We start from the raw sequence: 40,769 nt of genomic DNA on the forward strand, positions 1-40,769 counted from the left end.
GCGTCACCATCAAGAAGGACTGGACGAGCTCGGTGACGCGTTCCTACTCCTGGAAGGTCCCGTCGTCCCAGTCGACCGGATGGATCGAGGCCGGCCACCACGCGTACAAGGTGAACTACATCAAGAAGACCATCGTGGCGCCGTGCAACGTGAAGACCGTCAAGACCGGCTCGATCGTGGGCAACACCAGCGCCATCCAGTTCACCCACTCCTGAGTCGCCGGTGCTCCTGACGACGCATGCTGCAGCCCCGGTCGAGCAGACCGGGGCTGCAGACCGTCCTGCGCGGATCCGAACCCTGCGATGGCGACGACGAGGCGGCGCCCTGGTGCTCACGGCCGTCCTGGGGGCATCCGGGTGCAGCGCCACCGGGTCGCCCCGAGATGGAGACGGCGGACCCGTGGCTGGGAGGCCGGGTCCAGTGACGACACCCTCTGGAGCTGTTGCGGGGGCATCCCGCCCGGTGGGCTCCGCCGAGCCGCTCAGCGACCCGATGGAGGCCCTGGCTGCCAAGCACGGCCCGGCGGTGGGGCCGAAGCCCCTGCTGTCCGCACAGGGCGTTGCCTCGGCCACCCTCGCGCTCGACGCTGCAGGCGCGTCGGACGCATTCGTCACGGTCAACTGTCAGGGGCCAGGGCGGTACACCGTCACGGGTGACGGGGCGGTGCTGATCAGCAGCGTATGCACCGGTTCGGCTGCAGCGGACATCAGGCTTCCCCTGGCAGACGTCGGCCGCTCCATCCACGTCGAGGCGCCGGAACGATTCTGGCTGGTGATCGCCCCGGTGGCCTGAGCGCCACGCCGCCCGGCCGCCTGCGCCACACGACGAATGAGCCGGACCCACATTCCGTGGGTCCGGCTCATTCCGATGTCGTGCGACACCACAGGGTGCCCCCGGCAGGATTCGAACCTGCGCTCCCGCCTCCGGAGGGCGGTGCTCTATCCCCTGAGCTACGGGGGCGGCTCGCACTTGCGTGCGCTCGGTGAGATTAGCAGCAGTGGTGCCCGATCGCTCAATCACCCCCGGGGTGCGGGGGAGCGCCCGGCTCCTAGACTCGCGGGCATGACGCCGGAGCAGCTGCGGGCCCTGCTGGTCGGGGTCGTCGAGCGCGCGGTCCGGGCCGGCGACCTGCCCGAGCACGCCCTGGCCGGGCCGCCCGACGGGCCCCTCTTCCGGCCGACCGACCTGCGTGCGGCCGGTGTCGTCGCCGACTGGGTGACGCCCGTGGCACAGCGGTGGGCGCCGGCGCTGGGGCTCGCGCCCCTCGCCCTGGCGCGCGTGCTCGCCCAGGGGCTGACGCTCGACCGCTCTGTCGCGAGCGTGGAGGTGGCGCCGAGCGGGCTGCTCACCATCACGCTCGAGGACACCGTGCGCGGGGCGGTCATCGCGCTCGTGCAGGCCCGGCAGGACGACTACGCGCTCGAGGAGTCCTCGCCCCGGCCGGATCAGTTCGCCGAGACGCCCGGCAGCCGCCCGCCCGGCGACCCCGTGCGCGTGGCGCAGCTCGCGCACGCCCGCCTCTGCCGACTCGTGCGCACCGCCGAGGCGGCCGGCGTGGAGCGCCGCGGTTCGGCCCGACTCGACGTGCTGGCCCACGTGACCGAGCGCCACCTGCTCGTCGCGGTCGCCGACCTCCCGCAGCGCCTGCACACCCACGAGGGCGACCCCGCCCAGCAGCTGCGGGCCGTGACCGACCTGGCCGTCCTGGCCGACGACTGGGACCACCCGGTGCGCCCGCTCGCCGCGGGCGAGTCCGTGCGGCCGGAGCACGCCGCGCGGCTCGCCCTGGCCGACACGGTGCGCATCGTCTTGCGCAATGGACTCGCCCGCGTGGGCGCGTCGGCCCCGGAGAGGATGTAGGCATGCGTGCACACGAAGCCGGAGCGCTGCACGCGGAGGGCTATCGCGGCCCCGCGTGGCTCCACACCCCCGTCGACGTCAACGCCCTCGTGCCCTCGCTGTGGGCGTCGTCCGTGGCGCGCGGCGACGACGGCGTGCTCAGCGTCGGCGGCATCGCCGTCACCGAGCTGGCGCGCGAGTTCGGCACGCCGGCATACGTCATCGACGAGAACGACTTCCGTTCGCGCGCAAGGGATTTCAAGCAGACGTATGCCGAGGTGTTCGACGGCCTGTGCGGCGGCGCCGACGTGTTCTACGCGGGCAAGGCCTTCCTCTGCACCGAGGTGGCGAGGTGGGTGCACGACGAGGGGCTGCACCTCGACGTGTGCTCGGGCGGCGAGCTGGCCGTGGCCGTGCGCGCCGGGCTGCCGGGGGAGCGGATCGGCCTGCACGGCAACAACAAGAGCGTGGCCGAGATCCGCGCCGCCCTCGAGCACGGCGTGAGCCGCATCGTCGTCGACTCCTTTGACGAGATCGAGCGGGTGGCGGCCGTCGCGAGCGAGCTCGGTGTCGTGGCCCCGCTGCTCATCCGCGTCACCGTCGGCGTCGAGGCGCACACGCACGAGTTCATCGCGACGGCGCACGAGGACCAGAAGTTCGGCCTCTCGCTCTCGGGCGGCCACGCCTTCGAGGCGGCGCGGCGCATCATCGCCAACCCGGAGTCCCTCCGCCTCCTCGGCCTGCACAGCCACATCGGCTCGCAGATCTTCGACACGTCGGGCTTCGAGGTCTCGGCCCGGCGCATCCTCGGCCTGCACACGCAGATCGCGCGCGAGCTCGGCGTGGAGCTGCCCGAGCTCGACCTCGGGGGCGGCTTCGGCATCGCGTACACGACCGAGCACGACCCCCTCCCGCCGAGGCACCTCGCCACCGGCATGGCCGACATCATCGAGCGCGAGTGCCGCGCCGAGGGCGTGGCCGTGCCGCGCATCTCGATCGAGCCCGGCCGGGCGATCGCCGGGCCCACGACGTTCACGCTCTACGAGGTCGGCACCGTCAAGCCGGTCGCGCTCGACGGCGGCGCCGAGCGGGTCTACGTCTCGGTCGACGGCGGGATGAGCGACAACGTCCGCACGGCCCTCTACGACGCCAACTACTCGTGCACCCTGGCCAACCGCGCGTCGGGGGCCGCCCCGGTGCTCGCCCGGGTCGTCGGCCGGCACTGCGAGAGCGGCGACATCGTCGTCAAGGACGAGTTCCTGCCCGCCGACGTGTCGCCGGGCGACCTCGTGGCCGTGCCGGGCACCGGCGCCTACTGCCGGTCGCTGTCGAGCCAGTACAACCACACCCCCCGCCCGCCCGTCCTCGCGGTGCGCGACGGCGTCGCCCGCGTCATCGTGCGGCGCGAGACCATCGACGACCTGCTCGCCCTCGACGTCTGATGACGACTGCAGATCCTGCGCCACGGATGTCCGGATCGCGAAACAATGGCCGTCCACTCCCCGGACAGACGGCAGGATTCGCACGTGGACAGCGCCGTGAATGACCGCCAGCCCCTGCGCGTCGCCCTGCTCGGGGCGGGTGTCGTCGGCGGAGCCGTCGCGCGGCTGCTCACCGAGCACGCCGACGACATGGCCGCCCGCGTCGGGGCGCCGCTCTCTATCGTCGGCATCGCCGTGCGCCGGGCCGGCCGTGACCGGGCCGCCCTCGGCGTCGACCCGCAGCTGTTCACGACCGACGCCGAGGAGCTCGTGACCCGGGCCGACGTCGTCGTCGAGGTCATCGGGGGCATCGAGCCGGCCCGGTCGCTCATCCTGCGGGCCATGGAGCACGGCGCCTCGGTCGTCACCGCGAACAAGGCGCTGCTCGCCGAGGACGGCCCGGCGCTCTACGACGCGGCCGCCCGGCACGGGGTCGACCTCTACTACGAGGCCGCCGTCGCCGGCGCGATCCCGCTGCTGCGCCCGCTCCGCGAGTCGCTCGCGGGCGACGAGGTGCGCCGGGTGCTCGGCATCGTCAACGGCACGACGAACTACGTCCTCGACAAGATGGACACGACGGGCGCCGGCTTCGCCGACGCCGTCGAGCAGGCCCAGGCGCTCGGCTACGCCGAGGCCGACCCGACGGCCGACGTCGAGGGCTTCGACGCCGCGGCCAAGGCGGCCATCCTCGCCTCGCTCGCGTTCCACACCCGCGTGTCGGGCACCGACGTCTACCGCGAGGGCATCACCGAGGTGACCGCCTCCGACATCGCCGCCGCGCGCGAGATGGACGCCGTCGTCAAGCTCCTCGCGATCTGCGAGCACAGCGAGCGCGGCGTGAGCGTGCGCGTGCACCCGGCGATGATCCCGCGCTCGCACCCCCTCGCCGGCGTCCGCGAGGCCTTCAACGCCGTGTTCGTCGAGGCGGACGCCGCGGGCGAGCTGATGTTCTACGGCAAGGGTGCGGGCGGGGACCCGACCGCGTCGGCCGTGCTCGGCGACCTCGTGGCGGTCGCCCGCCACCGCGTGGGCGGCGGCCTGGGGCCGGGGGAGTCGAGCTACGCCGACCTGCCCGTGCTCACGATGGGCGACGCGCAGACGAGGTACCACATCAGCCTCGACGTGGAGGACCGCTCGGGCGTGCTCGCCCAGGTGGCGGCCGCCTTCGCCGACCACGACGTGTCGATCGAGACCGTGCGCCAGCAGCTCGTGCCCGCCCACGCGGGCGAGTCGGCCCGGGCCAACCTCATCGTCGTCACCCACACCGCGAGCGACGCGGCCCTCTCCTCCACGGTCGAGCGACTGCGCACGCTCGACGTCGTCCGTGGCGTCAACTCCGTCATGCGTGTGGAAGGTTCCTGATGGCTCACCAGTGGCGCGGAGTCATCCGCGAGTACGCCGACCGCCTGCCGATGCTCGAGGGTGCACCGGTCGTCACGCTCCACGAGGGGGGCACGCCGCTCATCCACGCCGAGAAGCTCTCCGAGCGGGTCGGCGCCGAGGTCCACCTCAAGTTCGAGGGTCTCAACCCGACCGGCTCGTTCAAGGACCGTGGCATGACCACGGCCATCAGCGTCGCCGCCCGCAAGGGCGCCAAGGCGGTCATCTGCGCGAGCACCGGCAACACGAGCGCGTCGGCGGCGGCCTATGCGACGAAGGCCGGCATGACGTGCGGCGTGCTCGTGCCGGACGGCAAGATCGCCATGGGCAAGCTGAGCCAGGCCATCGCGCACGGGGCGACGCTGCTGCAGGTCGACGGCAACTTCGACGACTGCCTCACCCTCGCCCGCAAGCTGGCCGAGGCGTATCCCGTCGAGCTCGTCAACTCGGTCAACCCGGCGCGCATCGAGGGCCAGAAGACCGCGAGCTTCGAGGTGGTCGACGCGCTGGGCGACGCCCCCGACATCCACTGCCTGCCGGTCGGCAACGCCGGCAACATCACCGCGTACTGGCGCGGCTACCGCGAGTACCTCGCCGAGCCGGTCACCGACGCCCCCGCGGGGCCGGCGACGCACCTGCCCGCGATGTGGGGTTTCCAGGCAGCCGGCGCCGCGCCGATCGTGCTCGGGCACCCCGTCGACCACCCCGAGACGGTCGCGACGGCGATCCGCATCGGCAACCCGGCCTCGTGGCAGCAGGCGCTCGCCGCGCGCGACGAGTCGGGCGGGCGCATCGACGCGGTCACCGACGATCAGATCCTCGATGCGCACCGCTACCTCTCGTCGCAGGAGGGCGTCTTCGTCGAGCCCGGCTCGGCCGCCTCGGTCGCCGGCCTGCTGGCGAGCCACGCGGCGGGCCTCGTGCCCCCGGGGGCGCGCATCGTGTGCACCGTGACGGGCCACGGGCTCAAGGACCCGCAGTGGGCCCTGCGCACCGCCGACGGGGGAGAGGTCGTGCCGACCCGCGTCTCCGTCGACGCGTTCACGGCCGCGCAGGCGCTCGGCCTCGAGGGCTGAGGCCGTGACCCAGGTCCCCGCGGTCCCCGCGGGCCGGTCGGTGCACGTGCGGGTGCCGGCGAGCAGCGCGAACCTCGGGCCGGGCTTCGACTCGATCGGCCTCGCCCTCGGCCTGTGGGACGACTACGTCGTCACGACGTCGGCCACCGCGGGACTCGTCATCGAGGTTGCCGGGGAGGGCGCCGCGGACGTGCCGACCGACGAGCGGCACCTCGTGCACGCGACGATGCAGCACACGTGGCGCGTCCTCGGGGTCGTGCCGCCGGACGGCCTGCGCATCGAGGCGTCGAACGGCGTGCCGCACAGTCGTGGCCTCGGCTCCTCCGCCACCGCCATCGTCGCGGGCGTCATTGCCGCGCAAGCCCTTTCGTTGTCATTCGCCGAGCGGACGGATGCCGGGTGGCCGGCTCCCGGCAGTCCCCTCGAGCTCGACCTCGGGTTGGCCTCGCACGTGGCGAGCACCCTCGAGGGACACCCCGACAACGCGTCCGCCAGCGTGTTCGGCGGCCTCACGGTCAGCTGGATGCCCGATGCGAGCGGCCTCGACCACGACGAGCGCACCGTCACCGCGCGCATCGACCCCCACCCCGAGGTGGAGGTCGTCGTCTTCGTCCCCGAGACCCAGCTCGCCACGCGGACGGCGCGCGCCGTGCTGCCGGCGACCGTCCCGCTCGCCGCCGCCGCGGCAGGTGCGGGTCGGGCCGCCCTGCTCGTGCACGCCCTGACCGCCGATCCGTCGCACCTGCACGCGGCCACGCGGGACTGGCTGCACCAGGAGGCGCGCAGGCCCTCCTACCCACACACGATGGAGCTCGTCGACCGGCTGCGGGCCCGGGGCCACGCCGCCGTCGTCTCGGGGGCGGGGCCGAGCGTGCTCGTGCTCACGACGACGTCCACGGCCGCCGACGTCGTGGCCGGCCCGCTCGCCGATCGCTGGGAGCGGCTGACCCCGGGAGTGCCCCGCCGCGGCGCGACCGTGCACGTCGCCTGACCTGCCGAAACCGTGCCCCGCTTCGCACGTCCCGTGGCCCCCGGGTGGTATCTTGAGGGCGCACCACAGGCCGCGTCATCGCAGGCCGGTGCACCACCCCCACGCTGAGGCCGTCGACACCTGCCTCTGGCGCGTTCGTCGCCGACGTGGGTCCCAGACGGCCAGCAGCGCTGGTCCAAGTCCGGCCCGACGATCCGTTCCGGGCCGCAAACGAGGGGGAAGGATCCTTCGTGTCAGAAACCACCACACGTCCGCTCTCAGGCCTGTCGGCCATGAAGCTGGACGAGCTCAAGGGCGTTGCGACGTCCATGGGCATCACGGGCACGGCGAAGATGCGCAAGAGCGATCTCGTCGAGGCCATCAAGGCCCGCCAGTCGGGCGGCTCGTCCGCCCCGTCCGGCGCCCCGGGCGCGGCGGGCAGCGCGAGCGCCCCGGCGGCCGCCGGCGCGGAGGCCGCTCCGGCCGCCGCGGCGACCACCGAGGCTGCCGCCCCGACCGCTGAGGCCGGTGCAGCGGCGCCCGAACGTGAGGCTGCGCCCACCCGTGGACGGCGACGCGCCGGCCGCGCCGCCGGAGCGGCGACCGCCGCGCCGGCCGAGGCTGCTCCCGCCGGTGAGCCCGCAGGCGATGCCGAGAGCGCTCCGAGCCGCTCCGAGCGCCGCGACGACGGTCGCGAGGAGCGCGGCTCCGGCGACCGCCAGCAGGACCGCCAGCAGGACCGCCAGCAGGGTGAGCGTCGCGCTGACCGTCAGCAGGAGCGTCAGCAGGGCGACCGGCAGCAGGAGCGTCAGCAGGGCGACCGGCAGCAGGAGCGTCAGCAGGGCGACCGGCAGCAGGAGCGCCAGCAGGGCGAGCGCCAGCAGGAGCGTCAGCAGGGCGAGCGCCAGCAGAACGACCGCCAGTCGGACCGTCAGCAGAACGAGCGCCAGCAGAACGAGCGCCAGCAGGGTGAGCGCTCGAACGACCGGGGCCAGGACGAGCGCCAGCAGCACGAGGCGCACGACCGCCAGGACGACGCGAACCGCTCGGGCGCCTCGCGCTTCGACGACGACGAGCGCGGCAGCCGGCGCAGCCGCAACCGCCAGCGCAGTCGTGACCGCAAGCGCGGTCGTGGTCGCGAGGAGGGCGGGCGCGACTGGAACGACTCCGAGGTCCAGGTCGGTGACGACGACGTGCTCGTGCCCGTTGGTGGCATCCTCGACGTGCTCGACAACTACGCCTTCGTGCGGACCTCCGGCTACCTCGCCGGGCCGAACGACGTCTACGTCCCGCTCGGCATGGTCAAGAAGAACGGCCTGCGCAAGGGCGACGCCGTCACCGGCGCCGTGCGGGCGCTGCGCGACGGCGAGCAGCCGTCGGGCAACGTCGGCCGACAGAAGTTCAACGCGCTCGTGCGACTCGACACCGTCAACGGCACGACGCCCGAGGAGGCGGCCAAGCGCGTCGAGTTCGGCAAGCTGACGCCGCTCTACCCGCAGCAGCGGCTCCGCCTCGAGACCGAGCCGAACGTGCTGACCACGCGCATCATCGACCTCGTCGCCCCGATCGGCAAGGGCCAGCGCGGCCTCATCGTCGCCCCGGCCAAGGCCGGCAAGACGATGATCATGCAGACCCTCGCCAACGCCATCACGACGAACAACCCCGAGTGCCACCTCATGGTCGTCCTCGTCGACGAGCGGCCCGAAGAGGTGACCGACATGCAGCGAGCGGTCAAGGGCGAGGTCATCGCCTCGACCTTCGACCGGCCGGCCGAGGACCACACGACGGTCGCCGAGCTCGCCATCGAGCGCGCCAAGCGCCTCGTCGAGCTCGGCCACGACGTCGTCGTGCTCCTCGACTCGATCACCAAGCTGGGCCGGGCCTACAACCTGTCGGCCCCCGCGAGCGGCCGGATCCTCTCCGGCGGCGTCGACTCGGCCGCGCTCTACCCGCCGAAGAAGTTCTTCGGGGCGGCGCGCAACATCGAGAACGGCGGCTCGCTGACCATCCTCGCCACGGCGCTCGTCGAGACCGGCTCGAAGATGGACGAGGTGATCTTCGAGGAGTTCAAGGGCACGGGGAACATGGAGCTGCGCCTCAACCGCGAGCTCGCCAACCGCCGGATCTTCCCGGCCGTCGACATCAACAGCTCGGGCACGCGCCGCGAGGAGATCCTGCTCGCGAGCGAGGAGCTGAAGATCATGTGGAAGCTGCGTCGGGTCCTCGGCGGCCTCGACACCCAGCAGGCCATCGAGCTGCTCATGGACCGCCTGAGGAAGACGAAGACGAACTACGAGTTCCTCACGCAGATCCAGCAGACGAGCAGCGCCAGGCTCGACGACGAGTCCTGACCCGGGTACCGAACCGGGTCACCGGACGACACCCGAAGGGGGCGGAGCCAGCCGGCTCCGCCCCCTTCGGCGCGTCCATACCGTGGCGAAATAGCGCAGATGGGTCGTTTGTTCCTAAACTGCGTACTCACACCCTGCGTTCCGATGGAGAGCCATGTCCGTGCCTGCCGGCGAGCCCGACCCCAGCTCCATCCGCGTCCTCGTCGCCGATGACGATGCGGACATCCGCGATCTCGTCGAGTTCAAGCTCACCCAGGCCGGCTTCGCCGTGCAGGCGGTGCCTGACGGCCTCAGCGCGTGGGAGGCCTTCTGCGCCGACCCGCCGCAGCTGGCCGTGCTCGACGTGATGATGCCGGGCCTGTCGGGCATCGACGTGCTGCGCAAGATCCGCGAGAGCGACCACGCCGGCGTGCCGGTGCTCCTGCTGAGCGCCAAGTCGCGCGACTCCGACGTCGACACCGGCTTCGCCGTGGGTGCCGACGACTACGTCATCAAGCCGTTCAGCCCCCGCGAGCTGCTCCACCGGGTCAACGGCATGCTGGCGCGGGCCCGGTGAAGACCGGGGCCTGCTGATGGTCGGCTCGGCACTGCTCATCGGCGCGACCGCCGTGGTCTTCGGGGCGTGCCTGCTGCTCGTGGTGGCCGTCGTCATCGTGCGCGCCCTGCGGCACAGCCGTCGCCAGCGCGACGAGATGATCCTCGCCCCGCTGCGCGTCGCGCTCATCACCGTCGCCGCGGGGGAGGACGACGACGGGTCGGCAGCCCAGTCGCTGGCCTGGACGACGGGGACCTCGCGCGACGTGCTCGACGCCACGATCGTCGAGCTCCTCACGAAGATCCGCGGCGTGCCCGCGGAGGACCTCGTGCGGGTCCTCGAGGGGCACGGCGCGGTCGACGTGGCCCACGCCGACCTGACGAACCGCTCGCCGGTGCGGCGGGCCCGCGCGGCCCAGCTGCTCGGCCTCGCCAGGGTCGGCTCGTCGGTGCCCCAGCTCGTCGGGCTGCTGCGCGACGAGTCCGTCGAGGTGCGCAACAGCGCGGCCTACGCCCTCGGCCTCATCGGTGACCCGAGCGCGGCCGGAGCGGTGCTCGCCGCGATCGGCATCCCCGACCGGGGTCTGCCCGCGGCCACGGCGGCGGAGGCGCTCCAGTCGATGGGTGTCGGGATCGCCGACGCCCTCCACGACGGCCTGCGCGACCCGCACGCCCGCACGCGCATGGTGGCGGCGCACCTCAGCGCCGAGCGCAGCTTCACCCGTGGCCTGCCCGAGCTGCGCGTCATGCTCGCGCACGACCCCGACCTCACGGTGCGCGAGACGAGCGCCACGGCCATCGGCCGCCTCGGCCGCACCGAGGACGCCGAGGTGCTGGGCCGGCACACGACGGTGGCGGAGCCGCTGCCGCTGCGCCGCGCCTGCGCCGCAGCCCTCGCCGACCTCGGGGTCGCGGAGTCGGTGCCGACGCTCGCGCAGCTGCTCGGCGACCCGGACCCGCGCCTCGCCGAGGTGGCCGCCGGTGCGCTCATCGCCCTCGGCCCGCTCGGCAGCGTGGCCCTCGCGTACCACGAGGACGCCCCGGCGGTGCGCACCGCGCGGCTCGTGGCCGACCTCCAGCGGGCGTCAGCATGAGCTGGGACGGCTTCGTCGACGGGCTGCGCGCCGCCGTCGTGTGGGTCATGGACGTCACGAGCGTGCCGATCATCGTCTACTTCGTGCTCATCAACACCTCGCTGCTCGTGCTCGTCGTGCTCGCCTACCTCGAGTTCCGGTCGCAGCAGCGCCGCCGTGCCACCGCGCTGACCTGGCAGGGGGCCGGGATGGCCCCGGGCGTCTCGCTCCTCGTGCCCGCCTACAACGAGGAGGCGGGCATCGTCACGGCGGTCAAGTCCTTCCTCACGCTGCGCTACCCCCGGCACGAGGTCGTCGTCATCGACGACGGCAGCACCGACGCGACGTTCGCCCGGATGGAGGAGGCGTTCGACCTCGTCGCGGTGCCGCGCGAGCTGCCGCAGGAGATCCCCGTGCGGGCCCGCACGCTGGGCGTCTACGTCCCGCGCGACGGGCGCACCCGGCTCGTCGTCGTGCGCAAGGAGAACTCGGGCAAGACCGAGGCGCTCAACCTCGGCATCAACGCCGCGAGCGAGCCCCTCGTGGCGATGCTCGACGGCGACTCGATCCTCGAGCCCGACGGCCTGCTGCACGTGACCCGTCCCTTCGCCGACGACCCGACGCGGATGGTCGCGACAGGCGGCGCGATCCGGCCCGTCAACGGCAGCCGCGTCGTCTCCGGGCGCATCGTCGACGTCGAGATGCCGCGCAGCTGGCTGGCCCGCATCCAGCTCGTCGAGTACCTCCGGGCGTTCCTGCTCGGGCGCACCGGCTGGTCGCGCCTGGGTGGCCTCATCCTCATCAGCGGTGCCTTCGGGCTCTTCCGGCGCGACGTCGTCGTCGAGGTCGGTGGCCTCGAGCCCGACACGATCGGCGAGGACTTCGAGCTCGTCATGCGCATCCACAAGAAGCTGCGCGACGAGGGGCGCGACTACGCCATCGAGTTCGTGCCCGAGCCGGTGTCGTGGACCGAGGTGCCGGTCAGCGCGCGCATCCTGCGTCGCCAGCGCAAGCGCTGGCACCGCGGGCTGTGGGAGACCCTCTGGGCCTACCGCTCGATGCTCTTCCGTCCGCGCTACGGCCGCGTCGGCTGGGTCGCCCTGCCGTACTACTGGCTCTTCGAGCTGCTCGCCCCGCTGCTCGAGCTCTTCGGCATCATCGTCGTGCCGCTCGCCCTGCTGCTCGGGGTCATCAACATCCCCTTCGCCGTGCTCTTCCTCGTGCTCGCCTACGGCTACGCCGTGCTCGTCACCCTCGCGGCGATGGTCGTCGACGAGTGGGCCTTCCACAAGCACGACCGCTGGCGGGCCATCTGGCAGACGATCGCCGCCTCGGTGCTCGAGAACGTCGGCTACCGCCAGGCCACGGTCGTGTGGCGCCTCGAGGGCTGGTGGGCCAGCCTGCGGGGCAAGAAGCACGTGTGGGGCGTCATGACGCGCACCGGGTTCGACGAGGACGCCGCGTGACCGCCGGGCTGCCCGCCCTCTCCAAACGCTCGGTCGGCAGCCAGATCCGGGTGCTCATCGGCATCCTCATCGTGCTCGTGCCGGTCGGGGTCGGCATCTCGATCGCGACGATCCACTCGCAGGGTGCGGCCGTGCGGGCCCTCACCCTCGCCTACGGGCCGGCGGTCGAGGCGAACAACGCCGTGCTCCTGTCGATGACGCGGGCGGAGGCTGCCTGGCAGCAGGCGAGCGAGGGAGGGGCCGGCACGGTCGACCCGGCGACCCTCGAGGCCGGCGTGCAGGCCCAGCTCGACCGCGCCGAGGCGGCGCTGTCGAGCGACGAGCTCGGCGCCGACGACCGGGCACGCCTGCTCGAGTACCTCCGGCAGGAGCAGGCCACGGTCGACGCGTGGTTCGGCGCGGCGGCTGCCTCGCTCGGCACGCCCGCGGCGAGCGGCGGCGCCGGCGAGCCCTACCGGGCGTCCGCGCGACTGGCCTACAACCGCTTCCTCGCGAGCAACAGCGCGCTCGGCGACCGCGTGCGTGAGCAGCGCGACGCCGCCCGGGCCGCCTCCCGCGAGGCGAGCGGCAGCACCTCCGTCGTGCTCGTCGGCCTCGGCGCCCTCATCGTGATCGTCCTCGTCGCGGCCGGCTTCGGCATGGACCGCTCGGTCGGGCGCCCCCTGGCCCGGCTGCGCGAGGTCGTGCGGCGCCAGGCGGAGGAGGACGTCATGCTGATGGCGAACCAGGAGGAGGGCGCGCTCGAGGTGCGCATGCTCGCCCGCGACTTCAACGACCTGACCCGCGCCAACGCACGGCTCGTCGACCAGCAGGCGGCCGTGCTCGAGATGCAGGAGCTCGTGCTCGACGTGGGCCGGGGCGCCCGGTCTGCCGGCGACGTCGACGAGGCGCTGCAACGGGTCTGCGCGCGGCTCGGTGCCGGTCTCGGCGCGGACCGCGCCCTGCTCTACACGCTGAGCGAGGACGGCCACGCGACGGGCGAGCGCCTGCAGTGGCACACCGACGACCTGCCCGACCTGCCGCCCCTGCCGCGCTCCCTCGCCCAGCAGGTCGGGGTGCTCAACGAGGAGCTGCGCCGCGACATCGGCTTCCTCGGCGTCGGTGACCTGCTCGCGCACGAGGCCTTCGACGACGAGCGCGCCCGGGCCTTCCACCGGGCCACGGGGGCGCGGTCGCTGCTCATGCTGCCGCTCGGCACGGGTGGCCGCGGCCTCGGCATCCTCTGCGTCATGATGGTCAACGCGCCCCGCCGCTGGCACCGCCACGAGATCCAGGCCGCCCAGCAGTGCGCGGCCATCGCCGCGCAGTCCATCGTCGCGCTGCGGCTCTCGCAGATGCAGGACGAGCAGGTGCGGCGCCTCACCGAGCTCGACCGCCAGAAGACCGACTTCATGGCGACGGTGAGCCACGAGCTGCGCACCCCGCTCACCTCGATCAGCGGCTACCTCGAGCTGCTCGTCGACGGCGACTTCGGCGACGTCAGCAAGAGCCAGCACGTCGCGCTCGACATCATCGGGCGCAACACGAGCCGGCTGCGTGGGCTCATCGAGGACCTCCTCGTGCTCAACAAGATCGAGATCAGCGGACTGCAGGCGATGGCCGAGGAGGTCGCCGTGCGCGACCTGCTCCGCACCGTCACCGAGACGATGGAGCCCGTGGCGGCGAGCGGAGGCGTGCACCTGCTCTGCACCGACGTGCCGGACGACCTCGTCGTCAAGGTCGACCGCGGGCAGGTCGAGCGAGCCCTGATCAACCTGGGCTCGAACGCCGTGAAGTTCACCCGCAAGGGCGGCGACGTCGTGCTGTCGGCCGAGCGCTCGGGTGACTCGACGATCATCTCGGTGCAGGACACCGGGATCGGCATCCCGGCCGCCGACCTCGCCCGCCTCTCCGAGCGGTTCTTCCGCGCCGGAAACGCGACGGCGGCCGCGATCCCCGGCACGGGCCTGGGCCTCGCGATCGTGCGCGCCATCGTCGAGGGCCACGGCGGCGAGCTCGTCATCGCCTCGGTCGAGGGAGAGGGCACGACGATGCAGGTGGTGCTGCCCGTCGCGCAGCCCGCCATGGTGTCGGTCTGACGGCAGCCGAAGGCACCCGACGGCATCCGTCGGCGGTGGCCTGGCCTCGGGGAATGCCGGGCCCCCTGCGTGCGTTTGGGAGGAGGTGCGCCTCTCTGGCACACTCTTCCTTCGGACCGGTTCACGGCTGAGCAGCTCGCACGCACGAGCAGCGACGACTCCGACCCGGCCACACCACCTCAAGGAGACGACGTTGAAGAAGGACCTTCACCCCGCCTACGTCGAGACCACGGTCACCTGCACCTGTGGCTCGACGTTCACCACTCGCAGCACCGAGACGTCCGGCAAGATCTCTGCCGACGTGTGCTCGCAGTGCCACCCGTTCTACACCGGCAAGCAGAAGATCCTCGACACCGGTGGCCGCGTGGCCCGGTTCGAGGCCCGGTACGGCAAGAAGGCCGCCAAGTAGGTCTCCCGCACGCCGGCCCCCACGACTTCGGTCGAGGGGGCCGGCGTTCGTCGTATCGCGACGCTCCCGCGAACCGCCCCACCAGCGAAGGGCCACCCGTGCTCGAATCCGTGCAGTCCATCCTCGACGAGTACGCCGACCTCGAGTCCCGGCTGGCCGACCCCGCCGTCCACGGCGACCAGGACCTCGTGCGCACCCTCAACAAGAGGTATGCCGCGCTCGCGCCCACCGTCGCCGCCGCGCGCGAGTGGACCGCGGCCGGCGACGACCTCACGGCCGCGCGCGAGCTGGCCCTCGAGGACGCGTCGTTCGCCGAGGAGGTGCCGGCGCTCGAGGCCCGCCTGGCCCAGGCCGAGGAGCACCTGCGCCGGATGCTCGTGCCGCGCGACCCCGAGGACGACCGCGACGTCATCCTCGAGGTCAAGGCGGGGGAGGGCGGCGACGAGTCGGCCCTCTTCGCCGGAGACCTGCTGCGGATGTACCTGCGCTACGCCGAGCAGCGCGGGTGGCGCACGGCGATCGAGGACGCCACCGAGAGCGACCTCGGCGGCTACAAGGACGTGCGCGTCTCGATCAGGGCCAAGGGCAGCCCGGGTCTCGGCGAGGCGCCCTGGGCACGCCTCAAGTACGAGGGTGGCGTGCACCGCGTGCAGCGGGTGCCCGTCACCGAGAGCCAGGGCCGCATCCACACCTCGGCCGCCGGCGTGCTCGTCATGCCCGAGGCCGAGGAGGTCGAGGTGACGATCGACCCCAACGACCTGCGCATCGACGTCTACCGCTCGAGCGGTCCGGGCGGGCAGAGCGTCAACACGACCGACTCGGCCGTGCGCATCACGCACGTTCCGACGGGCCTCGTCGTGTCCTGCCAGAACGAGAAGTCGCAGCTGCAGAACAAGGAGGCGGCGATGCGCGTGCTGCGCGCGCGGCTCCACCAGATGGCCCAGGACGAGGCCGACGCGGAGGCCAGCGCGGCACGCCGCTCGCAGGTGCGCACGGTCGACCGCTCCGAGCGCATCCGCACCTACAACTTCCCGGAGAACCGCATCTCCGACCACCGCACGGGCTACAAGTCCTACAACCTCGACGCCGTGCTCGACGGCGACCTCGACCCCGTGGTCCGCTCGGCGCTCGACGCCGACGAGGCGGCCAAGCTCGCGGCGCTCGCCGGCGGGTCTCCCGCGTGAGCGAGCCGTCCGCGACCGACCTGCGTGACGGCATCCGGGCGGCGACGGCGCGCCTGCGCGAGGCCGGGGTCGCCTCCGCCGACGTCGACGCGGTCGAGCTCGCCGCGTTCGTGCTCGGCGTCGAGGCGGGCGAGGTGCGCCGGCTCCTCGTGCTCGGCGGCCGCACGCTCCCGAGCCGGTATGCCGGGCTCGTCGACGAGCGCGCCCGCCGCGTGCCGCTCCAGCACCTCACCGGGCGGGCGCACTTCCGCCACCTCACGCTGTCGGTGGGCCCCGGCGTCTTCGTGCCGCGCCCCGAGACCGAGGTGCTCGTCGACCTCGCGCTCGCCGAGGTCGACCGCGTGGCGGCCGGACGTCCCGACGCGCCCGTGCGGGTCGTCGACCTGTGCTCGGGCTCCGGGGCGATCCCGCTCGCGATCCGGCACGAGCGGCCTGGCGCGGTCGTGCGGGGGATCGAGCTGTCGACCGACGCGCTCGCCTGGGCCGTCGCCAACCGCGACCGGCTCGGCCTCGACGTCGAGCTCGTGGCCGGCGACGCCACCCGCCCCTGCTTCCCGGAGTGGGCCGGCGCCGTCGACGTGGTGACGGTCAACCCGCCCTACATCCCGACGGGCGCCGTGCCGCTCGACCCCGAGGTGCGCGACCACGACCCCGAGCTGGCGCTCTACGGCGGCAGCGAGGACGGGCTCGCCGTCCCGCTCGCCACCGCGCGGGTCGCGGCCGGCCTGCTGCGCCCCGGTGGGCTCGTGCTGATCGAGCACGCGGACTCCCAGGGCGAGAGCCTGCCGGCCCGGCTGGGACGCACGGGGGAGTGGACCGACGTGACCGACCACCCGGACCTCTCCGGCCGTCCGCGGGTCACCGTCGCCCGCCGCGCGCCCAGCACCCCGGGCTGACCGGCTGCCCGGCTGCCCGGCTGCCCGGCTGCCCGGGGGTGGCCCGGTCGTCCCGGCGCGGCCCAGTAGGCTCGGGCGCGTGAGCGAGCGCTACGACTGCACCGATCCCGACGGCCGCGCCGAGGGCATCTCGGCCGCAGCGGCGGCCGTGCGCCGCGGCGACCTCGTCGTGCTGCCGACCGACACCGTCTACGGCATCGGCTGCGACGCCTTCGACGCCACCGCGGTCGCGTCGGTGCTGGCGGCCAAGGGCCGCGGCCGCGACATGCCGCCCCCGGTGCTCATCCCGACGGCGCGCACGGCCCAGGGCCTCGCCACGCAGGTGCCCGACTACGCCCAGCGGCTCATGGAGCGCTTCTGGCCCGGTCCGCTGACGCTCGTGCTCAAGGCTCAGACGTCGCTGCACTGGGACCTCGGCGAGACGAACGGCACCGTGGCCCTGCGCGTGCCCGCGAACGAGGTGGCCCTCGAGCTGCTCGGCGACATCGGCCCGATGGCCGTGACGAGCGCCAACACGACGGGCGACCCGGCCGCGCGCACGGCCGACGAGGCGGAGGCCATGCTCGGCGCCGCCGTCGCCGTCTACCTCGACGGCGGTCCCGCCGGTGAGGGCGACCCCTCGACGATCGTCGACTGCACGGGCGAGACCCCGGTCACCCTGCGCCTCGGCGCGCTCAGCCAGGACGAGCTCGACGCGGCCCTCGAGCCGGAGCCCGTCCTCGAGGCCCCGGAGCCCGGCGCCGCCCCCGAGCCCGCGGACGACGCGGACGACGCACCCGCCGACGCACCCACCGACGCATCCACCGACCACCCGACCGATGCGACGGCAGACGCGCCGACCGACGCCGAGGTGTCGGGGGAGCCGGACGAGCTGTCCACCCCGGAGCGCCCCGCCGACGCCTCGGGCCCGACGCAATAGAGTTGGCTCGCGCTCGCGCCCCACTCCCGACCCACCCGGAGACCACCCATGGCTGACGACACGACGTTCTACGGCTCCGACTTCGGTGCCCTGCGCTCCTTCGACCCCGACATCGCGGGAGTGCTCCTGTCCGAGCTCGACCGCATCCGCGGCGGCCTGCAGCTCATCGCGAGCGAGAACATCAGCTCCCCGGCCGTGCTCACGGCGCTCGGGTCGACGCTGTCGAACAAGTACGCCGAGGGCTACCCCGGGCGCCGCTACTACGGCGGCTGCGCGGAGGTCGACAAGGCCGAGTCGATCGCCATCGAGCGCGCCAAGGTGCTCTTCGGGGCCGACCACGCCAACGTGCAGGCGCACTCGGGCGCCAGCGCCAACCAGGCCGTCTACGGCGCGTTCATGTCGCCCGGCGACACGATCCTCGCGATGGCCCTGCCGATGGGCGGCCACCTGACGCACGGCACGAAGGTCTCCTTCTCCGGCAAGTGGTTCAACGCCGTGCACTACGGCGTCGACGCGACGACCGAGGACATCGACTACGACCAGGTCGAGGCACTGGCCAAGGAGCACCGTCCCAAGGTCATCTGCGCCGGCGGCTCGGCCATCCCGCGCCTCATCGACTTCGCCCGGTTCCGCGCCATCGCCGACGAGGTCGGCGCGATCCTCTGGGTCGACGCGGCCCACTTCATCGGGCTCGTGGCCGGCAAGGCCATCCCGTCGCCGGTGCCGTATGCCGACGTCGTGACCTTCACGACGCACAAGGTGCTGCGCGGCCCGCGCTCCGGCGCCCTCGTCTGCACGGCCGAGCACGCGGCCGCCCTCGACAAGGCGATCTTCCCGATGATGCAGGGTGGTCCGCAGATGCACACCATCGCGGCCAAGGCGGTCAACTTCAAGGAGGCCGCGACCCCGGAGTACGCCCAGTACGCGAAGGACGTCATCGCCAACAGCCAGCAGCTCGCGGCGAGCCTGCTCGAGCTCGGCATCCGGCCCACGACGGGCGGCACCGACACCCACCTGTCGCTGCTCGACCTGCAGGGCGTCGGGGTCACCGGCAAGGAGGCCGAGGAGCGGGCCGACGCGGCCGGCATCGTGCTCAACAAGAACGCGATCCCCTTCGACCCGCAGAAGCCGAACATCGCCTCCGGCATCCGCGTCGGCACCCCGTCGGTGACGACGCAGGGGATGGGCCTGCCCGAGATGGAGCAGATCGCCGCGCTCATCCACCAGGCCGTCACGCGTGGCGACGCCGACCCCGACCACGCCGTCAGCAAGGAGGTGCGCGCGGGGGTCACCGACCTCGTGACGCGCTTCCCGGCATACCCTCGCTGAGTCCGGCACCCACCGGACGTCCCGGAGCGAGCGGAGGTCGGTAGGTGCACGAGTACGTCCTCGTCCTCGTCGTGGCCGCTGCGGTCACGTACCTCGCGACGCCGTTCATCCGCAGCATCGCCGTGGCGACCGGCGCCTTCACGGCCGTGCGCGAGCGCGACGTGCACACGACGCCGATCCCGCGGCTCGGGGGAGTGGGCATCTACCTCGGGTTCGTCGCGGCGGTGCTCGTCGCGCGGGCGCTGCCCTACCTCGGCGGGCTCTTCGCGACCCGGCAGCTCTGGGGCGTGCTCGTGGCGGGCGGCATCGTCTGCCTCCTCGGGGCGTTCGACGACATCCGCGAGCTCGACTGGGTCACCAAGCTCGCCGGCCAGATGCTCGCGGCCGGCCTGATGGCCTACACCGGCGTGCAGCTGCTCTCGCTGCCGATCTTCGGCACGACGATCCTGCCCACGCCCGTGCTCGTGCTCTTCACGATCGTCGTCGTCATCGCCTCGACGAACGCGGTCAACTTCATCGACGGGCTCGACGGGCTCGCCGCGGGCATCGTCGGCATCGCGGCGCTCGCGTTCTTCATCTACAGCTACCTCGTGTCGCGCTCGTTCCAGCCGGCCAACGTGTTCTCCACCGCGACGCTCATCTCGGCGGCCCTCGTCGGGTGCTGCGCGGGCTTCCTGCCGCACAACTTCCACCCCGCGCGCCTCTTCATGGGCGACTCCGGGGCCCTGACGCTCGGCCTGCTGCTCTCGGCGGCGACGATCTCGCTGACCGGCAACGTCGACCCGGGTCTGGTGACCGGCAACGCCGTCTCGGCCGCGTTCCTGCCCATCCTCGTGCCGCTCGCCGTGCTGCTGCTGCCCTTCCTCGACATGCTGCTCGCCGTCGTGCGCCGCACCCGGGCGGGGCAGCGGCCCTGGCAGGCGGACGCGATGCACCTGCACCACCGGATGCTCGGCATCGGGCACGGCCACCGCCGCGCCGTGCTCATCCTCTACCTCTGGGCCGCCATCGTGGCGCTCGGCTCGGTGTCCTTCGTCATCTGGGACGGGCTCCGTCCGCTGGCCGTCGTGGGGGCCGCCGCCGCGGTCGGTGTCGTGCTCACCGTGTGGCTGCCGCGGTGGAGGCCGGCGAAGCGCTTGTGATAGCATTCACAAGCACCTGAGGGGAGTCTGAGAGGATGCCTCCACGGCGCCGAAAGGCCTTCCCGGTGCAGGGGATCGCGACCGAACCGGTCCGACGCCCCGCACCGCAGCACCGCCTCCACGAGCCACCCAGACGCAGCCAGGCAGGTCTTCCTTGAGCGCCACACCGGCCCCGAACGCATCACAGTCCGATGCGTTCGCGCAGCTCCTCCGGGGCTCGCTCCTGCCGACGGCCGTCGTGGGTCTCGGGTGCGTCGTCGTCGGGCTCTTCTCGAGCCCTAAGGCCGCCTGGTCCGCCGCGGTCGGTGCGGTCATCGTGCTGTTCTTCTTCAGCCTCACGCTGCTCGTCATGAAGCGCACGGCCGACCTCGCGCCCACGACGACGATGATGGTCGTCATGGCCACCTACACCGTCAAGGTGCTGGTGCTCGGGGTCGCGATGTTCGCGCTGCGTGACGTCTCCTGGGCGTCCGGCTACGCCATCGGCGTCTCGATCACCGTGTGCGCCGTCGTCTGGCTGTTCTTCGAGATGCGCGCCTACAAGCGCCTGCGGATCTTCGCCTACGACCCCGACGGCGCCGCCTCGCTCGAGACGCCCGCCCCGAAGCACGACGCCGCCCCCACCGACCGGGAGCCGCGTGATGAGCCGTGACCGCGGAGGTCGACATGACCACACCACCGAACCCCGAGCCGGTCGACCCGACGCAGCCGGTGCTGCCGCCGTCGTCGCCGAGCGCGGAGGACGAGGCCGAGCAGCTGCGCTCGTTCAATGTCCGCGAGCAGGACTCGGCCTGGCGGGCCGTGGCCTACCTGCTGACCGGCCCGCTGATCTACGGGGGCCTCGGGGCCCTCGCGGACCACTGGCTGGGCACGTCCTGGCTCGTCGGAGCCGGGATCGTGGGTGGGATGGCCATGTCGCTCTACCTGATCTGGTTCCGATACGGTACCCATTGAGCCCAGCGAGCCTCGCGGCCCCCGCGCAGCCTGACCACGTGTCGCTCGCCGGCCCTCCGACCCGGGGTCCCGACGGGGGTGCGCCCCACCACGCGCCACCCCGCACCGACCCTGCACTGCTGACGTACGGCGTCAGCGCACACGCCCAGAACCTACGAAGGAGCAACCCGTGAGCATCGTGGCCGCCGCCCCGACGGACTACACCGCCCCCGGTGTCGAGGAGTTCTGGCAGCCCCTCATCGGTGACGGGGCCTGGGCCATCACGCGCCCGATGTTCCTGATGGCCGTCTCCGTCGGCCTCATCGTGTGGTGGCTGCTCGCCACGACCCGCAAGAAGGCCATTGTGCCGAGCAAGGGCCAGATGGGCACCGAGGCCGTCTACGGCCTGGTCCGCAACGGCGTGGCCAAGGACCTCATCGGCAGCAAGGACTTCATGCGGTTCGTCCCGCTGCTGTTCTCGATGTTCGTGCTGATCCTCGTCAACAACTTCTTCGGCGTCATCCCGCCGTTCAGCTACCCGACGATGAGCCGCATCGGCTTCCCGATCGCGCTGGCCCTCATCGTCTGGGTCGTCTTCCACGTCGTCGGCATGAAGAAGCACGGCTTCATCGGCTACTGGAAGTCGCTCGTCCCGGCGGGCCTGCCCAAGGCCATGATCGCCCCGATCTTCGTCCTCGAGCTGATCACCGACCTCTTCACGCGCCCGGTCACCCTCGCCCTGCGACTCTTCGGCAACATGTTCGCCGGCCACATCCTGCTCGTCCTGTTCATCACCGGCGGCTGGTACATGCTGACCTCCGGCGGCATCCTCGTGGTCGCCGGTGGCGTCACCTGGGTCTTCGCCCTCGTGATGACGCTCTTCGAGCTGCTGGTCGAGTTCCTGCAGGCCTACGTCTTCACGCTGCTGGCCGCGCTCTACATCGCCGGCGCCGTCGCCGACGAGCACTGAGCGCACCACCCCGCGCCGCCTCGGCGCACCACGAACTGCACCACCGCACGAGCACCACACCAGCTTCGCCCCCGCCCGTCTGGCAAACCGCCAGACGGACAAGACAAGAAGGAATGGAAAACACATGACTGGCAACATCGCCATCCTCGGTTACGGCCTCTCCGCCATCGGCCCCGGTATCGGTGTCGGTCTGATCTTCGCCGCCTACATCAACGGCGTCGCTCGTCAGCCCGAGGCCCGCGGCATGCTGCAGCCGATCGCCTTCCTGGGCATGGCCATCACCGAGGCGCTCGCCATCTTCGGTATCGCGCTCGCGTTCGTCTTCAAGGCCGGCTGAGCCCTCTCCACGCCGACCCGACGCACCCGTTCTCTCTAGGAGACCCGCATGCAAGCATCGTTCGTGTTCGCCGAAGGCGGCGAAGAGGGCTTCTGGGCCACCGCGGCACCGATCATCCCGCACCCGCTCGAGTTCTTCTTCGGCCTCGCCACCTTCGCGATCCTCTACGTCGTCGTGAAGAACAAGGTCGTCCCGCGCCTCGAGCAGATCTACGCCGAGCGCACCGCGGCGATCGAGGGCGGCATGAACAAGGCCGAGGAGGCCCAGGCCCAGGCCCAGGCCGCGCTCGAGCAGTACCAGGCCCAGCTCGTCGAGGCGCGTTCCGAGGCCGCTCGCATCCGTGAGGACGCGAAGGCCCAGGGCGCGCAGATCATCGCCGAGATGCGCGAGCACGCGGCGTCCGAGGCGGCTCGGATCACCGAGACGGCGCACAAGCAGATCGAGGCCGAGCGCCAGCAGGCGGTCGTCTCGCTCCGCAGCGACGTCGGCCGCATCTCGACCGACCTCGCCAGCCGCATCGTCGGCGAGTCGCTGCACGAGGAGACCCGTCAGAAGGGCATCGTCGAGCGCTTCCTCGCCGAGCTCGAGTCGGGCGACGTCGTCCGTGAGAAGGTCGGGGACCGCTGATGCAGGGATCCTCACGCGCAGCTGCGGCGGCGAGCCGCGACGCGCTCACCGGCGCGCTCGCAGGCGGCGCCGACCGCTCGCGGCTGGCCGAGGAGCTCTTCGCGGTCGTCGGGCTGCTCGACGGCAGCACGGCACTGCGCCGTGCCGTCGCCGACACCTCGCGCGAGGGCTCGGACAAGGTGGCGCTCGCCGACCGCCTCTTCGCCGGCAAGGTGGGCGACGAGACGCTCGCCGTCCTGCGTGGCGTCTTCGGCCAGCGCTGGACCAGCGAGCGTGACCTCACCGACACGCTCGAGACGTATGCCGTCGAGTCCGTCATCGCGCAGGCCGAGGGCGAGGGTCGTGCCGACCGCGTCGAGGACGAGCTGTTCCGCTTCGAGCGGATCGTCGCCTCCGACGCGGGCCTGCGCAGCGCGCTCACCGACGCCCAGGCGTCGGGGGAGCGGCGGCTCGCGCTCGTCGAGTCGCTGCTCGGCGACAAGGTCGCGCCCGAGGCCCTCGGGCTCGTCCGCCAGGCCGTGCGTGCCCCCCGGGGCCTCCGGTTCGACCGGACGATCGTGCGCTACCTCGACATCGCCTCGCGTCGCCGCGAGCAGCAGACGGCCACCGTCACCTCGGCCGTCCCGCTCACCGACGAGGACCGCGCCCGGCTCGCCGCCGGGCTCGCCACCGTCTACGGCGGCACGGTCCACATCAACACCGTCGTCGACCCCCGGGTCATGGGCGGGGTCAAGGTCGAGATCGGTGACGAGCTCATCGACGGGACCGTCATCCGCAAGCTCGACGCGGCGCGCCGCGCCATGGGTGCCTGAGGCACCTGCCACCAGCTGTGATCAACCACCGGCCCGCCCTGCGGGTCGAAACCGAGGAGAAGATCTGACATGACGGAGCTTTCGATCCGTCCGGAGGAGATCCGCGACGCACTGGACTCGTTCGTCCAGTCCTACGAGCCCGGCGCGGCCTCCCGCGAAGAGGTCGGCCGCGTCACCGACGCCGGTGACGGCATCGCTCACGTCGAGGGTCTTCCCTCGGCCATGACCAACGAGCTGCTCCAGTTCGAGGACGGCACGCTCGGCCTCGCCCTGAACCTCGACGTGCACGAGATCGGCGTCGTCGTCCTCGGTGACTTCGCGGGCATCGAGGAGGGCCAGACCGTCAAGCGCACGGGCGAGGTCCTCTCGGTCCCGGTCGGTGACGACTTCCTCGGCCGCGTCGTCGACCCGCTCGGCAACCCGATCGACGGTCTCGGCGCGATCACCTCGGAGGAGCGCCGCGCCCTCGAGCTGCAGGCGCCCAACGTCGTCCAGCGCAAGTCGGTGCACGAGCCGCTCCAGACCGGCATCAAGTCGATCGACGCCATGACGCCGATCGGTCGTGGCCAGCGCCAGCTCATCATCGGCGACCGCCAGACCGGCAAGACGACGGTCGCGATCGACACGATCATCAACCAGAAGCGCAACTGGGAGTCGGGCGACCCCGACGCGCAGGTCCGCTGCATCTACGTCGCCATCGGCCAGAAGGGCTCGACCATCGCGTCGGTCCGCGGCACGCTCGAAGAGGCCGGCGCCCTGGAGTACACGACGATCGTCGCGGCCCCCGCGTCGGACTCGGCGGGCTTCAAGTACCTCGCTCCCTACACCGGCTCGGCCATCGGCCAGCACTGGATGTACCAGGGCAAGCACGTCCTCATCGTCTTCGACGACCTGTCCAAGCAGGCCGAGGCCTACCGCGCCGTGTCGCTGCTGCTGCGCCGCCCGCCGGGCCGCGAGGCCTACCCGGGTGACGTCTTCTACCTGCACTCGCGGCTGCTCGAGCGTTGCGCCAAGCTCTCCGACGACCTCGGCCACGGCTCGATGACGGGTCTGCCGATCATCGAGACCAAGGCCGGTGACGTCTCGGCGTACATCCCGACCAACGTCATCTCGATCACGGACGGCCAGATCTACCTGCAGGCCGACCTGTTCAACGCCAACGTGCGTCCGGCCATCGACGTGGGTGTCTCGGTCTCCCGAGTCGGCGGTGCCGCGCAGATCAAGGCGATGAAGTCGGTCGCCGGTCGACTCAAGCTCGACCTCGCGCAGTTCCGCGCCATGGAGGCGTTCGCGATGTTCGCCTCCGACCTCGACCCGGCCTCGCGGGCCCAGCTCGCCCGTGGTGCGCGCCTCGTCGAGCTGCTCAAGCAGCCGCAGAGCTCGCCGTACCCCGTCGAGGAGCAGGTCGTCTCGATCTGGGCCGGCACGACCGGCAAGCTCGACGACGTCGCCGTCGAGGACGTGCGGACCTTCGAGTCCGAGCTGCTCGAGACGCTGCGTCGCGAGGGCAAGGTCCTCCAGACCATCCGCGAGACCCTCAAGCTCGACGAGGACACCGAGACGGCGCTGGGCAAGGTCGTCGAGGACGTCAAGTCCACCTTCCGGGGCACCGGCAAGGACGGCCTGCAGGCCGGCCACGAGGAGTTCGACGAGATCGCCGACGACCAGATCACCCAGGCGAAGATCGTCAAGCAGAAGTGACCACCTCCCGTATGCCGCCCGGCCAGCCGGGCGGCATACGGGACCGGGCGTGAGCCCACCCCGCAGGCAACCACAGACGTTTCGAGACCAAGAGAGGCGGAGCACATGGGAGCGCAGATGCGGATCTACCGCCAGCGCATCAAGTCCGTCAACTCCATCAAGAAGATCACCAACGCGATGGAGCTGATCGCGGCCGCACGCGTCGTCAAGGCCCGCCAGCGGGCGACCGAGGCGATGCCGTACACGACCGCGCTGACGCGTGCCGTGTCGGCGGTGGCGACCAACACGAACGAGGACCACCCGTTGACGACGGCGAAGGAGACCGCCACGCGGGCCGGCGTCGTCATCATCACGGCGGACCGCGGACTTGCCGGTGCCTACTCCGTCGCGGCGATCAAGGAGAGCGCGGAGCTGATCGCCAAGCTGACCGCCGAGGGCAAGGAGGTCGTGCCCTACCTCGTCGGACGCAAGGCCGTGAGCTACTTCAAGTTCCGCAAGCGCGAGTACGCCGCCGAGTGGACCGGCTTCTCCGACGCGCCGACGTTCGAGAACGCCAAGGAGATCGCCGACCGCATCACGGCCGACTTCCTCAAGCCCACGGAGGAGGGCGGTCACGACGAGATCCACGTCGTTTTCACCCGCTTCCGCTCGATGGTCCGCCAGGACCCGTTCGTCCTGCGCCTGCTGCCCCTCGAGGTCGTCGGCGCCGACGAGGGCGGCGACGACGACAACCTCGACCTCAGCGTCAACCGCTACGAGGACGGGCAGATCCCGCCGGAGTACTCCTTCGAGCCGAGCGCGGCCGAGGTGCTCGACCTGCTCCTGCCCAAGTACGTCCGCAACCGCATCTTCACCGCGCTGCTCAGCTCGGCGGCCTCCGAGCTCGCCGCCCGCCAGCGGGCGATGAAGTCGGCCACCGACAACGCGACGGAGCTGATCAAGACCTACCAGCGCCTCGCGAACCAGGCCCGTCAGGCCGGCATCACCCAAGAGATCAGCGAAATCGTGGGCGGCGCGAACGCCCTCGCCGACGCCCAGAAGTAACGCCCACAGGTAAGGAAGCAGACCACCATGACTGCAACTGTCAGCGACACCACGTGGACGGCCCCGCCCGCGGGCGGCGTCGGACGCATCTCCCGCATCATCGGTCCGGTCGTCGACGTGGAGTTCCCCGTCGACGCCATGCCGGAGCAGTACAACCTGCTCACGACCGAGGTCACGCTCTCGGGCGAGACGAAGAACCTCAACCTCGAGGTCGCCCAGCACATCGGCGACAACATGGTCCGCGCCATCTCGCTCCAGCCGACCGACGGTCTCGTGCGCGGCTCGTCCGTGCAGGACACCGGCGGCCCCATCACGGTGCCCGTCGGTGACGTGACCCTGGGCCACGTGTTCAACACCACCGGTGAGTGCATGAACCTCGCCGAGGGCGAGCGCCTCGAGGTCAAGGAGCGCTGGGGCATCCACCGCAAGGCGCCCGCCTTCGACCAGCTCGAGTCCAAGACGACGATGTTCGAGACCGGCATCAAGGTCATCGACCTCATGACCCCCTACGTCCAGGGTGGCAAGATCGGCCTCTTCGGTGGTGCCGGCGTCGGCAAGACGGTGCTCATCCAGGAGATGATCGCCCGTGTGGCCCGTGACCACGGTGGTGTGTCGGTGTTCGCCGGCGTCGGTGAGCGCACCCGTGAGGGCAACGACCTCATGGTCGAGATGGAGGAGGCCGGCGTCCTCGGACAGACGGCCCTCGTCTTCGGCCAGATGGACGAGCCGCCGGGCACGCGTCTTCGCGTCGCCCTGTCGGCGCTGACGATGGCGGAGTACTTCCGCGACGTCCAGAAGCAGGACGTGCTCCTCTTCATCGACAACATCTTCCGCTTCACGCAGGCCGGCTCGGAGGTCTCGACCCTCCTCGGCCGCATGCCGTCCGCCGTGGGCTACCAGCCCACCCTCGCCGACGAGATGGGCACCCTCCAGGAGCGCATCACCTCGACGCGCGGCCACTCGATCACCTCGATGCAGGCGATCTACGTGCCGGCCGACGACTACACCGACCCGGCCCCGGCCACGACGTTCGCGCACCTCGACGCGACGACCGAGCTCTCGCGTGACATCGCGTCGATGGGTATCTACCCCGCCGTCGACCCGCTGTCCTCGACCTCGCGAATCCTCGACCCGCGCTACGTCACCGCCGACCACTACAACACGGCCGTGCGCATCCGCTCGATCCTGCAGCGCAACAAGGAGCTGCAGGACATCATCGCGATCCTCGGTATCGACGAGCTCTCCGAAGAGGACAAGATCCTCGTCAACCGGGCCCGTCGCATCCAGCGCTTCCTGTCGCAGAACACCTACGTCGCCAAGCAGTTCACCGGCATCGAGGGTTCGACGGTCTCGCTGGCCGACTCGATCGAGGGCTTCACGAAGATCGCCGACGGCGAGTACGACCACGTCGCCGAGCAGGCCTTCTTCATGTGTGGTGGCCTCGACGACGTCGAGCGCCAGTGGTCGGAGATCCAGAAGAACCTCTGACGGCCTGGATGGATCGTCCGACCAGACGACGGGGAGGTGCCCTCTGGGCCCTCCCCGTTCGTCATCCGGGGGTGCTGCTCGCGGCCCTGGCGCTGATGGGGGCCTGGGGCGCGAGCCGGGCCACGCTCGGCATCGACTTCGGCGACAGCGCGCACGCCGTCGAGCTGGCGGTGCGGACAGCGCGCGGTGACGTCCCCTTCCGCGACGAGCTCAACATGCAGGTGCTCGGGTCGTGGCCCGCGGTGCCGGTCGTGTGGGTGTGGCTGCACGCGATCGGCATCGACGGGATCGTGCTCGCGTCGCGGCTCTCCTTCGTCGCCGTCGTCGCCCTCGTCGTCGGTGTGTGCCGGCGGGCCGTGGCCCGCTACGTCGGTCGGGGCACGGCGGCGGCGGCCCTCGTCGCAGCCGTCATCACCACGGCGTGCAACCAGCAGGTCCTCTCGTACAACACGACGCCGGGGCTGCTGGACCTCCTGGCGCGTGTGCCGCGACGGCTGCGGTCGGCGGTCGGTCGAGGCGCTGGGCCCTGCTCGCCGGGGTCACCGCGCTGCTCGGTGCCGTCAGCCACCCGCTCACCGCGCCGACCGTGTGCCTGCTCATCGCCGTGGTGGCCGTGCTGCTCCGGGGCCCGGCTCGGCGCGCCCTCGCCGTCACCCGTGCCTACCAGGCCGCTCGACCGCCGCTGTCCGAGCGCCTCGATGTCCTCGGGAGGGGGATTCCTGGTGCTCCGCCACCTCGGACCGGGCGATGAGATGCCCTCGAGCGTGGAGTCCGGCCCTGACATGCTGCGTGAGCAGCATCTCGCCGTGAGATCGGCGACCGGGGGCATGCCGGCCCGCTCCAGGGCGTTGCACCCGGTGAACTGACGTCAGCGTCGACGACCCAGCACTCGAACCGAGCCAAGGAGAACCGTGAGCACGCCCACCCAAGAGTCCCGCCGACACCAGGTCGTCGTGATCGGATCGGGGTTCGGCGGACTGTTCAGCACGCAGGAGCTGAAGCACGCCGACGTCGACGTCACCCTCATCGCGCGCACGACCCACCACCTCTTCCAGCCGCTGCTCTACCAGGTCGCGACGGGCATCCTGTCCGAGGGCGAGATCGCTCCCTCGACGCGCGAGGTGCTGAAGCGCCAACGCAACGCCCGGGTGCTGCTCGGCGACGTGTCGGACATCGACCTCGAGGCGCGCACGGTCACCCACAGCACGCTCGGCCACCAGACCGTGACGCCCTACGACTCGCTCATCGTGGCGGCGGGGGCCGGCCAGTCCTACTTCGGCAACGACGAGTTCGCCCGGCACGCGCCGGGGATGAAGTCGATCGACGACGCGCTCGAGCTGCGCGGGCGCATCTTCGGCTCGTTCGAGCTCGCCGAGCTCGCGTCCACCCCGGCCGAGGCCGAGCGGCTCATGACCTTCGTCGTCGTGGGCGCCGGGCCGACGGGTGTCGAGATGGCGGGCCAGATCTCCGAGCTGGCCCGTCGCACCCTCAAGCGTGACTTCCGGCGCATCGACCCCACCACGGCGCGGGTCATCCTGCTCGACGCCGCGCCCGCGGTGCTCGGCTCGTTCGGCGAGAAGCTGGGCGACCGCGCCGTGAAGCGGCTCACCGAGATGGGCGTGGAGGTGCGCCTCGGCGCCAAGGTCGTCGACGTCGACTCGACCGGCATCGAGGTCGAGCACGGTGACGGCCGCCGGGAGCGCATCGAGTCGGTGTGCAAGGTGTGGGCCGCGGGCGTGTCCGCGTCGCCGCTCGGGCGGCAGCTCGCCGAGCAGTCCGGGGCCGGCCTCGACCGGGCCGGGCGCATCGAGGTCGACGACGACCTCACGCTGCCGGGCCACCCGGAGGTCTTCGTCGTCGGCGACATGATGGCCCTCAAGGGGCTGCCGGGTGTCGCGCAGGTCGCGATCCAGGGCGGTCGGTACGCCGCCGAGCAGATCGAGCGGACGCTGACCGGCCGCGAGCGCAAGGGCCCGTTCGAGTACTTCGACAAGGGCAGCATGGCGACGATCTCGCGCTTCTCGGCGGTCGCGTCGGTGGGCAAGGCCCAGTTCAGCGGCTTCTTCGCCTGGGTGCTCTGGCTGGCCGTCCACCTCGTCTACATCATCGGCTTCAAGCACCGCATCACGACGCTGCTGCACTGGACGGTCAGCTTCCTCGGCCGCGGTCGTGCGGAGCGCGTCGTCACCGAGCAGCAGGTCTTCGCCCGCCAGGCGATCAGCGACCTCGGGCCGCAGTTCAGTCCTGAGCTGCCGCCGGTGGCCGACGGGCGCCCCGACGCCGAGTGAGGCCGTGACGGCCCGTCCGGGGCCACGGACCCGGTCAGGGCACCCGGTCAGGGGACCCGGTCAGGGGACGAGCGACTCGACCGCGGCGCCGAGGCGGGGGAGCGCGGCGACGACGTGCGACTTCGCCTTGCCGCGCAGCGAGCCGTAGACCTTGGCCGCCGAGGCGTGCCGGGTGCTCGCGGCCTTGGCGTCCGTCACCGCGAGCAGCGCGTCGGCGGCGGCGTCCTGATGCGCGAGCAGGTGCGCGCCGAACGGCTGCGCGCCCTTGCCGGCCCAGAACGGGTCGAGGGCCGCGGCGAACTGGGGCAGCAGCCGGTCGGTCGCGCTGGCCACGAGGTTGCCGCCCAGCTTGCGCACCGCGGCGTAGCCGGCCTTGACGGCGGCGCCGCCGAAGCCCGACTTGGCCGCGACCTCGGCGTCGATGACGTCGGTCAGCGTCGTCACCGCGACGGGACGACGGGCGGGCGCGAGGAGGGCGTCGGACACGGCGGTGCTCATGGGCAGGCTCCTGGTGGGTGTCGGGAGGAGGCGAAGGATGGGGGAGCGGGGGTCGGGCCCCTCGCGTACGGAGCATCCTCGCAGAGGCACTAAACTGGCGAGCACACCCCCACGATCCGGAGGAAACGTGAGTTCGCTCAAGGTTGAGATGGTTGCCGCCGACCGGAAGGTCTGGGAGGGCGAGGCCAAGTTCGTACGCGCCCGGTCCATCTCGGGCGAGCTGGGCATCCTGCCCGGCCACACCCCGTTGCTCGGTGTCCTCGTCGAGGGCGAGGTGGCCATCGAGTCGCTCGAGGGTGAGCGTCGCACCGTGACCGTCGACGGCGGTTTCCTCTCCGTCGACTCCGACGTGGTGACGATCGTCGCCGAGCACGTCGACGCGTCCTCGCTGCAGAGCAACTGAGGCCACCGCGTGCCGCCGGTCCTCGTCTCCACCGAGATCGTGATCGGCACGCTGATCGTCGTCGCGGTGGTCGTGCTCGCCACGACCTACCTGCGCCGGCGCTATATCGCCAAGGGCCTGCCGTTGACCCTCTGCGGTCTGCGCGCGGCCGGCACCGACCGCTGGCGCCTCGGGCTCATCCGGTTCGGCGACAACGCCCTCGAGTGGTACACGCTCGGGGGCGTCTCCGTGCGCCCGCGGCACCGCTGGCTGCGCCAGCGGCTGCTCCTCGAGGCTCCGGAGCGGCTCGAGGGCAGTGACTCGATCCCGCTGCTGCCCGACGCCAGTCGCGTGCCGTGCAGCGACGGCGAGACCCGCTTCGAGCTCGCCCTGCAGGGGCCCGCCTACACCGCGCTGCGCTCGTGGCAGGAAGCCGCCCCGCCCGGCTACAACGTCAACGTCGCCTGACCCCAGCCGCCACCGCGCCGGGGCGCAGTTCGTCCCCGGATCGAGCGAGACCCGCACACGGCTGCAACCGCGCCACGGCGCACTTGCGAGCTGGGCGTGGGCCGGAAGACCGCTGCAAGTGCGCCATGGCGCAGCTACGGCCGGATCCCGGGCTGGTTGGCGGCTGCAAGTGCGCCATGGCGCATCTACGGCCGGATCCCGGGCTGGTTGGTGGCTGCAAGTGCGCCACGGCGCATCTCCGGCCGGATCCCGGGCTGGTTGGTGGCTGCAAGTGCGCCACGGCGCAGGTACGGCCGGATCCCGGGCTGGTTGGCGGCTGCAAGTGCGCCACGGCGCAGCTACGGCCGGATCCCGGGCTGGTTGGCGGCTGCAAGTGCGCCACGGCGCGCTTTCGGGGCGGGCGCGGGCGCTCGCGTATGCCGGGGGCTGCGTCAGTGCTTCCTGGCTCGCTCGGGCTTCTCGACCCGGCCGCCGCCCGGCTGCCACAGCACGTCGCCGCCGATCGGTGTGTTCGCGATCCGCGCGAGGATGAAGAGCAGGTCCGAGAGCCGGTTGAGGTACTTCGCGGTGAGCACGTTGACGCCGCCCGCCCCACGGGTGTCGCCGTCCGGGGCCGGCTCGGTGCCGTGGTGCTCGACCGCCGCCCAGGCGGAGCGCTCGGCGCGGCGCACGATCGTCGTCGCGAGGTGCAGGTGCGCCGAGCCCGGGGTGCCGCCGGGAAGGATGAAGGAGCGCAGCTTCTCGACCTGCTCGAGGTAGAGGTCGCAGTCGCGCTCGAGGTCGTCGATCCACGGCTGCTCGACGCGCAGCGGCGGGTAGTCGTAGCTCTCGCGGAGCGGGGTGGAGAGGTCGGCACCGACGTCGAAGAGCTCGTTCTGCACGCGCAGGAGCGTGGCCCGCACCTCCTCCGGCAGGTCGCCGCAGGCGACGGCGATGCCGATCGCCGCGTTGGCCTCGTTGGAGTCGGCGTACGCGTGCAGCCGCGCGTCGTTCTTGCCGACCCGGGAGAAGTCCCCGAGGCTCGTCGTGCCGTCGTCTCCGGTGCGGGTGTAGATCCGCGTCAGGTTGACCATGGGGCCACTCTCTCACCCGCCCGGTCCCAGACCGTCGGCGCGGTCACGGCGCCGGCGCGGCCCCCGATAGGGTGCCTGGGGTGAGAGAGCGATTCCGGGTCGTCGGCGGCGCGCACCTGCGGGGCGAGGCCGCCGTCGTGGGCGCCAAGAACAGCGCGCTCAAGCTCATGGCGGTCGCCCTGCTCGCGGTGGGCCGCACGACCCTGACGAACGTGCCGGCCATCGCCGACGTGACGATCATGGCCGAGCTGCTGCGCCGCCTCGGGGTCGACGTCGTCTACGACGCCCGGCTCGGCACCGTCGTGCTCGACGTGCCCGAGCGCATCGGCCACCGCGCCGACTACGAGCTCGTGCGGGCCCTGCGGGCCTCGATCTCGGTGCTCGGGCCGCTCGTGGCGCGGGTCGGCGAGGCCGACGTCGCGGTCCCCGGCGGCGACGCCATCGGCTCGCGCGGCCTCGACCTGCACGCGGCCGGTCTCGAGGCGCTCGGCGCCCAGGTGCACGTCACCCACGGCTACCTCGTCGCCACGGCGCCCTCCGGGCTGCGCGGCGCCGACATCCGGCTCGACTTCCCGAGCGTCGGGGCCACCGAGAACGTGCTGACGGCATCCGTGCTCGCGCGTGGCACGACGACGATCGACAACGTCGCCAAGGAGCCGGAGATCGTCGACATCGCCGACATGCTCGTCTCGATGGGGGCCCGCATCGAGGGGGCGGGCACGTCGCGGATCACCGTGCACGGCGTCGACGCGCTGTCCCCGACCGAGCACGCCGTCGTCTCCGACCGCATCGCGGCCGGCACCTGGGCCTTCGCGGCCGCCGCGACCCGGGGCGACATCGAGGTCGTCGGCGGCGTGGCCGAGCACCTGCGCGCGCCGCTCGCGGCCCTCGAGGACGCGGGCTGCCAGATCGAGGTCACGGCGCGCGGGTTCCGCGTCTCGGCCACCGACCGGCGGCCGCGGGCCTTCGACGTCGCGACGCTGCCCTACCCGGGGTTCCCGACCGACCTGCAGCCCTTCGCCCTGACCTACAACGCCGTCGCGGAGGGCTCCGCGATGGTGACCGAGAACCTCTTCGAGGCGCGCTTCCGCACCGTCCAGGAGCTCGCGCGCCTCGGCGCGGACGCGCAGATCGACGGCCACCACGTCATGACGCACGGGGTGCCGCTGCTCTCCGGGGCCCCGGTCGAGAGCAGCGACATCCGCTCCGGCGCGGCGCTCGTCATCGCCGGGCTCGTGGCCGAGGGCGACACGCTCGTCAGCGGCGTGCACCACATCGACCGCGGCTACCCGCGCTTCGAGGAGGCCATGCGGGCCCTCGGCGCCGACGTCACCCGTGAGCCCGACGACGCGCCCTTCGACGAGGTCTGACAGGACCACCCGCGCCGGCCTTCGCGCCCCGCCCGTGGGCCGCCCGAGGCCCGACCGAGGCCCGGTTGCGCCTGATTCGCGCCCCGTCCGCACCCCGCCCCGCCGCGTGGGCCCGTGGGGGCAAACGGTCGGTTTTCGTGACGAACGTATTTCTTGACCCTTTCTTGACTCCGAGAGGCAACGTATTCGTCGGCTGAGGCGTCATCATGATGACGGCACAGCGTTGAGAGGGGTCCTGGATGACGCTGCACACCCAGCGAAGGGGTCCGGTTCAGGTGCTCGACGCACCTGACGGCCACGACGTCATCATCGAGGGGCGGCTCGACGTCCACACCGTTCCCGACATCCGCGACGCGATCCACGAGGTCATCGACCTCGGCCCGGGCGAGCTGAGGCTGCACCTCGGGGCGGCCGAGATCGGCGACGCCACGGGGCTCGGGGTGATCGTCCACCTGCACCGGCGGGCCACCCGCGCCGAGCGCCGGCTCGTCCTCGTCGACGCGAGCGACCGCACGACCCGACTGCTGCGGGGCTGCCGTCTGGACCGCATCCTCGCGCCCCGCCACGCCGCCGTCACTGTGGCGCCTCTCACCGCCTGAGCGCCTCCCCAGCGTCTCGGGGCGCCGCTACCGTCGAGCCATGTCTTCGACGGAGAGCGCACCGCCGCCTGCTGCCCGGGTGACTCCCGACCGTCCGTGGGTGATGCGGACGTATGCCGGCCACTCGAGTGCCGCTGCGAGCAACGCGCTCTACCGCCGCAACCTCGAGAAGGGCCAGACGGGCCTGTCGGTCGCCTTCGACCTGCCCACCCAGACCGGCTACGACCCCGACCACGCCCTCGCGCGCGGCGAGGTCGGCAAGGTCGGTGTGCCGGTCAGCCACGTCCGCGACATGGCCGCCCTCTTCGACGGCATCCCGCTGCGCGAGATGAACACGTCGATGACGATCAACGCGACGGCGATGTGGCTGCTCGCGCTCTACCAGGTCGTCGCCGAGCAGCAGGCGAAGGCCGCGGGCGACGACCCGGCCGCGTGGGTGCACGACCTCGCGGGCACCACCCAGAACGACATCATCAAGGAGTACCTCTCGCGCGGGACCTACGTCTTCCCGCCCGGGCCCTCGCTCCGGCTCATCACCGACATGGTCGCCTACACGGTGCGCGAGATGCCGCGGTGGAACCCCATCAACATCTGCAGCTACCACCTGCAGGAGGCCGGCGCGACGCCGGTGCAGGAGATCGCCTACGCCCTCTCGACGGCGGTGGCGGTGCTCGACGCCGTGCGTGACTCGGGGCAGGTGCCACCGGAGGAGTTCGACGCGGTCGTCGCTCGGATCTCCTTCTTCGTCAACGCCGGGGTGCGCTTCGTCGAGGAGATGTGCAAGATGCGCGCCTTCGTCGAGCTGTGGGACGAGCTGACCCGCGAGCGCTACGGCGTGACCGACGCCAAGGCCCGCCGCTTCCGCTACGGGGTGCAGGTCAACAGCCTCGGCCTCACCGAGGCCCAGCCGGAGAACAACGTCCAGCGCATCGTCCTCGAGATGCTCGCCGTCACCCTGTCCCGCGACGCCCGGGCCCGCGCGATCCAGCTGCCCGCCTGGAACGAGGCGCTCGGCCTGCCCCGGCCGTGGGACCAGCAGTGGAGCCTGCGCATGCAGCAGGTGCTCGCCTACGAGTCCGACCTGCTCGAGTACGACGACCTCTTCACCGGCTCGGTCGTCGTCGAGGCCAAGGTGGCCGAGCTCGTCGCCGGGGCCCGGGCCGAGATGGCCCGCGTCGAGCAGCTCGGCGGCGCGGTCGCGGCCGTCGAGTCCGGCTACATGAAGTCGGCCCTCGTGGCCTCGCACTCCGAGCGGCGCCGGCGCATCGAGGCGGGGGAGTCGGTCGTCGTCGGCCTCAACCGCTTCGAGACGACCGAGCCGAACCCGCTGACGGCCGACCTCGATGCCGCGATCCAGACCGTCGACGCCGACGTCGAGCGCCAGGCTGCGGCGGCCGTGCGGGCCTGGCGGGAGGCGCGCGACGCCGACCCCGGGCGCAGGGCCCGGGCCGAGGCGGCGCGCGAGCGCCTGTCGTCGGACGCGCGCGAGGGGACCAACCTCATGGCCGCCTCGATCGAGGCGGCCCGGGCCGGGCTGACGACGGGGGAGTGGGCCGCCGTCCTGCGCGAGCAGTTCGGCGAGTACCGGGCCCCCACCGGCGTCTCCGGCTCGGTGGGCGTCGGCGCGAGCGAGCCGGGTGGCGCGCTCGCCCGGGTGCGTGGCCTCGTCGCCCGCACCGGTGAGGAGCTCGGCGAGAAGCTCCGGGTGCTCGTCGGCAAGCCCGGCCTCGACGGGCACAGCAACGGCGCGGAGCAGGTGGCGGTGCGCGCCCGCGACGCCGGGTTCGAGGTCGTCTACCAGGGCATCCGGCTGACCCCGGAGCAGATCGTCGCGGCCGCCGTGGCCGAGGACGTGCACCTCGTCGGGCTCTCCATCCTCAGTGGCTCGCACATGGAGCTCGTGCCCGAGGTGATCCGCGGGCTGCGGGAGGCGGGCGCCGGCGACGTGCCCGTCATCGTCGGCGGCATCATCCCCGAGCCCGACGCCGCGGCCCTCCGCGCGGCCGGGGTGGCGATGGTCTTCACCCCGAAGGACTTCGGGCTCAACGAGATCATGGCCGAGATGGTCGGCGTGGTGCGGGCCGCGCGAGGTCTCCCGCCACTCACCCTCGCACCCGCCTGAAGGGGCGTAGCGTCGGTGCCATGAGCGACCTCCAGTGCCCCGCTCGGGTCGTCGTCGTCAACCCGCCGGCGCTCGCCGACGTGCCCTGGCTCGCGGCCGAGGTGCACCTCGAGCGCGTCCAGGCCGTCTACGCGGCCGACGACGTGCCCGACACCGGGCCGGTCGAGGCCCTGGCCGACGACCTCGGCGTGCCCTCGCACCTCGCCCACGGCGACCTCGGCGACGGCTCGGCCGACCTCGCGGCCGTCGCCGACCGCCACCGCGGCGAGAGCGTCGTCGTCGTCCGTGCCGGCGACGCGGCCGAGCCGGTGCTGCTGCTCGTCGACTCGGAGGGCGCGCGCGTCGAGCCGCTCGACGCCGGCCCGTCGGCCGAGTGGTCGACCCGGCGCGGCTCAGAAGAGGCGTGACTCCGCGTCGTCGATGCCCTTGAGGGCGTCGTAGTCGAGCACGACGCAGCGGATGCCGCGGTCCTCGGCGAGCGTGCGCGCCTGCGGCTTGATCTGCTGCGCGGCGAAGACGCCGGTGACCGGCGCGAGGTGCGGGTCGCGGTTCATCAGCTCGAGGTAGCGGGTCAGCTGCTCGACGCCGTCGATCTCGCCCCGGCGCTTGATCTCGACGGCCACGCTCGTGCCGCCGGCGTCCTTGGCGAGGATGTCGACCGGGCCGATGGCCGTCATGTACTCGCGCCGCACGAGCGACCAGCCGTGGCCGAGGGTGTGGATGTGCTCGGCGAGCAGCCGCTGCAGGTGCGCCTCGACGCCGTCCTTGACGAGGCCCGGGTCGACGCCGAGCTCGTGCGCGGAGTCGTGCAGCACCTCGTGGATGAGCACGGTGAGCCGGTCCTCGCTCTTGGCGTGCTGCACGCGCCACACGGCGACGACGCCGTCGCCGGACTGGGTCTCGTCGGGCTCGACCTCGGCCATGGTGCACGGCGGCGACATCCAGTTGAGCGGCTTGTAGGAGCCGCCGTCGCTGTGCACGAGCACGGAGCCGTCGGCCTTGACGACGAGCAGCCGGGTCGCGAGGGGGAGGTGAGCGGTGAGTCGACCGTCGTAGTCGACGCTGCAGCGGGCAATGACGAGACGCACCGCACCACCCTAAGGGAGGTCGCGTGGGCAGCGTCACGCCCCGGGCGGGTGTGGGTGGTGCGCGCGCTCTGCGAGACTCACCCCCATGGCTCGTGAGTTCACCAAGGTCGGCGTCATCGGACTCGGCACCATGGGTGCCGGCATCGTGGAGGTCTTCGCCCGCAACGGCATCGACGTCGTCGCGGTGGAGGTCACCGACGAGGCGGTCGAGAAGGGCCGCGGCGTGCTCGCGCACTCGACCGACCGCGCGGTCTCCCGCGGCAAGCTGGCGCCGGAGGACCAGGCGGCGCTCCACGCCCGCGTGCAGTTCACGAGCGACATGGCCGACCTCAAGGAGTGCCAGCTCGTCATCGAGGCCGTGCCCGAGCACCTCGACCTCAAGAAGGAGATCTTCGGGCGGCTCGACGCCATCGTCGGCGACGACGCGATCCTCGCGACGAACACGAGCTCGCTGCCCGTGACCGAGATCGCTGTCGCGACGATCAACCCCAAGCGCGTCGTCGGCATGCACTTCTTCAACCCGGCGCCCGTGCTCCAGTTCGTCGAGGTCATCAAGACCGTCATCACGAGCGACGAGACCTTCGAGGACGTCAAGGCCCTCGCCGAGCGGCTCGGCAAGAAGCCGGTCGTCGTCGGTGACAAGGCCGGCTTCATCGCCAACGCCCTGCTCTTCGGCTACCTCAACCACGCCGTCGCGATGTACGAGAGCAAGTACGCCACGCGCGAGGACATCGACGCCGCCATGAAGCTCGGCTGCGGCTACCCGATGGGCCCGCTCGCCCTGATGGACCTCATCGGTCTCGACACGGCCTACGAGATCCTCGACACGATGTACAAGCAGGGTCGCGACCGCCTGCACGCGCCGAGCCCGATCATCAAGCAGATGGTGAGCGCCGGCCTCAAGGGCCGCAAGAGCGGTCGCGGCTTCTACACGTATGCCGCTCCGGGCAGCTCGCAGGTCGTCGACGACGCGCTGACCCCGCGCGCGCAGGACGGCGCCCACGTCGCCGTGCGCCCGGTGCGCACCGTCGGGGTCGTCGGCTCCGGCACCATGGCGACCGGCATGGTCGAGGTCTTCGCCAGGGCGGGGCTCGACGTCGTCTTCGTCGCGCGCGGCGACGCCAAGGTGGCGGCCGTGAACAGCGCGCTGGCGACGAGCCTCGAGAAGGGCGTGCAGCGCGGCAAGATCGAGGAGGCCGACCGCGACGCCGCGCTCGGGCGCGTCCGGGGCACGACCCGGCTCGAGGACCTCGCCGACGTCGACCTCGTCGTCGAGGCCGTCGTCGAGGACCTCGCCGTCAAGCGCGCCCTCTTCGAGAACCTCGACGAGATCTGCCGACCGGGCGCCGTCCTCGCCACGACGACGAGCTCGCTGCCCGTCGTCGAGTGCGCGGCCGCGACGAAGCGGCCGCAGGACGTCATCGGCATGCACTTCTTCAACCCCGCCCAGGTCATGCGCCTCGTCGAGGTCGTGCACACGGTCTCCACGGCCGACGACGTCGTCGCCACCGTGCAGCAGCTGTGCGCGACGGTCGGCAAGCACGCCGTGACGTGCGGCGACCGCTCCGGCTTCATCGTCAACGCGCTGCTCTTCCCCTACCTCAACGACGCCGTCAAGATGCTCGAGGCCAACTACTCGACGGCCGACGACATCGACACCGCGATGAAGACCGGCTGCGGCCTGCCGATGGGCCCGTTCGAGCTGCTCGACGTCGTCGGCCTCGACGTCTCCCTCGCCATCGAGCGCGAGCTCTACCTCGAGTTCCGTGAGCGCGGCTACGCCCCCGCGCCGCTCCTCGAGCACCTCGTCACCGCCGGCTACCTCGGGCGCAAGACGGGCCGCGGGTTCCGCACCTACGCCTGACGCCTACCCTTGGTGCATGCCCTCGCGCCGCAAGCCCAGCAAGCACGCGCGCGAGCACGTGCCGCTCGACGTGACGCGCATCCAGGGCGGCAGCACCCGCGAGGAGACGTATGCCGGCACCCGCTGGACCGTGCGCTCGGTGAGCGGGGCGTCGGCCACCCGGGCCTACCTGTGCCCGGGGTGCTCCCAGGACGTGCCGCCGGGCCTGCCGCACGTCGTCGTGTGGCCGGCGGAGGGCGTCGGCGGGCTCGGTGACCGCCGGCACTGGCACACCGGCTGCTGGCAGCGCCGCGACGCCCGGCCCCCGGGCAACGCCTACCGCTGAGCCGGCTCGCGCGCGGCGAGCACCTGCTCGCGGAGGATCTCGGCGTGCCCGCAGTGCTGGGCGAGCTCGCGCAGCACGTGCAGGTGCACCCACCGCAGGGGCAGCGGTCCGCGACGGTTGCCCGTCACGACGTCGTCGGGACCCATGCCCTCCGTCGCCGATCGCGAGGCCGCACAAGCCTGCTCGTGCGCGAGCGTGATCGACGCGATGGTGTCGTCCTCATCGAGGACGAACGACTCGTCGGGCGTCGCCGGGATGCCGATCTCGGCGCGGGAGCGACCGGTGACCGCCTCGTCGAACCACACCTTCTCGACGAACGTCGCGTGCTTGACGAGGCCGAGCAGGGTCGTGGCCGAGGGCACGAGCGAGCGGCGCGCCTCCTCCTCGGTCAGGCCCTCGAGCGCCTCGCGCAGGGCGGAGCGGTGCTCGTCGATGAGGGCCTCGACCTGGAGGCGGACCGGGGCCCAGACGACGTCCTCGGTGCTGGGTGGCTGCGTCATGGACCGAGAGCCTGCCACCCGCGACGGGATGCGTGCGCGCGCGACGCGCGGCACGGCATACCTGCTCGGTGACGGAGCGCTAGTTGTACTCGGCCTGGACGTTGGTGACACGTAGGCGTTGACGATGAGGAGAACCTCCGGGTGAGGTGAGGA

41 protein-coding genes and 1 tRNA gene (1 of these 42 cut by a window edge) are annotated in these 40,769 nt (G+C 72.1%); 37 read left to right on the forward strand and 5 right to left on the reverse strand.

The genetic code is table 11. The annotated features are described in order from the left end of the window. Together ABD979_RS11305 and ABD979_RS11310 are read left to right on the forward strand one after the other, a co-directional pair. A protein-coding gene (locus tag ABD979_RS11305; protein ID WP_345507565.1) for a hypothetical protein crosses the window boundary here: on the forward strand, positions 1 to 215 show its final stretch. Its footprint begins 274 nt before the window's first position; the window shows 215 of its 489 coding nt (coding positions 275-489); the start codon falls outside the window, past its left edge; the stop codon is at positions 213 to 215. A 247-nt stretch (positions 216 to 462) separates the two neighbouring features. After that, positions 463 to 792, forward strand: coding sequence for a hypothetical protein (locus tag ABD979_RS11310; RefSeq protein WP_345507566.1), 330 nt, complete (start codon positions 463 to 465; stop codon positions 790 to 792). Between the two features lie 96 nt (positions 793 to 888). Here the strand turns inward: ABD979_RS11310 and ABD979_RS11315 are convergent. After that, a tRNA-Arg gene (locus ABD979_RS11315) sits at positions 889 to 960 on the reverse strand. Positions 961 to 1,062: 102 nt separating this feature from the next. On the opposite strand from ABD979_RS11315, the gene ABD979_RS11320 reads away from it, so the two are divergent. The 27 genes from ABD979_RS11320 (at position 1,063) to ABD979_RS11450 (ending at position 30,327) form a co-directional block, all read left to right on the forward strand. Continuing rightward, positions 1,063 to 1,860 carry a DALR anticodon-binding domain-containing protein gene (locus tag ABD979_RS11320; protein ID WP_345507567.1) on the forward strand — a complete coding sequence of 266 codons (798 nt, stop codon included), beginning with the start codon at positions 1,063 to 1,065 and terminating at the stop codon, positions 1,858 to 1,860. A gap of 2 nt (positions 1,861 to 1,862) precedes the next feature. Next, the gene (lysA, locus tag ABD979_RS11325) at positions 1,863 to 3,281 is read left to right on the forward strand and encodes a diaminopimelate decarboxylase (protein ID WP_345507568.1); all 1,419 of its coding nucleotides are present in this window, start codon (positions 1,863 to 1,865) and stop codon (positions 3,279 to 3,281) included. A gap of 45 nt (positions 3,282 to 3,326) precedes the next feature. Then, the gene (locus ABD979_RS11330; RefSeq protein WP_425583967.1) at positions 3,327 to 4,682 is read left to right on the forward strand and encodes a homoserine dehydrogenase; all 1,356 of its coding nucleotides are present in this window, start codon (positions 3,327 to 3,329) and stop codon (positions 4,680 to 4,682) included. Then, on the forward strand, positions 4,682 to 5,776 hold the full coding sequence (gene thrC / locus ABD979_RS11335) for a threonine synthase (protein WP_345507570.1): 1,095 nt from the start codon (positions 4,682 to 4,684) through the stop codon (positions 5,774 to 5,776). The genes ABD979_RS11330 and thrC overlap by 1 nt, the downstream gene beginning before the upstream one ends. Positions 5,777 to 5,780: 4 nt before the next feature. Then, entirely contained in the window at positions 5,781 to 6,767 is a 987-nt protein-coding gene (locus ABD979_RS11340) for a homoserine kinase (protein ID WP_345507571.1), read from the forward strand. Positions 6,768 to 7,039: 272 nt separating this feature from the next. Then, complete coding sequence (gene rho / locus ABD979_RS11345) at positions 7,040 to 9,097, forward strand: transcription termination factor Rho (protein ID WP_345507615.1); 2,058 nt, start codon at positions 7,040 to 7,042, stop codon at positions 9,095 to 9,097. Between the two features lie 154 nt (positions 9,098 to 9,251). Next, positions 9,252 to 9,653 (forward strand): response regulator transcription factor, encoded by a 402-nt coding sequence (locus ABD979_RS11350; RefSeq protein WP_345507572.1) that lies wholly within the window; start codon positions 9,252 to 9,254, stop codon positions 9,651 to 9,653. A 16-nt stretch (positions 9,654 to 9,669) separates the two neighbouring features. After that, positions 9,670 to 10,725, forward strand: a complete 1,056-nt coding sequence (locus ABD979_RS11355) for a HEAT repeat domain-containing protein (RefSeq protein ID WP_345507573.1) — start codon at positions 9,670 to 9,672, stop codon at positions 10,723 to 10,725. Continuing rightward, positions 10,722 to 12,170, forward strand: coding sequence for a glycosyltransferase family 2 protein (locus ABD979_RS11360; protein ID WP_345507574.1), 1,449 nt, complete (start codon positions 10,722 to 10,724; stop codon positions 12,168 to 12,170). The genes ABD979_RS11355 and ABD979_RS11360 overlap by 4 nt, the downstream gene beginning before the upstream one ends. Beyond that, entirely contained in the window at positions 12,167 to 14,248 is a 2,082-nt protein-coding gene (locus tag ABD979_RS11365) for a sensor histidine kinase (protein ID WP_345507575.1), read from the forward strand. Before ABD979_RS11360 ends, ABD979_RS11365 begins: the two co-directional genes overlap by 4 nt. Before the next feature lie 193 nt (positions 14,249 to 14,441). Then, positions 14,442 to 14,657 (forward strand): 50S ribosomal protein L31, encoded by a 216-nt coding sequence (rpmE, locus tag ABD979_RS11370; protein WP_141818918.1) that lies wholly within the window; start codon positions 14,442 to 14,444, stop codon positions 14,655 to 14,657. A gap of 98 nt (positions 14,658 to 14,755) precedes the next feature. Then, entirely contained in the window at positions 14,756 to 15,841 is a 1,086-nt protein-coding gene (gene prfA, locus ABD979_RS11375; protein ID WP_345507576.1) for a peptide chain release factor 1, read from the forward strand. Further along, positions 15,838 to 16,737: a peptide chain release factor N(5)-glutamine methyltransferase gene (gene prmC / locus ABD979_RS11380; protein ID WP_345507577.1), complete on the forward strand. Its 900-nt coding sequence runs from the start codon at positions 15,838 to 15,840 to the stop codon at positions 16,735 to 16,737. The genes prfA and prmC overlap by 4 nt, the downstream gene beginning before the upstream one ends. A 79-nt stretch (positions 16,738 to 16,816) precedes the next feature. Beyond that, positions 16,817 to 17,656 carry an L-threonylcarbamoyladenylate synthase gene (locus ABD979_RS11385; protein ID WP_345507579.1) on the forward strand — a complete coding sequence of 280 codons (840 nt, stop codon included), beginning with the start codon at positions 16,817 to 16,819 and terminating at the stop codon, positions 17,654 to 17,656. Between the two features lie 48 nt (positions 17,657 to 17,704). Further along, the gene (locus tag ABD979_RS11390; RefSeq protein ID WP_345507580.1) at positions 17,705 to 18,985 is read left to right on the forward strand and encodes a serine hydroxymethyltransferase; all 1,281 of its coding nucleotides are present in this window, start codon (positions 17,705 to 17,707) and stop codon (positions 18,983 to 18,985) included. A gap of 44 nt (positions 18,986 to 19,029) precedes the next feature. Then, positions 19,030 to 20,127, forward strand: a complete 1,098-nt coding sequence (locus ABD979_RS11395; protein WP_345507581.1) for an MraY family glycosyltransferase — start codon at positions 19,030 to 19,032, stop codon at positions 20,125 to 20,127. Positions 20,128 to 20,281: 154 nt separating this feature from the next. Beyond that, positions 20,282 to 20,779 (forward strand): Cg1360 family ATP-synthase-associated protein, encoded by a 498-nt coding sequence (locus ABD979_RS11400; protein WP_345507582.1) that lies wholly within the window; start codon positions 20,282 to 20,284, stop codon positions 20,777 to 20,779. A 14-nt stretch (positions 20,780 to 20,793) separates the two neighbouring features. Continuing rightward, positions 20,794 to 21,081, forward strand: coding sequence for an AtpZ/AtpI family protein (locus ABD979_RS11405; RefSeq protein WP_345507583.1), 288 nt, complete (start codon positions 20,794 to 20,796; stop codon positions 21,079 to 21,081). Positions 21,082 to 21,250: 169 nt separating this feature from the next. Further along, the gene (gene atpB / locus ABD979_RS11410) at positions 21,251 to 22,030 is read left to right on the forward strand and encodes a F0F1 ATP synthase subunit A (protein WP_345507584.1); all 780 of its coding nucleotides are present in this window, start codon (positions 21,251 to 21,253) and stop codon (positions 22,028 to 22,030) included. Positions 22,031 to 22,154: 124 nt separating this feature from the next. Continuing rightward, positions 22,155 to 22,367 carry an ATP synthase F0 subunit C gene (gene atpE / locus ABD979_RS11415; protein WP_070193816.1) on the forward strand — a complete coding sequence of 71 codons (213 nt, stop codon included), beginning with the start codon at positions 22,155 to 22,157 and terminating at the stop codon, positions 22,365 to 22,367. A 48-nt stretch (positions 22,368 to 22,415) separates the two neighbouring features. Beyond that, on the forward strand, positions 22,416 to 22,994 hold the full coding sequence (locus tag ABD979_RS11420; RefSeq protein ID WP_345507585.1) for a F0F1 ATP synthase subunit B: 579 nt from the start codon (positions 22,416 to 22,418) through the stop codon (positions 22,992 to 22,994). Further along, complete coding sequence (locus ABD979_RS11425; protein ID WP_345507586.1) at positions 22,994 to 23,806, forward strand: F0F1 ATP synthase subunit delta; 813 nt, start codon at positions 22,994 to 22,996, stop codon at positions 23,804 to 23,806. The genes ABD979_RS11420 and ABD979_RS11425 overlap by 1 nt, the downstream gene beginning before the upstream one ends. Before the next feature lie 69 nt (positions 23,807 to 23,875). Continuing rightward, a complete protein-coding gene (atpA, locus tag ABD979_RS11430) occupies positions 23,876 to 25,507 on the forward strand; it encodes a F0F1 ATP synthase subunit alpha (protein WP_345507587.1) in 1,632 nt (543 codons plus the stop codon). Positions 25,508 to 25,612: 105 nt separating this feature from the next. Continuing rightward, positions 25,613 to 26,551: a F0F1 ATP synthase subunit gamma gene (locus tag ABD979_RS11435; protein ID WP_345507588.1), complete on the forward strand. Its 939-nt coding sequence runs from the start codon at positions 25,613 to 25,615 to the stop codon at positions 26,549 to 26,551. A gap of 27 nt (positions 26,552 to 26,578) precedes the next feature. After that, the gene (gene atpD / locus ABD979_RS11440) at positions 26,579 to 28,039 is read left to right on the forward strand and encodes a F0F1 ATP synthase subunit beta (protein ID WP_345507589.1); all 1,461 of its coding nucleotides are present in this window, start codon (positions 26,579 to 26,581) and stop codon (positions 28,037 to 28,039) included. A gap of 71 nt (positions 28,040 to 28,110) precedes the next feature. Continuing rightward, a complete protein-coding gene (locus tag ABD979_RS11445) occupies positions 28,111 to 28,905 on the forward strand; it encodes a hypothetical protein (RefSeq protein ID WP_345507590.1) in 795 nt (264 codons plus the stop codon). Between the two features lie 45 nt (positions 28,906 to 28,950). Further along, positions 28,951 to 30,327: an NAD(P)/FAD-dependent oxidoreductase gene (locus tag ABD979_RS11450; protein WP_345507591.1), complete on the forward strand. Its 1,377-nt coding sequence runs from the start codon at positions 28,951 to 28,953 to the stop codon at positions 30,325 to 30,327. Positions 30,328 to 30,387: 60 nt separating this feature from the next. Here ABD979_RS11450 and ABD979_RS11455 read toward each other — a convergent pair whose 3' ends face one another. Then, positions 30,388 to 30,825, reverse strand: coding sequence for a DUF6918 family protein (locus ABD979_RS11455; RefSeq protein ID WP_345507592.1), 438 nt, complete (start codon positions 30,823 to 30,825; stop codon positions 30,388 to 30,390). Between the two features lie 127 nt (positions 30,826 to 30,952). Between ABD979_RS11455 and ABD979_RS11460 the strand changes: the two genes are divergently transcribed. After that, positions 30,953 to 31,228, forward strand: coding sequence for a F0F1 ATP synthase subunit epsilon (locus tag ABD979_RS11460; protein ID WP_345507593.1), 276 nt, complete (start codon positions 30,953 to 30,955; stop codon positions 31,226 to 31,228). 9 nt (positions 31,229 to 31,237) lie between these two features. Next, entirely contained in the window at positions 31,238 to 31,675 is a 438-nt protein-coding gene (locus ABD979_RS11465) for a DUF2550 domain-containing protein (protein WP_345507594.1), read from the forward strand. A gap of 431 nt (positions 31,676 to 32,106) precedes the next feature. Here the strand turns inward: ABD979_RS11465 and ABD979_RS11470 are convergent, their stop codons facing one another. Continuing rightward, positions 32,107 to 32,748 carry a cob(I)yrinic acid a,c-diamide adenosyltransferase gene (locus ABD979_RS11470; RefSeq protein WP_345507595.1) on the reverse strand — a complete coding sequence of 214 codons (642 nt, stop codon included), beginning with the start codon at positions 32,746 to 32,748 and terminating at the stop codon, positions 32,107 to 32,109. Between the two features lie 80 nt (positions 32,749 to 32,828). On the opposite strand from ABD979_RS11470, the gene murA reads away from it, so the two are divergent. From murA to ABD979_RS11490, 4 genes are all read left to right on the forward strand, one after another. Then, positions 32,829 to 34,118 (forward strand): UDP-N-acetylglucosamine 1-carboxyvinyltransferase, encoded by a 1,290-nt coding sequence (gene murA / locus ABD979_RS11475; protein ID WP_345507596.1) that lies wholly within the window; start codon positions 32,829 to 32,831, stop codon positions 34,116 to 34,118. A gap of 239 nt (positions 34,119 to 34,357) precedes the next feature. Continuing rightward, complete coding sequence (locus ABD979_RS11480; protein WP_345507597.1) at positions 34,358 to 34,717, forward strand: STAS domain-containing protein; 360 nt, start codon at positions 34,358 to 34,360, stop codon at positions 34,715 to 34,717. Positions 34,718 to 34,820: 103 nt separating this feature from the next. Continuing rightward, the gene (locus tag ABD979_RS11485; protein WP_345507616.1) at positions 34,821 to 36,839 is read left to right on the forward strand and encodes a protein meaA; all 2,019 of its coding nucleotides are present in this window, start codon (positions 34,821 to 34,823) and stop codon (positions 36,837 to 36,839) included. 20 nt (positions 36,840 to 36,859) lie between these two features. Continuing rightward, positions 36,860 to 37,246, forward strand: coding sequence for a hypothetical protein (locus tag ABD979_RS11490; protein WP_345507598.1), 387 nt, complete (start codon positions 36,860 to 36,862; stop codon positions 37,244 to 37,246). Here the strand turns inward: ABD979_RS11490 and nucS are convergent. Then, on the reverse strand, positions 37,232 to 37,927 hold the full coding sequence (gene nucS / locus ABD979_RS11495; protein ID WP_345507599.1) for an endonuclease NucS: 696 nt from the start codon (positions 37,925 to 37,927) through the stop codon (positions 37,232 to 37,234). The genes ABD979_RS11490 and nucS overlap by 15 nt on opposite strands. A gap of 85 nt (positions 37,928 to 38,012) precedes the next feature. Here nucS and ABD979_RS11500 point away from each other — a divergent pair, with 85 nt between their 5' ends. Beyond that, positions 38,013 to 39,791, forward strand: a complete 1,779-nt coding sequence (locus ABD979_RS11500; RefSeq protein WP_345507600.1) for a 3-hydroxyacyl-CoA dehydrogenase family protein — start codon at positions 38,013 to 38,015, stop codon at positions 39,789 to 39,791. 16 nt (positions 39,792 to 39,807) lie between these two features. Further along, complete coding sequence (locus tag ABD979_RS11505; protein ID WP_345507601.1) at positions 39,808 to 40,116, forward strand: hypothetical protein; 309 nt, start codon at positions 39,808 to 39,810, stop codon at positions 40,114 to 40,116. Here the strand turns inward: ABD979_RS11505 and ABD979_RS11510 are convergent. Next, complete coding sequence (locus tag ABD979_RS11510) at positions 40,107 to 40,616, reverse strand: DinB family protein (protein WP_345507602.1); 510 nt, start codon at positions 40,614 to 40,616, stop codon at positions 40,107 to 40,109. The two genes, ABD979_RS11505 and ABD979_RS11510, sit on opposite strands and share 10 nt — an antisense overlap. Between the last annotated feature and the right edge of the window lie 153 nt (positions 40,617 to 40,769).

The organism is Terrabacter aeriphilus (genome assembly GCF_039542985.1).
GTDB classification, from domain to species: domain Bacteria; phylum Actinomycetota; class Actinomycetes; order Actinomycetales; family Dermatophilaceae; genus Terrabacter; species Terrabacter aeriphilus.

What these genes read in the sequence shown, in the direction of transcription:
- ABD979_RS11320 (WP_345507567.1), top strand. Translation starts at nt 1,063, where the DNA reads ATGACGCCGGAGCAGCTGCGGGCCCTGCTGGTCGGGGTCGTCGAGCGC.
- lysA (WP_345507568.1), top strand. Translation starts at nt 1,863, where the DNA reads ATGCGTGCACACGAAGCCGGAGCGCTGCACGCGGAGGGCTATCGCGGC.
- ABD979_RS11330 (WP_425583967.1), top strand. Translation starts at nt 3,327, where the DNA reads ATGGCCGTCCACTCCCCGGACAGACGGCAGGATTCGCACGTGGACAGC.
- thrC (WP_345507570.1), top strand. Translation starts at nt 4,682, where the DNA reads ATGGCTCACCAGTGGCGCGGAGTCATCCGCGAGTACGCCGACCGCCTG.
- rho (WP_345507615.1), top strand. Translation starts at nt 7,040, where the DNA reads ATGAAGCTGGACGAGCTCAAGGGCGTTGCGACGTCCATGGGCATCACG.
- ABD979_RS11350 (WP_345507572.1), top strand. Translation starts at nt 9,252, where the DNA reads ATGTCCGTGCCTGCCGGCGAGCCCGACCCCAGCTCCATCCGCGTCCTC.
- ABD979_RS11355 (WP_345507573.1), top strand. Translation starts at nt 9,670, where the DNA reads ATGGTCGGCTCGGCACTGCTCATCGGCGCGACCGCCGTGGTCTTCGGG.
- ABD979_RS11360 (WP_345507574.1), top strand. Translation starts at nt 10,722, where the DNA reads ATGAGCTGGGACGGCTTCGTCGACGGGCTGCGCGCCGCCGTCGTGTGG.
- ABD979_RS11390 (WP_345507580.1), top strand. Translation starts at nt 17,705, where the DNA reads ATGGCTGACGACACGACGTTCTACGGCTCCGACTTCGGTGCCCTGCGC.
- ABD979_RS11405 (WP_345507583.1), top strand. Translation starts at nt 20,794, where the DNA reads ATGACCACACCACCGAACCCCGAGCCGGTCGACCCGACGCAGCCGGTG.
- atpE (WP_070193816.1), top strand. Translation starts at nt 22,155, where the DNA reads ATGACTGGCAACATCGCCATCCTCGGTTACGGCCTCTCCGCCATCGGC.
- ABD979_RS11420 (WP_345507585.1), top strand. Translation starts at nt 22,416, where the DNA reads ATGCAAGCATCGTTCGTGTTCGCCGAAGGCGGCGAAGAGGGCTTCTGG.
- ABD979_RS11425 (WP_345507586.1), top strand. Translation starts at nt 22,994, where the DNA reads ATGCAGGGATCCTCACGCGCAGCTGCGGCGGCGAGCCGCGACGCGCTC.
- atpA (WP_345507587.1), top strand. Translation starts at nt 23,876, where the DNA reads ATGACGGAGCTTTCGATCCGTCCGGAGGAGATCCGCGACGCACTGGAC.
- ABD979_RS11435 (WP_345507588.1), top strand. Translation starts at nt 25,613, where the DNA reads ATGGGAGCGCAGATGCGGATCTACCGCCAGCGCATCAAGTCCGTCAAC.
- atpD (WP_345507589.1), top strand. Translation starts at nt 26,579, where the DNA reads ATGACTGCAACTGTCAGCGACACCACGTGGACGGCCCCGCCCGCGGGC.
- ABD979_RS11455 (WP_345507592.1), bottom strand. Translation starts at nt 30,825, where the DNA reads ATGAGCACCGCCGTGTCCGACGCCCTCCTCGCGCCCGCCCGTCGTCCC.
- ABD979_RS11470 (WP_345507595.1), bottom strand. Translation starts at nt 32,748, where the DNA reads ATGGTCAACCTGACGCGGATCTACACCCGCACCGGAGACGACGGCACG.
- ABD979_RS11480 (WP_345507597.1), top strand. Translation starts at nt 34,358, where the DNA reads ATGACGCTGCACACCCAGCGAAGGGGTCCGGTTCAGGTGCTCGACGCA.
- ABD979_RS11485 (WP_345507616.1), top strand. Translation starts at nt 34,821, where the DNA reads ATGCGGACGTATGCCGGCCACTCGAGTGCCGCTGCGAGCAACGCGCTC.
- ABD979_RS11490 (WP_345507598.1), top strand. Translation starts at nt 36,860, where the DNA reads ATGAGCGACCTCCAGTGCCCCGCTCGGGTCGTCGTCGTCAACCCGCCG.
- ABD979_RS11500 (WP_345507600.1), top strand. Translation starts at nt 38,013, where the DNA reads ATGGCTCGTGAGTTCACCAAGGTCGGCGTCATCGGACTCGGCACCATG.
- ABD979_RS11505 (WP_345507601.1), top strand. Translation starts at nt 39,808, where the DNA reads ATGCCCTCGCGCCGCAAGCCCAGCAAGCACGCGCGCGAGCACGTGCCG.
- ABD979_RS11510 (WP_345507602.1), bottom strand. Translation starts at nt 40,616, where the DNA reads ATGACGCAGCCACCCAGCACCGAGGACGTCGTCTGGGCCCCGGTCCGC.